The 51,388-nt window shown below is 71.9% G+C and carries 44 protein-coding genes and 2 pseudogenes; 20 read left to right on the top strand and 26 right to left on the bottom strand.

Annotation, left to right across the window (positions count from 1 at the left end; translation table 11 throughout):
• The 4 genes and pseudogenes from ACFY4A_RS10180 to ACFY4A_RS10165 all read left to right on the top strand — a co-directional run.
• Positions 1–1,801: VWA domain-containing protein (locus tag ACFY4A_RS10180; protein WP_390828956.1), on the top strand; the 1,801-nt coding region annotated here is incomplete at its 5' end.
• 146 nt (positions 1,802–1,947) lie between these two features.
• Positions 1,948–3,663, top strand: coding sequence for a methionine--tRNA ligase (metG, locus tag ACFY4A_RS10175; protein WP_390828955.1), 1,716 nt, complete (start codon positions 1,948–1,950; stop codon positions 3,661–3,663).
• Between the two features lie 76 nt (positions 3,664–3,739).
• Complete coding sequence (locus ACFY4A_RS10170) at positions 3,740–3,880, top strand: hypothetical protein (RefSeq protein WP_390828954.1); 141 nt, start codon at positions 3,740–3,742, stop codon at positions 3,878–3,880.
• Positions 3,817–4,380, top strand: a pseudogene (locus ACFY4A_RS10165) (ABC transporter ATP-binding protein); the annotation flags it as partial. The gene ACFY4A_RS10170 and the pseudogene ACFY4A_RS10165, both read left to right, overlap by 64 nt.
• 160 nt (positions 4,381–4,540) lie before the next feature.
• On the opposite strand, the gene aspS reads toward ACFY4A_RS10165, so the two are convergent.
• On the bottom strand, positions 4,541–6,334 hold the full coding sequence (aspS, locus tag ACFY4A_RS10160) for an aspartate--tRNA ligase (protein ID WP_390828953.1): 1,794 nt from the start codon (positions 6,332–6,334) through the stop codon (positions 4,541–4,543).
• A gap of 349 nt (positions 6,335–6,683) precedes the next feature.
• Between aspS and ACFY4A_RS10155 the strand changes: the two are divergent.
• A pseudogene (locus ACFY4A_RS10155) lies at positions 6,684–7,347 on the top strand (GAF domain-containing protein); the annotation flags it as partial.
• 21 nt (positions 7,348–7,368) lie between these two features.
• Here ACFY4A_RS10155 and ACFY4A_RS10150 read toward each other — a convergent pair.
• The 3 genes from ACFY4A_RS10150 to ACFY4A_RS10140 form a co-directional block, all read right to left on the bottom strand.
• Positions 7,369–8,415: an AI-2E family transporter gene (locus ACFY4A_RS10150; RefSeq protein ID WP_390828952.1), complete on the bottom strand. Its 1,047-nt coding sequence runs from the start codon at positions 8,413–8,415 to the stop codon at positions 7,369–7,371.
• A gap of 185 nt (positions 8,416–8,600) precedes the next feature.
• On the bottom strand, positions 8,601–9,572 hold the full coding sequence (locus tag ACFY4A_RS10145) for a pirin family protein (protein ID WP_390828951.1): 972 nt from the start codon (positions 9,570–9,572) through the stop codon (positions 8,601–8,603).
• 142 nt (positions 9,573–9,714) lie between these two features.
• Positions 9,715–10,197 (bottom strand): SseB family protein, encoded by a 483-nt coding sequence (locus ACFY4A_RS10140; RefSeq protein ID WP_390828950.1) that lies wholly within the window; start codon positions 10,195–10,197, stop codon positions 9,715–9,717.
• A gap of 160 nt (positions 10,198–10,357) precedes the next feature.
• Here ACFY4A_RS10140 and ACFY4A_RS10135 point away from each other — a divergent pair, with 160 nt between their 5' ends.
• From ACFY4A_RS10135 to ACFY4A_RS10115, 5 genes are all read left to right on the top strand, one after another.
• A complete protein-coding gene (locus ACFY4A_RS10135; RefSeq protein ID WP_390828949.1) occupies positions 10,358–12,199 on the top strand; it encodes an acyl-CoA dehydrogenase in 1,842 nt (613 codons plus the stop codon).
• 96 nt (positions 12,200–12,295) lie between these two features.
• A complete protein-coding gene (locus ACFY4A_RS10130; protein ID WP_390828948.1) occupies positions 12,296–13,594 on the top strand; it encodes a M18 family aminopeptidase in 1,299 nt (432 codons plus the stop codon).
• Positions 13,595–13,727: 133 nt separating this feature from the next.
• Positions 13,728–13,973: a DUF6458 family protein gene (locus ACFY4A_RS10125; protein WP_390828947.1), complete on the top strand. Its 246-nt coding sequence runs from the start codon at positions 13,728–13,730 to the stop codon at positions 13,971–13,973.
• 179 nt (positions 13,974–14,152) lie between these two features.
• Positions 14,153–15,322: a glycosyltransferase gene (locus ACFY4A_RS10120; protein WP_390828946.1), complete on the top strand. Its 1,170-nt coding sequence runs from the start codon at positions 14,153–14,155 to the stop codon at positions 15,320–15,322.
• Between the two features lie 70 nt (positions 15,323–15,392).
• A complete protein-coding gene (locus ACFY4A_RS10115; protein WP_172632907.1) occupies positions 15,393–15,557 on the top strand; it encodes a hypothetical protein in 165 nt (54 codons plus the stop codon).
• 13 nt (positions 15,558–15,570) lie between these two features.
• Here the strand turns inward: ACFY4A_RS10115 and ACFY4A_RS10110 are convergent, their stop codons facing one another.
• Positions 15,571–17,400 (bottom strand): NHL domain-containing thioredoxin family protein, encoded by a 1,830-nt coding sequence (locus ACFY4A_RS10110; RefSeq protein ID WP_390828944.1) that lies wholly within the window; start codon positions 17,398–17,400, stop codon positions 15,571–15,573.
• A 119-nt stretch (positions 17,401–17,519) separates the two neighbouring features.
• Here ACFY4A_RS10110 and ACFY4A_RS10105 point away from each other — a divergent pair, with 119 nt between their 5' ends.
• Positions 17,520–18,014 carry an LURP-one-related/scramblase family protein gene (locus ACFY4A_RS10105; protein WP_390828943.1) on the top strand — a complete coding sequence of 165 codons (495 nt, stop codon included), beginning with the start codon at positions 17,520–17,522 and terminating at the stop codon, positions 18,012–18,014.
• A gap of 144 nt (positions 18,015–18,158) precedes the next feature.
• Here ACFY4A_RS10105 and ACFY4A_RS10100 read toward each other — a convergent pair whose 3' ends face one another.
• Positions 18,159–18,983, bottom strand: a complete 825-nt coding sequence (locus tag ACFY4A_RS10100; protein WP_390828942.1) for a carbon-nitrogen family hydrolase — start codon at positions 18,981–18,983, stop codon at positions 18,159–18,161.
• Between the two features lie 182 nt (positions 18,984–19,165).
• Between ACFY4A_RS10100 and ACFY4A_RS10095 the strand changes: the two genes are divergently transcribed.
• The gene (locus tag ACFY4A_RS10095; RefSeq protein ID WP_390828941.1) at positions 19,166–19,990 is read left to right on the top strand and encodes a maleylpyruvate isomerase family mycothiol-dependent enzyme; all 825 of its coding nucleotides are present in this window, start codon (positions 19,166–19,168) and stop codon (positions 19,988–19,990) included.
• Between the two features lie 123 nt (positions 19,991–20,113).
• Here ACFY4A_RS10095 and ACFY4A_RS10090 read toward each other — a convergent pair whose 3' ends face one another.
• Positions 20,114–21,424: a nitrate/nitrite transporter gene (locus ACFY4A_RS10090; protein WP_390828940.1), complete on the bottom strand. Its 1,311-nt coding sequence runs from the start codon at positions 21,422–21,424 to the stop codon at positions 20,114–20,116.
• On the bottom strand, positions 21,421–22,071 hold the full coding sequence (locus ACFY4A_RS10085; protein WP_390828939.1) for a GntR family transcriptional regulator: 651 nt from the start codon (positions 22,069–22,071) through the stop codon (positions 21,421–21,423). The genes ACFY4A_RS10090 and ACFY4A_RS10085 overlap by 4 nt, the downstream gene beginning before the upstream one ends.
• Positions 22,072–22,266: 195 nt before the next feature.
• On the opposite strand from ACFY4A_RS10085, the gene ACFY4A_RS10080 reads away from it, so the two are divergent.
• From ACFY4A_RS10080 to ACFY4A_RS10070, 3 genes are all read left to right on the top strand, one after another.
• Positions 22,267–23,169, top strand: coding sequence for a D-alanyl-D-alanine carboxypeptidase family protein (locus ACFY4A_RS10080; protein ID WP_390828938.1), 903 nt, complete (start codon positions 22,267–22,269; stop codon positions 23,167–23,169).
• 97 nt (positions 23,170–23,266) lie between these two features.
• A complete protein-coding gene (locus ACFY4A_RS10075; protein WP_390828937.1) occupies positions 23,267–23,614 on the top strand; it encodes a GntR family transcriptional regulator in 348 nt (115 codons plus the stop codon).
• Positions 23,611–24,612, top strand: coding sequence for a DUF1648 domain-containing protein (locus ACFY4A_RS10070; protein WP_390828936.1), 1,002 nt, complete (start codon positions 23,611–23,613; stop codon positions 24,610–24,612). Before ACFY4A_RS10075 ends, ACFY4A_RS10070 begins: the two co-directional genes overlap by 4 nt.
• A 95-nt stretch (positions 24,613–24,707) precedes the next feature.
• Here the strand turns inward: ACFY4A_RS10070 and ACFY4A_RS10065 are convergent, their stop codons facing one another.
• From ACFY4A_RS10065 to pdhA (ACFY4A_RS10055), 3 genes are read right to left on the bottom strand one after another with little or no spacing between them, the layout of a single operon-like run.
• Entirely contained in the window at positions 24,708–26,117 is a 1,410-nt protein-coding gene (locus ACFY4A_RS10065) for a dihydrolipoamide acetyltransferase family protein (RefSeq protein ID WP_390828935.1), read from the bottom strand.
• Between the two features lie 11 nt (positions 26,118–26,128).
• Positions 26,129–27,109, bottom strand: coding sequence for an alpha-ketoacid dehydrogenase subunit beta (locus tag ACFY4A_RS10060; protein WP_390828934.1), 981 nt, complete (start codon positions 27,107–27,109; stop codon positions 26,129–26,131).
• 2 nt (positions 27,110–27,111) lie between these two features.
• Positions 27,112–28,308, bottom strand: a complete 1,197-nt coding sequence (pdhA, locus tag ACFY4A_RS10055) for a pyruvate dehydrogenase (acetyl-transferring) E1 component subunit alpha (RefSeq protein ID WP_390828933.1) — start codon at positions 28,306–28,308, stop codon at positions 27,112–27,114.
• A 572-nt stretch (positions 28,309–28,880) separates the two neighbouring features.
• Here pdhA (ACFY4A_RS10055) and ACFY4A_RS10050 point away from each other — a divergent pair.
• Positions 28,881–29,897 carry a phosphotransferase enzyme family protein gene (locus ACFY4A_RS10050; RefSeq protein WP_390828932.1) on the top strand — a complete coding sequence of 339 codons (1,017 nt, stop codon included), beginning with the start codon at positions 28,881–28,883 and terminating at the stop codon, positions 29,895–29,897.
• Between the two features lie 84 nt (positions 29,898–29,981).
• Here ACFY4A_RS10050 and ACFY4A_RS10045 read toward each other — a convergent pair whose 3' ends face one another.
• Complete coding sequence (locus ACFY4A_RS10045; protein WP_390828931.1) at positions 29,982–31,595, bottom strand: protein kinase; 1,614 nt, start codon at positions 31,593–31,595, stop codon at positions 29,982–29,984.
• A 341-nt stretch (positions 31,596–31,936) separates the two neighbouring features.
• Between ACFY4A_RS10045 and ACFY4A_RS10040 the strand changes: the two genes are divergently transcribed.
• On the top strand, positions 31,937–33,571 hold the full coding sequence (locus ACFY4A_RS10040; RefSeq protein ID WP_390828930.1) for a protein kinase: 1,635 nt from the start codon (positions 31,937–31,939) through the stop codon (positions 33,569–33,571).
• A gap of 154 nt (positions 33,572–33,725) precedes the next feature.
• On the opposite strand, the gene ACFY4A_RS10035 is transcribed toward ACFY4A_RS10040, so the two are convergent.
• Together ACFY4A_RS10035 and ACFY4A_RS10030 are read right to left on the bottom strand one after the other, a co-directional pair.
• The gene (locus ACFY4A_RS10035; protein ID WP_390828929.1) at positions 33,726–34,262 is read right to left on the bottom strand and encodes a bacterial proteasome activator family protein; all 537 of its coding nucleotides are present in this window, start codon (positions 34,260–34,262) and stop codon (positions 33,726–33,728) included.
• A gap of 70 nt (positions 34,263–34,332) precedes the next feature.
• The gene (locus tag ACFY4A_RS10030) at positions 34,333–34,890 is read right to left on the bottom strand and encodes a PadR family transcriptional regulator (protein WP_390828928.1); all 558 of its coding nucleotides are present in this window, start codon (positions 34,888–34,890) and stop codon (positions 34,333–34,335) included.
• A 125-nt stretch (positions 34,891–35,015) separates the two neighbouring features.
• Here ACFY4A_RS10030 and ACFY4A_RS10025 point away from each other — a divergent pair, with 125 nt between their 5' ends.
• A complete protein-coding gene (locus ACFY4A_RS10025; RefSeq protein WP_390828927.1) occupies positions 35,016–35,687 on the top strand; it encodes a hypothetical protein in 672 nt (223 codons plus the stop codon).
• 37 nt (positions 35,688–35,724) lie between these two features.
• Here the strand turns inward: ACFY4A_RS10025 and ACFY4A_RS10020 are convergent, their stop codons facing one another.
• The 7 genes from ACFY4A_RS10020 to pdhA (ACFY4A_RS09990) are packed head-to-tail and all read right to left on the bottom strand — an operon-like array spanning position 35,725 to position 43,770.
• Positions 35,725–36,705, bottom strand: a complete 981-nt coding sequence (locus ACFY4A_RS10020) for an NAD(P)H-quinone oxidoreductase (protein ID WP_390828926.1) — start codon at positions 36,703–36,705, stop codon at positions 35,725–35,727.
• A gap of 36 nt (positions 36,706–36,741) precedes the next feature.
• Positions 36,742–37,842, bottom strand: a complete 1,101-nt coding sequence (locus ACFY4A_RS10015) for a potassium channel family protein (RefSeq protein WP_390828925.1) — start codon at positions 37,840–37,842, stop codon at positions 36,742–36,744.
• Positions 37,839–39,266: a molybdopterin molybdotransferase MoeA gene (locus tag ACFY4A_RS10010; RefSeq protein ID WP_390828924.1), complete on the bottom strand. Its 1,428-nt coding sequence runs from the start codon at positions 39,264–39,266 to the stop codon at positions 37,839–37,841. The genes ACFY4A_RS10015 and ACFY4A_RS10010 overlap by 4 nt, the downstream gene beginning before the upstream one ends.
• Positions 39,266–40,195: an NTP transferase domain-containing protein gene (locus ACFY4A_RS10005; RefSeq protein WP_390828923.1), complete on the bottom strand. Its 930-nt coding sequence runs from the start codon at positions 40,193–40,195 to the stop codon at positions 39,266–39,268. The genes ACFY4A_RS10010 and ACFY4A_RS10005 overlap by 1 nt, the downstream gene beginning before the upstream one ends.
• Positions 40,196–40,250: 55 nt before the next feature.
• Complete coding sequence (locus tag ACFY4A_RS10000) at positions 40,251–41,630, bottom strand: dihydrolipoamide acetyltransferase family protein (RefSeq protein WP_390828922.1); 1,380 nt, start codon at positions 41,628–41,630, stop codon at positions 40,251–40,253.
• On the bottom strand, positions 41,630–42,634 hold the full coding sequence (locus ACFY4A_RS09995; RefSeq protein WP_390828921.1) for an alpha-ketoacid dehydrogenase subunit beta: 1,005 nt from the start codon (positions 42,632–42,634) through the stop codon (positions 41,630–41,632). Before ACFY4A_RS09995 ends, ACFY4A_RS10000 begins: the two co-directional genes overlap by 1 nt.
• Positions 42,631–43,770: a pyruvate dehydrogenase (acetyl-transferring) E1 component subunit alpha gene (gene pdhA / locus ACFY4A_RS09990; RefSeq protein ID WP_390828920.1), complete on the bottom strand. Its 1,140-nt coding sequence runs from the start codon at positions 43,768–43,770 to the stop codon at positions 42,631–42,633. Before pdhA (ACFY4A_RS09990) ends, ACFY4A_RS09995 begins: the two co-directional genes overlap by 4 nt.
• Positions 43,771–43,960: 190 nt before the next feature.
• On the opposite strand from pdhA (ACFY4A_RS09990), the gene ACFY4A_RS09985 reads away from it, so the two are divergent.
• A complete protein-coding gene (locus ACFY4A_RS09985; protein ID WP_390828996.1) occupies positions 43,961–44,440 on the top strand; it encodes an Lrp/AsnC family transcriptional regulator in 480 nt (159 codons plus the stop codon).
• Between the two features lie 13 nt (positions 44,441–44,453).
• Here the strand turns inward: ACFY4A_RS09985 and ACFY4A_RS09980 are convergent, their stop codons facing one another.
• Both ACFY4A_RS09980 and ACFY4A_RS09975 read right to left on the bottom strand, forming a co-directional pair.
• Positions 44,454–45,041 carry a TetR/AcrR family transcriptional regulator gene (locus ACFY4A_RS09980; protein WP_390828919.1) on the bottom strand — a complete coding sequence of 196 codons (588 nt, stop codon included), beginning with the start codon at positions 45,039–45,041 and terminating at the stop codon, positions 44,454–44,456.
• Positions 45,038–46,516 carry a 3-hydroxyacyl-CoA dehydrogenase gene (locus tag ACFY4A_RS09975; protein WP_390828918.1) on the bottom strand — a complete coding sequence of 493 codons (1,479 nt, stop codon included), beginning with the start codon at positions 46,514–46,516 and terminating at the stop codon, positions 45,038–45,040. Before ACFY4A_RS09975 ends, ACFY4A_RS09980 begins: the two co-directional genes overlap by 4 nt.
• Positions 46,517–46,686: 170 nt before the next feature.
• Here ACFY4A_RS09975 and paaN point away from each other — a divergent pair, with 170 nt between their 5' ends.
• Positions 46,687–48,378, top strand: coding sequence for a phenylacetic acid degradation protein PaaN (gene paaN, locus ACFY4A_RS09970; protein WP_390828917.1), 1,692 nt, complete (start codon positions 46,687–46,689; stop codon positions 48,376–48,378).
• Between the two features lie 5 nt (positions 48,379–48,383).
• On the opposite strand, the gene ACFY4A_RS09965 is transcribed toward paaN, so the two are convergent.
• Genes ACFY4A_RS09965 through ACFY4A_RS09955 form a run of 3 tightly spaced genes read right to left on the bottom strand, consistent with a single transcriptional unit; the run spans position 48,384 to position 51,279 of the window.
• Positions 48,384–49,136, bottom strand: coding sequence for a TrmH family RNA methyltransferase (locus tag ACFY4A_RS09965; RefSeq protein ID WP_390828916.1), 753 nt, complete (start codon positions 49,134–49,136; stop codon positions 48,384–48,386).
• On the bottom strand, positions 49,133–50,344 hold the full coding sequence (locus tag ACFY4A_RS09960; RefSeq protein WP_390828915.1) for an HTTM domain-containing protein: 1,212 nt from the start codon (positions 50,342–50,344) through the stop codon (positions 49,133–49,135). Before ACFY4A_RS09960 ends, ACFY4A_RS09965 begins: the two co-directional genes overlap by 4 nt.
• Entirely contained in the window at positions 50,341–51,279 is a 939-nt protein-coding gene (locus ACFY4A_RS09955; protein ID WP_390828914.1) for a DUF5819 family protein, read from the bottom strand. Before ACFY4A_RS09955 ends, ACFY4A_RS09960 begins: the two co-directional genes overlap by 4 nt.
• Positions 51,280–51,388: the final 109 nt, after the last annotated feature.

Genomic DNA, 51,388 nt, shown 5'->3' with positions numbered 1-51,388 from the left:
GCCCGAGACGACACCCGCCCCCGAGCCGACCCCGGAACCGGTGGCCGAAGAGCCGACCCCGGCAGCTACGGAGCCGGAGCCGACGCCGGAACCGGCAGCCGAAGAGCCCGAACCGGCAACCGAACCGGCAGCCGCGGAGCCGGAGTCGGAGCCCTCGGAGCCCGAGACGACACCCGCCCCCGAGCCGACCCCGGAACCGGTGGCCGAAGAGCCGACCCCGGCAGCTACGGAGCCGGAGCCGACGCCGGAACCGGCAGCCGAAGAGCCCGAACCGGCAACCGAACCGGCAGCCGCGGAGCCGGAGTCGGAGCCCTCGGAGCCCGAGACGACACCCGCCCCCGAGCCGACCCCGGAACCGGTGGCCGAAGAGCCGACCCCGGCAGCTACGGAGCCGGAGCCGACGCCGGAACCGGCCCCCGAACCGCAGGCCAAGGCCAAGCCGGAGCCGGAGTCGGAGCCCTCGGAGCCCGAGACGACACCCGCCCCCGAGCCGACCCCGGAACCGGTGGCCGAAGAGCCGACCCCGGCAGCTACGGAGCCGGAGCCGACGCCGGAACCGGCCCCCGAACCGCAGGCCAAGGCCAAGCCGGAGCCGGAGTCGGAGCCCTCGGAGCCCGAGACGACACCCGCCCCCGAGCCGACCCCGGAACCGGTGGCCGAAGAGCCGACCCCGGCAGCTACGGAGCCGGAGCCGACGCCGGAACCGGCCCCCGAACCGCAGGCCAAGGCCAAGCCGGAGCCGGAGGCCGATGACCCGCAAGCCGCCGACGGCAAGGAAGCCCCGCAGGAGTCACCGGCACCCGCCGACGAAGCCCGCGCGGATGGTGAACCGGCCGAAGGCGAAGCCGAGGCCGAACCGGTGGCCGAGCAGCCGGCATCGCAGCCGGAGCCAGTGGCTACGGAGGAACCTGCGACCACTGAGCCGGAACCGGAGCCTGCGGCTGAGCCGTCGCCCTCGGACGCGGACGCCCCGCAAGCCGCCGACGGCGAAGCCGAAACCGGGGCCGAGGCCAAGGAAGAGCCGGCCACCGAGGCCGACACGGAGCCGGACACCGAGACCAAGGAGCAGCCGGCCACCGAGGCCGACACGGAGCCGGACACCGAGACCAAGGAAGAGGCGGAAACGGGCGCCACCCCCGCCGCCCCCCTCGCCCAAATCCACTCGCACGCCCCCGCCCTCACCACCGCCTACCACGCCGCCGCATCCGCCCTCGCGAAGTACGACCTCACCGGCACCCGCGCCAAGGTCTACCTCGTCCTCGACCGCTCCGCCTCCATGCGCCCGTACTACAAGGACGGCTCCGCCCAGGCCCTCGGCGAGCAGACCCTCGCCCTCGCGGCCAACCTCGACCCCGAGGCGACGGTCCACGTCACGTTCTTCTCCACGGAAGTGGACGGCACCGGCGAGCTGACCCTCGCCGAGCACGAGAACCGCATCGACGACCTGCACGGTTCCCTCGGCCGCATGGGCCGCACGAGCTACCACGCCGCCGTGGACGCCGTACTGGCCCACCGCGCGCAGTCGACGGACGACCCGGCGACCCCCACCCTGGTGATCTTCCAGACGGACGGCGCCCCGGACGCCAAGACCCCGGCCACCCAGTCCCTCACCGGCGCGGCGAAGAAGCACCCCGCCGTCTTCTTCTCCTTCGTCGCCTTCGGCGAGCACGACAACAAGGCCTTCGACTACCTCCGCAAACTGAAGACCGACACCACGTCCTTCTTCCACGCCGGTCCCACCCCCCGCGAGCTCACGGACCAGGAGCTCTACGAGGGCGTACTGGCGAACTGGCGCCCGTGACCCGCGCCGCACCAGGGCCGCCCCTTCCCACCCCTTAAAACGGGAAGCGGGCGGCCCACCCATGTCGGCTACGATTTCAAGGTTCCGTAGACGACCCGCACCCGACGAGATCGTCACCCCACGTAGCGACTTGGGAGCAGCCCGCGATGGCTCGACACCTCATCACCAGCGCCCTTCCGTACATCAACGGGATCAAGCACCTGGGCAACATGGTGGGGTCCATGCTCCCGGCGGACGTGTACTCCCGCTATCTGCGTCAGCGCGGCCACGACGTCCTGTACATCTGCGCGACGGACGAGCACGGCACCCCGGCGGAGCTCGCGGCCAAGGAGCAGGGCCTCCCGGTCGACGAGTTCTGCGCGCAGGCGCACAACGCGCAGAAGGCGGTCTACGACGGCTTCGCGCTGGCCTTCGACTACTTCGGCCGCAGCTCGTCCCCGCAGAACCACGAGATCACGCAGGAGATCGCCCGCGAGCTGAAGGCGAACGGGTTCATCGAGGAGCGGGCCATCCGCCAGGTGTACTCCAACGCCGACGGCCGCTTCCTGCCCGACCGGTACATCATCGGCACCTGCCCGCACTGCGGCTACGACAAGGCGCGCGGCGACCAGTGCGAGAACTGCACGCGGGTCCTGGACCCGACCGACCTGATCGAGCCGCGCTCCGCGATCAGCGGCAGCAGCGACCTGGAGGTCCGCGAGACCAAGCACCTCTTCCTGCTGCAGTCCGCGCTGGCCGGCGAGGTCGAGGCATGGGTCGACGAGCGCGCCGACAACTGGCCGGTGCTGGCCTCCTCGATCGCCCGCAAGTGGCTCACCGAGGGCCTGCACGACCGTGCGATCACCCGTGACCTGGACTGGGGCGTCCCGGTCCCGGCCGACACCTGGCCGGACCTGGCCGCCGAGGGCAAGGTCTTCTACGTCTGGTTCGACGCCCCGATCGAGTACATCGGCGCCACCAAGGAGTGGGCGGACCAGGACCCGGAGAACCGGGACTGGCGTTCGTGGTGGTGGAAGTCGGACGCGGATGTCCACTACACGCAGTTCATGGGCAAGGACAACGTGCCCTTCCACAGCGTGATGTTCCCGGCGACCCTGCTGGGCACCCGCGCGCCGTGGAAGAAGGTCGACGTCATCAAGGCCTTCAACTGGCTCAACTACTACGGCGGCAAGTTCTCCACCTCGCAGCGGCGCGGCGTCTTCACGCACGACGCGCTGGAGATCCTCCCGGCCGACTACTGGCGCTACTTCATGATGGCGAACGCGCCGGAGTCCGACGACTCGTCCTTCACCTGGGAGCACTTCACGGCCACGGTGAACAAGGACCTGGCGGACACGCTGGGCAACTTCGTCAACCGGGTGCTGTCCTTCTCCCGCAAGCGCTTCGGCGACGCGGTCCCGGAGGGCGGTGAGCCGGGCGAGGCCGAAGCGCGGCTCGGGGAGGAGATCGCCCGCCTCCTCGCGGAGTACGAGGAGCACATGGAGGCCATCCAGTTCCGCAAGGCGGCGGCCTCCCTGCGCGCCCTGTGGTCGGCGGGCAACTCCTACCTGGAGGAGAAGTCCCCCTGGCTGGAGATCAAGACCGACAAGGACGGCGCGGCCCTCACCCTGCGCACCGCGATGAACCTGATCCACCTCTACGCGGTGGTCTCGGAGCCGTTCATCCCCACCTCGTCGTCGGCCATGCGCGCGGCGTTCTCCCTGGACGACGACACGGCGTCCTGGGTGACCCCCGCCGAGGCGGCCTCCCTGACCACCGTCCCCGCCGGCACCCCCTTCTCGGTTCCCCCGGTCCTCTTCGCCAAGCTCACGGACGACGACCTGGAGACCTACAAGGAGCGCTTCGGCGGCTCCGAGGGCTGAACCGCTCGGCACACGACTGAGAACACAGGCGCGTGCCCCGCTCCCGGCCTGCCTGCCGGGAGCGTACGCCTCCTGCATGCAGGAGCACGGCGCGCCGGACTTCCCCGACACCGACGAGACCGGTCGCTTCCGGGACGTCACCTGGGACTCGACATCGGCGGGCGCCAAGCGGGCCACGCGTGCAGGGCGGAGCGCCGGCGGCGCGGCCCACACCTGACCATCCGGTACGGCGAACTCGTGTGCGTGGTCGGCCCGTCCGGGTCGGGGAAGTCCACGGTGCTGCACCTCATGGGTACCCTCGACCGGCCGTCCGCCGGCCGGATCGCGATCGACGGCCACGAAGTCGCGGACCTGTCCGACCGCGAGCTGTCCGCGCTGCGCGCGCAGCGCGTCGGCTTCGTGTTCCAGCAGTTCCACCTGGCCGTCGGAGTACTGGTGCTGGACACCGTCGCCGACGGGCTGCTGTACGCGGGGGTGCCCCTGCGGGAGCGGCGGCGGCGGGCCGCGCGGGCCCTGTCCCGGGTGGGACTCGACCACCGGCTCGGCCACCTCCCGCACCAGCTGTCCGGTGGCGAACGGCAGCGCGCGGCCGTCGCCCGTGCCGTGATCGGCGAACCGGCGCTGCTGCTCGCCGACGAACCGACCGGCAACCTCGACTCCGTCTCCGGCGCGGCCGTGCTCGCCCTGCTGAGGCGCCGCCGACGGGAGGGGCGGACACCTGGCGACTGGACGGCCGGACAGCCGGACAGCCGGACAGCCGGACAAGAGACCGGTATCCCCTCTTCCGGGCAACGACAAGGGACCTGGAACCGACGCTGGTTCCAGGTCCCTTTGCCGTAGGGCTGCCACGAGGCGTCGCCCCTCGATGCACCGGCCCTTACTTGGGCTGCGGCTTGCGCACCGACAGGTGCAGTTCCCTCAGACGCGACTCGTCCAGCTCGGTCGGGGCGCCCATCATCAGGTCCTGGGCGTTGCCGTTGAGCGGGAAGGCGATGGTCTCGCGGATGTTGGGCTCGTCGGCCAGCAGCATGACGATGCGGTCGACGCCCGGCGCGATGCCGCCGTGCGGCGGGGCGCCGAAGCGGAACGCGCGCAGCATGCCGGCGAACTTCTCCTCGACGGTCTCGCGGTCGTAGCCCGCGATCTCGAAGGCCTTGAGCATGATCTCCGGCTCGTGGTTCCGGATGGCGCCGGAGGACAGCTCGACACCGTTGCAGACGATGTCGTACTGCCAGCCCAGGATGTCCAGCGGGTCCTGGGTCCGAAGGGCCTCCAGGCCGCCCTGCGGCATCGAGAACGGGTTGTGGGAGAAGTCGATCTTCCCGTCCTCGTCCTTCTCGTACATGGGGAAGTCGACGATCCAGCAGAAGCGGAAGACGTCCTCCTCGAAGTGGCCGGCGCGCTTGGCGGCCTCCACCCGCACCGCGCCCATGATCTTCGAGACCTCGTCGAACTCGCCCGCGCCGAAGAACACCGCGTGGCCGGGGGCGAGGGACAGCCGCTTGGTCAGCTCCGCGACGTTCTCCTCGGTCAGGAACTTCGCGATCGGGCCGGTCAGCGTGGGGGTACCTCCCTGGCCCTCAAGGCCCTGGGGGACGTCCTCGCCGACCCGCACCCAGGCCAGGCCCTTCGCGCCCTGCTCCACCGCGTACTCGCCGAGCTGGTCGAAGAACTTGCGGGGCTGGCCGGCGGTGTCCGGCACCGGCAGCGCGCGGACGTGCTTGCCCGCGAACGCCTTGAACTCCGAGCCCTCGAAGATGTCGGTGATGTCGACGAGCTCCAGCTGGGCGCGCAGGTCCGGCTTGTCGGAGCCGTACTTCAGCATCGCCTCGCGGAACGGGATCCGCGGGAAGGGAGAGGTGACGTGGCGGCCGCCGCCGAACTCCTCGAACAGCTCCGTCATGAGCTTCTCGATCGGCTGGAAGACGTCCTCCTGCTCGACGAAGCTCATCTCGACGTCGAGCTGGTAGAACTCGCCCGGCGAGCGGTCCGCGCGGGCGTCCTCGTCACGGAAGCAGGGCGCGATCTGGAAGTAGCGGTCGAAGCCCGAGATCATCAGCAGCTGCTTGAACTGCTGGGGGGCCTGCGGGAGGGCGTAGAACCTGCCCGGGTGGACCCGGGAGGGGACCACGTAGTCGCGGGCGCCCTCGGGGGAGGTGGCGGACAGGATCGGCGTCGCCATCTCGTTGAAGCCCATGGCCGACATCTTCTGGCGGATGGCGGAGATGACCGCCGTGCGCAGCAGGATGTTGCGGTGCATGCGCTCGCGGCGCAGGTCCAGGAAGCGGTACTCCAGGCGCCGCTCCTCGTTGACCCCGTCCTCGGTGTTGATGGTGAAGGGGAGCGGGGCCGCCGCGCCCAGCACCTCGACCTCGCCGACCTCGATCTCGATCTCGCCGGTGGGCAGCTCGGAGTTGACGTTGTCGGCGCCGCGGGAGACGACCTTGCCGTCTACGCGGACGACGGTCTCCTTCGAGAGCTTGTCGAGGGCCTCGTACGCGGGCGTGCCGGGGCGGGCGACGAGCTGCGTGATGCCGTAGTGGTCGCGCAGATCGATGAAGAGGATGCCGCCCAGGTCGCGCCGATTGTGCAGCCAGCCACTGAGCCGGACGTCGGTGCCGACGTCAGAGGCGCGGAGCTCGCCGCAGGTGTGGGACCTGTACCGATGCATCGTCGTTCATCCAGTCTTCGCGGATCGGGGATCACCGGGCGGGCACGGCCCGGACCTATCAAGCGTACCGGGCGGCTCAAGCTCGGCTCCCCCCATGAAAGAGGGATCCCCGGCGGCGCCGGGCGGCACCGGGTCCGCACGGCCGCACACCATCGGTGGCAGTGTCCGATCGCCTCTTCTTAGAGTGGGGCAATGCGCACTGGTGAGCCCCTGCCTTCCGTGGGGGACGTACTCGCCTCCCTCGCGACCGGGATGTGGCACTGGGACACCGCCACCGGCCTGGTCTCGGTCGACGCCGAGGCGGCCCGGCTGCTCGGGCTGCCCGCCGTGGCGGCCACGCTCAGGGAAGCCCAGGCCGGGGCAGTACATGTCCCGCTATACCCTCACCCGGCCGCTCGCCGAGCGCTTCCACCGCCACTCCTGGGCGTTCCTGCCGCTGACCGTCGCGGGCCGCACGATGGGCGCCTGGATGGCCGCCTGCACCTACCCGGTGGCCTTCACTCCCGACGAGCGCTCGGTGCTGACCACGGTGGCCCGCATGCTCGCCCAGGCCCTGTCCCGGGCCGGGACCGCCGAGACCGAGCGGGAGCTGAGCGAGGGCCTTCAGCGCTCGATGATGCCCACGCTGGGCCCCGAGGTCCCCGGCATGGACATGGCCGCCCGCTACGTCCCCACCGGCGGCGGCCTCCAGGTCGGCGGCGACTGGTACGACATGATCCCGCTGCCCGGTGGTGCTGCTGCTGTCGGAGACCCTCGCCAACGTCCTGCTGCACACCGACGTCGACGCGCTGATGCTGGCCGAGGTCAGCGGGGAGAGGGGCGAGCGGCGTCTGCGGGTGGAGGTCACCGACGCCGGCGACGACCTGCCGCACAAGCGCCGGCCCGGCGAGCTCGCCTCCTCCGGGCGCGGACTGGTGCTGATCGAACTGCTCGCGGACGCGTGGGGCGTCGTGCCGCGGGGCCAGGGCAAGAGCACCTGGTTCGAGCTGTACGAGTCCCCGGCCGCCGGGTGAGCCGTTCCTCCCCGGTGAGCGCTACGGCGTAGCCGCGTACCGTTCCCGCAGCTCGTGCGCGGTCCCGAAGGCCGCCGCCGTCAGCGGTACCGCCAGCAGCATCCCCACGATCCCGGCGACCGAAGCACCCCCGGTGATCGCCAGCATCACCACGGCCGGGTGCATCTGCACGGTCCGGCTCTGGATCAGCGGCTGGAGCACGTGCCCCTCCAGCACCTGGACCGCCAGCACCACCCCGAGTGCCCACAGCGCGATGACGAACCCGCGGTCGGCGAGCGCGACCAGCACGGACACCGCACCGGAGAGGAAGGCGCCCAGGTAGGGAATGTAGGCGCCGACGAAGACCAGCGCGCCGAGCCCGACCGCGCCGGGCACCTTCAGCACCAGCAGACCGACGGTGATGCAGCCGGCGTCGATCAGCGCGATGAACGTCGTGCCGCGCATGAAGCCCTCCACGGCCGCGAAGGCCCGCCGGGCCATGGCCTCCGCGGTGTCGCCGGTCCCGCGCGGGGCGAGCGTGCGCAGGGTGGCGGCAGCCTTGTGCGAGTCGCGCAGGAAGAAGAACACGAGCAGCAGGGCCAGTACGGCCATGGCGAGCGACTCGCCGACCACGCTGACCCCGCTGATGACGTTGGAGGCGGCCGTCCCGCCGAACCTCTCCAGCAGCCGTTTGCCGTTGGAGGCGAGGTCGTCCAGCGAGGTCCCGGCCGCCCCGAAGTGCGTGGTGAGCGACTGCGCGGCCTTCTTGAGCGAGGCGACGATCTGGTCACCGCTGTCGATCAGCGCGGCCACCACGATGTACACCGCCCCGCCGACGACCACGACGACCGCCACACACGTGATCCCGGCGGCGAGCGACCGGTTCACCCCCGCCTCCACAAGGCGCCGGAAGACCGGCCGCAGCAGAGCCGTCCCCAGCAGCGCCAGCAGCACCGGGATCACCGCGGTCCGGAACACCACGCACAGCTCGACCCCGATCCACACGACCCCGGACACCAGCAGAACGGCGGCGCACCAGGCGGCGAGACGCCGGACGGGCTCGGGCAGCAACGGGGCGGGGGCCTGCACGCCTCCAGACGATCACACGCCGGACGGGCTGTCCTGCAGGGGCGGCCCACCCGGGTGACACCGCGTCAGCCACGGGCGGTCCCGGCCGGTGACGCCGCCCGCGCCCCGCACCGGGCCCGGCAGAAAAACGAAAGGGCCCCGTCCACAAAGGAACGGGGCCCTCGCGCCCAGCGGCCGGGAAGGGCCTACAGCCCTTCCTCGCTCATCCCGTGGACCGCCGGGATCGTGCCGAGGCGGCCCTTCTTGAAGTCCTCGAAGGCCTGCATGAGCTCGTCCTGGGTGTTCATGACGAAGGGGCCGTAGTGGGCCATCGGCTCGCGGATCGGCTGCCCGCCGAGGAGGACGACCTCCAGGTCGGGCGTGTGCGCGTCCTGCTTCTCGTCCGCACGGACGGTCAGCGAGGAACCGGCGCCGAAGACCGCGGTCTGACCGAGGTGGATCGGCCGGCGCTCGGCGCCCACGGTGCCGCGTCCCGCCATCACGTACGCCAGGCCGTTGAAGTCCTCCCGCCAGGGCAGGGTGACCTCCGCGCCCGGCGCCACCGTCGCGTGGATCATCGTGATCGGCGTGTGCGTGATGCCGGGGCCGGCGTGGCCGTCCAGCTCACCGGCGATGACCCGCAGCAGCGCGCCGCCGTCGGGGGAGGTGAGCAGCTGGACGCTGCCGCCGCGGATGTCCTGGTAGCGCGGCGCCATCATCTTGTCCTTGGCCGGCAGGTTCACCCACAGCTGGAGGCCGTGGAAGAGACCGCCGGACACCACCAGCGACTCCGGCGGGGCCTCGATGTGCAGCAGACCGCTGCCCGCCGTCATCCACTGGGTGTCGCCGTTGGTGATGGTGCCGCCACCGCCGTTGGAGTCCTGGTGGTCGAAGACCCCGTCGATGATGTACGTGACGGTCTCGAAGCCACGGTGGGGGTGCCAGGGGGTGCCCTTGGGCTCGCCCGGCGCGTACTCCACCTCACCCATCTGGTCCATCATGATGAACGGGTCGAGATGGCGGTAGTTGATCCCGGCGAACGCCCGGCGCACCGGGAAGCCCTCGCCCTCGAAGCCGCTCGGCGCGGTTGTGACGGCGAGCACGGGACGTGCCACGGCATCGGCGGGCGCGGCCACACGGGGCAGCGTCAGCGGGTTCTCGACGGTCACTGCAGGCATGTCGGTTCCTCCTTGTACGCCCACTTTAGTTGAGCGTTGAACTTTCTGCCAGCCCCAACAGAAGAAGCCCGGAGGGAATTCCCTCCGGGCTCCGTTCGTCCGGATGCCGTCCGGCGATCCGACGCGGCGCTCAGGGCCGGTCCTAGCCGTACATCCGGCGCATCGCGAAGTCGACCATCTGCTCGACCGCCTTGGCGTCGAACACCATCCGGTGCTCGCCCTCCATGTCGAGCACGAAGCCGTAGCCGGTCGGCAGCAGGTCGATCACCTCGGCACCGGTGATCACGAAGTACTTGGACTCCTTGCCCGCGTACCGGCGCAGCTCCTTGAGCGAGGTGAACATCGGGATCACCGGCTGCTGGGTGTTGTGCAGCGCCAGGAACCCGGGATTGTCGCCGCGCGGGCAGTACACCTTGGAGGTCGCGAACACCTGCTGGAAGTCCTCGGCGGCCATCTGCCCCGTGGTGAAGGCGCGCACCGCGTCCGCGAGCGAGGGCGGCGAGGGCTCGGGATAGAGCGGCGCCTGCTGGCCGTACCCGCCGACACCGCCGGGCATCTGCTGCTGCGGAGGGACGTATCCCTGCTGTGCAGCCCCACTGTCCATCGGCTGGCCGTATCCGTACATGACCCACAGCGTACTGACCCGCACGAGGGCTCGGTCACACATGCCGGGATCGGGGTTGCTTCTTATTACCGACGGGTAGCATCATCGGAGCTACTAGTTGGTACGTGAACCAGATGCGAGGAGTCAGTGCCTCGCCGAGTCCTCGACGGGAGCCGTGGCCATGGGGCACTACAAGTCGAACCTCCGCGACATCGAGTTCAACCTCTTCGAAGTGCTCGGCCGCGACAAGCTGTACGGCACCGGCCCCTTCGAGGAGATGGACGCCGACACCGCCAGGAGCATCCTGGCGGAGCTGACCCGCCTGGCGGAGAACGAGCTGGCGGAGTCCTTCGCGGACGCCGACCGCAACCCGCCGGTGTTCGACCCCGAGACGAACACAGCTCCGGTGCCGGAGACCTTCAAGAAGAGCTACAAGGCCTTCATGGACTCCGAGTACTGGCGCCTGGGGCTGCCCGAGGAGATCGGCGGCACCACCGCTCCCCCGTCCCTGATCTGGGCCTACGCGGAGCTGATCCTCGGCGCCAACCCGGCCGTGTGGATGTACTCCTCCGGCCCGGCCTTCGCCCGCATCCTCTTCGAGGAGGGCACCGAGGAGCAGAAGAAGATCGCCTCGATCGCGGTCGAGAAGACCTGGGGCTCCACCATGGTGCTCACCGAGCCCGACGCCGGCTCCGACGTGGGCGCCGGCCGCACCAGGGCGGTCCAGCAGGAGGACGGCTCCTGGCACATCGAGGGCGTGAAGCGCTTCATCACCTCCGGTGAGCACGACATGGAGGAGAACATCCTCCACTACGTCCTCGCCCGCCCCGAGGGCGCCGGCCCCGGCACCAAGGGCCTGTCCCTCTTCCTCGTCCCGAAGTACCTCTTCGACTTCGAGACCGGCGAGCTCGGCGAGCGCAACGGCGTCTACGCCACCAACGTCGAACACAAGATGGGCCTGAAGGCCTCCAACACCTGCGAGATGACCTTCGGCGACCGCCACCCGGCCAAGGGCTGGCTGATCGGCGACAAGCACGACGGCATCCGCCAGATGTTCCGCATCATCGAGTTCGCCCGCATGATGGTCGGCACGAAGGCGATCTCCACGCTGTCCACCGGCTACCTGAACGCGCTGGAGTACGCCAAGGAGCGCGTCCAGGGTCCCGACCTGGCGAACTTCATGGACAAGTCCGCGCCCAAGGTCACCATCACGCACCACCCGGACGTGCGCCGCTCGCTGATGACGCAGAAGGCGTACGCGGAGGGCATGCGCGCCCTCGTCCTGCACACCGCCGCGGTCCAGGACACGATCGCGGTCAAGGAGGCAGGCGGCGAGGACGCCTCGGCCGAGCACGCGCTCAACGACCTGCTCCTGCCCATCGTCAAGGGCTACGGCTCGGAGAAGGGCTACGAGCAGCTCGCCCAGGCGCTGCAGACCTTCGGCGGCTCCGGCTTCCTCCAGGAGTACCCGGTCGAGCAGTACATCCGGGACGCCAAGATCGACACCCTGTACGAGGGCACCACGGCCATCCAGGGCCAGGACTTCTTCTTCCGGAAGGTCGTCCGCAACCAGGGCGCCGCGCTGAACTCGCTCGCCGAGGACATCAAGGAGTTCCTGGCCCTCGGCACCGGCGGGGAGGAGCTCGCCGGCGCCCGCGAGCACCTCGCCAGGGCCGTCGCCGAGCTGGAGGCCCTCGTCGGCCTGATGCTGACCGACCTCGCGGCCACCGAGAAGGACGTCAAGAGCATCTACAAGGTGGGCCTGAACACCACCCGCCTGCTGCTCGCCTCCGGTGACGTGATCGTCGGCCACCTGCTGCTCAAGGGCGCCGCGATCGCCGCCGAGAAGCTGGAGACGGCCTCCTCGAAGGCTGTGTCCTCCAAGGATGTGGCGTTCTACCAGGGCAAGATCGCGGCGGCGAAGTTCTTCGCGGCCAACGTCCTGCCGGGCGTCACCCTGGCCCGCAAGGTCGCCCAGAACGTGGACCTGGACCTGATGGAGCTGGACGAGGCCGCCTTCTAGCAGGGGCCTGGCACCGGCGCCCGTCCCACCCCCCACCGACGAGGGTCCGCTTCCGGCACCGGGAGCGGACCCTCGTGACGTCGTTAAGGTGAACCCATGAGTACAAGCCAGCGCTTCGACCGCGGCCACACCGACGACCTGATGTCCTTCCTGGCGGCGAGCCCGTCGCCGTACCACGCCGTGGCGAACACAGCCGAGCGGCTGGAGAAGGCCGGCTTCCGCCAGGTCTGCGAGACGGACGCGTGGGACGGCACGACGGGCGGAAAGTACGTGCTGCGCGGCGGGGCGATCGTGGCCTGGTACGTCCCCGAGGGTGCCGCGCCGCACACCCCCTTCCGTATCGTCGGCGCGCACACCGACTCCCCCAACCTGCGCGTCAAGCCGCTGCCCGACACCGGGGCGCACGGCTGGCGCCAGGTCGCCGTGGAGATCTACGGCGGCCCGCTGATGAACTCCTGGCTCGACCGCGACCTGGGCCTGGCCGGCCGGCTCACGCTGCGCGACGGATCCACCCGCCTGGTCAACGTCGACCGCCCGCTGCTGCGCGTCCCCCAGCTGGCGATCCACCTGGACCGGCAGGTCTCGGCGGAGGGCCTCAAGCTGGACAAGCAGCGGCACCTGCAGCCGGTGTGGGGCCTGGGCGACGACGTCCGCGACGGCGACCTGATCGCCTTCCTCGAGGCGGAGGCGGGAGTCGCCGCGGGCGAGGTGACCGGCTGGGACCTGATGACGCACTCCGTGGAGCCGCCCGCCTACCTGGGCCGGGACCGGGAGCTGATGGCCGGCCCCCGCATGGACAACCTGCTGTCGGTGCACGCCGGCGCGGCGGCGCTCGCGGCCGTCGCGACGGGGACGCCGGAACTGCCGTACATCCCCGTGCTGGCCGCCTTCGACCACGAGGAGAACGGCTCCCAGTCGGACACCGGCGCGGACGGCCCGCTGCTCGGATCCGTACTGGAGCGCTCGGTGTTCGCGCGTGGAGGCTCGTACGAGGACCGGGCGCGCGCCTTCGCCGGCACGGTCTGCCTGTCCTCCGACACCGGCCACGCCGTCCACCCCAACTACGCCGAGCGGCACGACCCGACCCACCACCCGCGTGCGGGCGGCGGCCCCATCCTCAAGGTCAACGTCAACAACCGCTACGCGACGGACGGTTCGGGACGCGCGGTGTGGGTGGCGGCCTGTGAGAAGGCCGGCGTCCCCTTCCAGTCCTTCGTCTCCAACAACTCCATGCCGTGCGGCACGACCATCGGCCCGATCACCGCGGCCCGGCACGGCATCCGCACCGTCGACATCGGCGTGGCCATCCTGTCGATGCACAGCGCCCGTGAACTGTGCGCCGCCGACGACCCGTTCCTGCTGGCGAACGCGCTGGTGGCGTTCCTGGAGGGCTGAGAAGCACGGCCGCCCGGCCCATGCGGGGCCGCCCCCGCATGGTCACCCGGCTTGCGGGTACCCGGAGTTGACCGGAAGGGACCGGCACCGCCCGGAACCACCGGATCCGACACCGTACAGGGAGGCGACACTCATGGGCCTCGGCGGCTGCATCATCCTCATCGCCGTGGGAGCCATCCTCACGTTCGCGACCGACTGGCACATGCAGGGGGTCAACCTGCACGTGGTCGGCGTCATCCTGATGATCGTCGGCCTGATCGGCGTCACGACGTTCAGCAGCATCTACCGGCGCCGCCGCGTCATGGTGCCCCCCACCACCGTCGTCGAAGAGGACCACCACCACGCACGCGACGGCTACAGCGACGGCTACGGCATCTGAGCACATGCCCAGCCGGTCCCTCGGCCATCGGAACATGACGGACAGTCGGCAACAAGCTTGAGCATTCCGTTACGCGCACCTTCTTGTCGTGTTGTGTGAATATCGTGAAGACTTGGCGCCCTTGAGCCCGTAGGGGAGAAACCGGGCGCCAGGCAACCATCACGACGGGGGGCTCTGCCGTGCTCGACTTCGCCGCACCTCGCGGCGCCTCCAGCGCTGCGCCGATACCGCGACCACGACCCACGGGCCGGCACGCCGCCCGCCGCGCGCACGCCGCCGAGGAGGAGCCGCCGGGCAGACCCCGGCTCGCGGTCCTGATCCCGGCCCACAACGAGCAGGACCGCGTCGCCGCCGCGATCGAAGGCCTGTGGCGGCAGACCCGGCGGCCGGACCTGATCGTCGTCGTCGCCGACAACTGCACCGACGACACCGCCCGGATCGCCGTCGCGCACGGCGCGCAGGTCTTCCACACCCGGGGCAACACGCACAAGAAGGCGGGCGCCCTCAACCAGGCCATCGCCTGGGTGCTGCCCCACCTCGACGACCGGGACCTGCTGCTGGTGCAGGACGCCGACACCGTGCTCAACCCGTGGTTCGCCGAGACCGCCCTGGCCACCTTCAACCGCAAGGTCGGCGCCGTCGGCGGCGTCTTCTACGGCGAGGAGGGCGGCGGCCTGCTCGGTCTGCTCCAGCGCATGGAGTTCCACCGCTACGCCTGGGAGCTGGAACGCACCGGGGGCAAGGCCCAGGTGCTCACCGGCACCGGCACCATGTTCCGGGCCCGGGTGCTGCGCGAGGTGCGGGCGGCCCGCCGCGCCGGTGTCATCGGCGGCGGCAGCGGCTACTACAGCCTCGCCTCCCTCACCGAGGACGACGAGATGACCAAGGCGGTCAAGACCCTCGGCTACCGCGCCATGTCACCGGCGGGCTGCGCGGTCACCACCGAGGTCATGCCGACCCTGGGCAAACTGTGGCACCAACGGCTGCGCTGGCAGCGCGGCGCCCTGGAGAACCTCCGCGACTACGGCTGGACCCGCGTCACCGCCCGCTACTTCTTCCAGCAGTTCCTCATGGGCTTCGGCGCGCTGTCCTTCCTCGTCTACCTGACCTTCATGATCACGTCCATCGCCCTGTACGGCCCGCCGGGCCTGTCACCGGTGTGGACCTCGATCGGCCTGATCTTCGTCGTCGAGAAGGTCGTCTCCGTACGCCGCGCCGGACCCCTGCCGATGCTAGTGGCGCTGCTGATGATCCCGGAGATGCTCTACGACCTCTTCCAGCACACCGTCTACTTCTGCTCGCTGTGGGGCCTGCTGCGCCGCAGCGAGGAGAAGTGGGTGGCCACCTGACCACCCCCACCCCCAGCGCCGCACCCACGGCGCGACCTCATCACACCCGCACCAGAGCGAGGAGAACGACATGTACGGACGAGTCGTCGGCGCCGGCACCACCGGCGCCGGAGGCGCCACGCTGGCCGCCACCGGCGTGTGGATGAACAGCATGGCCATGATGGTCGCGGCCACCACCCTGGTGGCCGCGGGAGTGGCCCTGTTCAAGCTGGCGCCGCGCCCGCGGCGCCGCTAGGGCCACTCGGCGATCACCCTGCCGCGGTCTCGTCCATCCCGGCCAGGACGAGCGGCAGCCGGTCCGCCGCACCCTCGGTGAGGCGGACCGGAACGCCCCAGTCCTGCTGGTGCACATGGCAGGCGGGGTACTCGTTCGCGGGGTCGTCGTCGCACGAGGCCGCCATCGCGGAGACGTGCAGGACACCCTCCGTGACGGCGGGATTCAGCTCCAGTTCGCGGCACAGGTCGGTGTCCGCGCCCTCGCCCTTCAGCAACAGCTCGGGCGGGGTCGAGGAGACCAGCAGCCGGGTCGACGGCCCGTACCGGGTGTCGAGCTTCTGACCCGCCGGGGCCTGGAAGACCACGTCCAGGCGGAGTCGGCCGGGGGCGACCTCCGTCGCCGCGCGCCGGGTGCGGTGGGCGACGGCCTCCACCCGTACCGCCTCCTCCGGCAACCGCAGCCGGGTCAGCCGGTGCCGGGCCGACTCCACCACCACGATGTCGTCACCGACGAGCACCGCGTCGCTGGGCTCGCGCAGATCGGTGGCGAGCGTGGTGACCTCGCCGGTCGCCGGGTCGTAGCGGCGCAGGGCGTGGTTGTAGGTGTCGCTGACGGCGACCGAGCCGTCCGGCAGGGCGGTCACGCCCAACGGGTGCTGGAGCAGCGCCTGTCCGGCGGCTCCGTCCCGGTGCCCGAAGTCGAACAGCCCGGTGCCGACCGCCGTGTGGACGGCACCGTCGAGATCCACCCAGCGCAGGGCCGACGTCTCGGAGTCGGCGATCCACAGCCGGTCGGGCGTGGCCGCGAGCCCGGAGGGCTGCGCGAACCAGGCGTCCGCGCCGGGCCCGTCGACGAGCCCCTCGTTCGTGGTCCCGGCGGTGACGGCGACGGTCCCGGCCTCCGGGTCGTAGGCCCACAGCTGGTGCACGCCCGCCATGGCGATCCACACCCTGCCGTTCCACCAAGCCACGTCCCAGGGCGAGGAGAGCTTCACGTCCCGGGCGGAACCGGACGTGGCCTCGCCCTGCATCCACTGGTGTCCGGTGCCGGCCAGGGTCGTGGTCACTCCCGTCTCCGGGTCGAAGCGCCGCAGGGCGTGGTTGACCGTGTCGGCGACCACGACGGTGCCGTCCGGCAGGAGCGCGAGCCCCTGCGGCTCCTGGAACCGGACCCGGTCAGGGCCGCCGTCGGTCATCCCCCGGCCGCCCTGGCCGATCCGCCGCACCACGGTCTCGCCGTCCTCCGCCAGCTCCACCAGCTGGTGCCGGGTGGTGTCGCTGACCAGGAAGTTCCAGGACGGCAGCAGCAGCGCCCTGCCCGGGAAGCGCAGGGTGGTGGGCTCCGGCTCCGGCGGCACGTACGGCCCGTCGCCGCGGCGCAGGGTGCCCTTGGCCTCGTGCTCGGCCTCCAGTTCCTCCACCAGCCGCTCGATCGCGTGCGCGTGCCCCTCACCGGCGTGCTGCGCGACGACGTAGCCCTCCGGGTCGATGACGACCAGCGTCGGCCAGGCCCGTACCGCGTACTGCTTCCAGGTGGCGAGCTCCGGATCGTCGAGCACCGGGTGCTCCACCCCGTACCGCTCCACCGCGTCGACCACCGCCTGGTGCTCCGCCTCGTGAACGAACTTCGGCGAGTGCACCCCGACGACCACGACCGTGTCCCGGTGCTTCTCCTCCAGCTCTCGGAGCTCGTCCAGGACGTGCAGGCAGTTCACGCAGCAAAACGTCCAGAAATCCACAACGACGCACTTGCCTCGCAGGTCGGCGAGCGTGAGGTTCTTCCCGCCAGTGTTGAGCCAGCCGCCCTTGCCGATCAGCTCGGGGGCGCGTACGCGGGCGCGTCGGGGTGCCGTGTCGTTCATGGGACCAAGGGTGCCACTCGCCCGGGGCGGCCCGCCCGGCGCGGTGCCGTACTGGGCCCGTTGGGCCCGTCGGACCACCGGCGGCGTCGCCGGGGCGGAGCCGGGGAAGCGGTGAGGACATGAGATTCCTCGTACGCGACCGGGTTTTCGGCATCGGTGACGACTACTGGATCGAGGACGAACACGGCCGCAAGGTCTTCCTCGTCGACGGCAAGGCGATGCGGCTGCGGGACACCTTCGAGCTGAAGGACGCCCACGGCCGGGTCCTGATCGACCTGCACCAGAAGATGCTCGCGCTGCGGGACACGATGGTGATCGAGCGGGGCGGGGAGGCCCTGGCGAAGATCAGGCGCAAGCGGCTGTCGCTGCTGCGCAACCACTACCGGGTGTCCCTGGTGGACGGCACCGAGCTCGACGTCAGCGGCAAGATCCTCGACCGGGAGTTCGCCGTCGAGTACGACGGCGAACTGCTCGCGGTGATCTCCCGGCGCTGGCTGAGCGTCGTGGAGACCTACGGCGTCGACGTCGTGCGCGAGGACGCCGACCCCGCGCTGCTGATCGCGGTGGCGGTGTGCGTGATCCACCTGGCGGAGAAGGAACGCGAGGAGCGGTAGCCGCCGGGAGAGGAGCGGCATGGGGCCCGCTGGAAGTATCCTGAAGATCTTGAAATCGCCCGGCTTGCACCGCTTCGAGTCGATCGACATCCACCGGCAATCCGGGGCGAGTCGGGCAGCCAGAGCAAGATCCTCATCGGCCTTCTAGGGCCTGTCCCGGCGGCGCGGAGGTTCCAGGCCGAGGACCCGGTCCTTCAGGGCCGGGAACTGCTCCCGGGTGGCCGGCACCCTCGCCGGGTCGAAGTCGACGGCGAGAACCTCCTCACCGGGGCCGGCCTCGGCCAGCACCTCGCCCCAGGGGTCCACCACGATCGAGTGACCCGCCTGCGGAACTCCGGCGTGCGTCCCGGCCGTTCCACAGGCGAGCACGAACGCCTGGTCCTCCACCGCCCGCGCCCGGGCCAGCAGCGTCCAGTGCGCACGCCGGCGCTCGGGCCAGCCCGCCGGGACCACCAGGGTCTGCGCGCCGGCGTCGACGAGCCCGCGGAAGAGTTCGGGGAAACGGAGGTCGTAACAGGTCGCGAGACCAAGGGTGGTGTCCGGCAGAGGAACCGTCACCAGTTCCCGCCCCGCGCTCATCAGCACAGCCTCGCCCTTGTCGAAGCCGAAGCAGTGGATCTTGCGGTAGACGGCGGCCAGATCGCCGGAGGGGGAGAAGACCAGGGAGGTGTTGTAGAGGGAGCCCGCGGCCGAGTCGCCGTCGGACGCGGCGCGTTCGGGAATCGAGCCGGCGTGCAGCCACACGCCCGCGTCGCTCGCCGCCTTGGCCATCGTCTCGTACGTGGGACCCTCCAGCGGTTCGGCCCCGCGTTCGAACTCCTCGAAGGCGAAGGCTCCGGTGGTCCACAGCTCCGGCAGCACCACGAGGTCGGCCCCTGCCTGCTCCCGCACCAGGGCGGCCGCCCGCCGACGCCGCGAATCGACCGATTCGCCCTCGTCCACGGCAATCTGGATCAGCGAGGCGCGCACACTACCACCGTCCTGGCACTCGAGTCGTCCGGACAGGCCTACGATCGTCACACGAAAGCACTGCCGGGCTGCCTCACAGCAGCGTAACTTAGCGTTTCAAGACACCCGCCGACCGCAGCCACCTCCCACTGGCAATGCCATCACTTCCTGCCCGTGTACCGACCGCCGAGGGGTCCCGTTCCGTGAGTCTGCATCCCACCCTCCAGCCCTACGCCGATGCCTGGACCCACTCCGTCGAGGCGATATCGGAGCTGATGCAGCCCCTGGTGGAGGCCGATTGGAACCGGCGCACGCCGTGCCCGGGCTGGTCGGTCCGCGACGTCGTCTCGCACATCATCGGCATGGACTGCGAGATGCTGGGCGACCCGCGGCCCATCCACGCGCTCCCGCGCGACCTGTTCCACGTCACCAACGAGCACCAGCGCTACATGGAGATGCAGGTCGACGTCCGCCGCCACCACACGTCGCCGGAGATGACCTCCGAGCTGGAGTACACGATCATCCGCCGCAACCGCCAGCTGCGGAACGAGTCCCGCGCCCCCGGCACCAAGGTGCGCGGCCCGCTCGGCGCGGAGATCACCCTCGAAGAGGCCATGCGCTACCGCGCCTTCGACATCTGGGTGCACGAGCAGGACCTGCGCGCGGCCCTCGGCCGCCCCGGCAGCCTCGACTCGCCCGGCGCCCACGTCGCCCGCGACCACCTGCTGGCCGCGCTCCCGGACGTGGTCGCGGTCAAGGCGGACGCTCCGCGCAGCTCGGCGATCGTCTTCGACGTGCACGGCCCGCTGGAGTTCCTGCGGACGATCCGCGTCGACATCCAGGGCCGCGGCACCCTGGAGACGGCCCCGGCCCTCGGCCCGGCGGCGACCCTCGCGCTCGACTGGGAGACCTACGTCCGCCTGGCCTGCGGCCGGGTCACCCCGGAAGCGGTCGCGGACCGTGTGAAGACGGAGGGCGACCTGGATCTGGCGGCGGCGATCCTGCGGAACTTCGTGGTGACGGCCTAGGTGTGCTGTCCCGGGGCGAGCCGGATCCCCCCTGCTCCATGAGAGCCGGGGGGAGGCACCCCTCGACAGGGCGAGCGCACCGGCTCCCGCCCCCGCCCCGCCTCACGGCGGCGCAGGACACCGTCACGCCGGCACGTGCACCGTCTCCACCCGGCTGGCGACCAGCCGTTCCCGCTCCCGCCGGGCCGCCCGCTCGCGCAGCCGCAGGATCTGGCTCACGCCCAGCGCCTGGAGCACGAACACCGCGGAGAAGGCGATCCTGTAATCGTCCCCGGTCGCGTCCAGCAGCACCCCGATCGCGAACAACGTCGTCATCGAGGCCACGAAGCCACCCATGTTGGTGATGCCCGACGCCGTCCCCTGACGCTCCGCCGGATTCGCCGGCCGCGCGAAGTCGAACCCGATCATCGAGGCCGGCCCGCACGCGCCGAGCACCAGGCACAGCACGACCAGCAGCCACATCGGCGCCCGCCCGCCCGGACAGGCCAGCATCACCGCCCACATGCCCGCGGTCGCCACCACTGTGCCGAGCGCGAGCGGCAGCCGCGCCGCGTGGTGCCGGGCGACGATCTGCCCGTAGACGAGCCCGACGGCCATGTTGGACACCACGACGAGCGTGAGCAGTTCCCCGGCGTCCGCCCGCGACAGGCCCTGCGCCTCGACCAGGAACGGCAGCCCCCACAGCAGCAGGAACACCATCGCGGGGAACTGCGTGGTGAAGTGCACCCACAGCCCGAGCCGCGTCCCGGGCTCCCGCCAGGCCGCGGCGATCTGCCGGCGTACGTACGCGGCGCCCTGGTGGGGCAGTGGCTCCGGTTCGTGGCCCTCCGGGTGGTCCTTGAGGAACAGCACCAGCAGCACCAGCACCACCGCTCCGGCCAGCGCGCTGCCCGCGAAGGCCACCGTCCAGCCCACCCCGTGCAGCAGCCGGGCCAGCACCAGCGTGGACACCAGGTTGCCGGCCATTCCGGCCAGCCCGGCCAGCTGGGCGACCAGCGGCCCGCGCCGGGCGGGGAACCACCGGGTGCCCAGCCTCAGCACGCTGATGAACGTCATGGCGTCCCCGCAGCCGAGCAGCGCGCGCGAGGCGAGCGCGGTGCCGTACGACGGGGAGAACGCGAAGCCGAGCTGACCGGCCGTGAAGAGCACGGCGCCGATGCCCAGCACCTTCTTGGTGCCGAGCCGGTCGACGAGCAGGCCGACCGGTATCTGCATGCCGGCGTAGACGAGGAGCTGGAGGATCGAGAACGTCGACAGCGCCGAGGCGCCCACGTGGAAGCGGTCGGCGGCGTCGAGACCGGCGACGCCCAGGGATGTGCGGAAGATGACGGCGACGAAGTAGACGGCGACGCCGATGCTCCAGACGGCGACGGCGCGCCGGCCGCCGGGCGGATCACCGGGCAGTGAGGCCGGCGAGGAGGACGAGGAGCTCACCGGACCTCACCCCGTGCGAGGTGGGAGAACCAGTTGACGTGCCGGTGCACGACGTCGACGGCCGCCTCCGTGTCCCCCGAGCGCAGCGCGTCCAGGATCTGCTCGTGCTCGGCGAGCGTCTTGGCGAGCCGGTCGGGGTGGGAGTGCATGACGGCGACACCCATGCGCAGCTGCCGGTCGCGCAGCTGGTCGTACAGCCGGGACAGGATCTCGTTGCCGCCGCTGCGGACGATCTCGGCGTGGAAGCAGCGGTCGGTGACGGCGGCCGCGGCGAAGTCGCCGGCGGCGGCCTGCTTCTTCTGCTTCTGCAGCAGTTCCTCGAGCCGCTCGATGAGCCCCGGCGGCGCGGGTACGGCCTTCCTGGCCGCGTACTCCTCGACCAGCTGCCGGGTCTCGACCACGTCGGCGATCTCCTGCGCGGACACCGGCAGGACGAGGGCTCCCTTCTTCGGGTAGAGCTTGATGAGCCCCTCGACCTCCAGCCGCAGCAGCGCCTCGCGCACGGGCGTGCGCGAGACCCCGACGGCCTCGGCCAGCTCACCCTCGGTCAGCAGGGTGCCGCCCCCGTAACTGCGGTCCAGGACGGCTTGCTTGACGTGCGCGTACACGCGATCGGCGGCGGGGGGCTGTTTCAGGGCCAGACTCATGCCCACAGCATAGATACAACACGTACGCAAGGCTCGCCCCATCCACCATGCGGACCATACGAACCCGACGGGAAATCCACCCGGAAGCCGCACAACCTTCCGCGCCGCCTGCGAGTCAGACAGACGCGGCCCCACTTTGTGGGCTCTCAACTCTGCCGCACGGCAGAGGAATTCAACATAATCGGGGTACCTCACTTGAAAACCGGCATCCAGGGCATCCGTATCCGCAGAGCCGCCGCAGTCGCCGTGACCGCGAGCGCCGTGCTCGCCGCCGGGGCCCTCACCGCGGCACCCGCGCAGGCCGTCACCGCGCCGTCGATCGTGGCCAAGGGCGGCTACGTGATGGACAGCGCGACCGGCAAGTCCCTCTACACCAAGGCCGCGGACACCAGGCGCTCCACGGGCTCCACCACGAAGATCATGACCGCCAAGGTCGTGCTGGCCCAGCCGAGCCTGAACCTCGACGCCAAGGTCACCATCCAGAAGGCGTACAGCGACTACGTCGTCAGGAACAACGCCTCGCAGGCCCATCTCATCGTCGGCGACAAGGTGACCGTCCGTCAGCTGCTGTACGGCCTGATGCTGCCCTCGGGCTGCGACGCCGCGTACGCGCTGGCCGACAAGTTCGGTTCGGGCTCGACGCGGGACGCGCGGGTGAAGTCCTTCATCGGCAAGATGAACAGCACCGCCAAGAGCCTCGGCCTGACGAACACGCACTTCGACTCGTTCGACGGCATCGGCAAGGGCAGCAACTACTCGACACCGCGCGACCTGACCAAACTGGCGCGCAGCGCGTTGAAGAACTCCACGTTCCGCACGATCGTGAAGACGAAGTCGTACACGGCCAAGACCATCACCAAAACGGGCAGCACCCGCACGATGGGCAAGTGGACGAACACGAACACGCTGCTCAGCAGCTACAGCGGCGCGATCGGCGTGAAGACGGGCTCCGGTCCCCAGGCCGGGGCCTGCCTCGTCTTCGCCGCCACCAGGAACGGCAGGACCGTCATCGGCACGGTTCTGGCCTCGTCCACGTACGCGCAGCGCGCGACGGACGCGACGAGGCTCCTGAACTACGGGTTCGCCAGGAAGGTCTGACACCCGCTCACCAGGCCGGAAGGGCCCGCCGCTGACCGCAGCGGCGGGCCCTTCTCTTATGTACGCGCATATGAATGGTGCTAGCATCATTGGCATCATGTTGCTGCGATTGGACAAGAGGGACACCCGGCCCCTGCACGAGCAGGTCGCCGGCGCCATCCGGCGCGCCATCGCCGAGGGGGAGTGCCGCCCGGGCGACCGGCTGCCGTCGGCGCGCGACCTCTCCCAGATGCTCGACATCAACATCAACACCGTCCTGCGTGGCCTGCGCGGCCTGCGGGACGAGGGACTGCTGGAGTTCCGCCGGGGACGAGGGGTGACCGTCGCGGAGGGCGCGGACCGGCACTCCGGACTGCGGATCCGGGTGCGCGAACTGGTGGCCGAGGCGGGCCGCCTGGGCTACAGCCGGAACGATCTCATCGAGATGATCAGGGGGACGCGATGAACGACCCGAGAAGGCACGGGAACGGGACGCGCTGGGCAGCCGCCATCTGGACGGCCGGCACCGCGGTCCTGATCGCCGCGCTGCCCTGGGCCGCGAGCGAACGGCTGCCGGACCGGATGGCGACCCACTGGAAGGAATCCGCGGCCGACGGCTCGATGCCGCTGTGGGCGGCCTCGCTCGTCCCCGCTCTGGTCTGGCTCGTGCTGGGCGTGGGCGTGGAGGTGCTGCGGCGGCGGGCCGGGGAGGACGGTCCGGCGGTGACGCGGCCGTGGGCGCTGGCCGGACTGCTGTCGGCCGGTGTACTCCTCGTCGGTGGCCAGCTGTCCGTCGTGCGGGCGAACCTCGATCACACGGACTGGCACCAGGTGCGGCTGCCGATCGCGGGGATCGTGGTCTCACTGGTGGTGGCGCTGCTCGCCGGGATCGCCGGCTGGCTGGTGGGCGCGCGGGGTCGGGCCTCCGGCCCGGCGTCCGGGGGACGGGACGCCGACGGACCGACGCTGGAGATCCCCGAGGGACAGCAGGTGGTGTGGTTCTCGCGCACCACCAACCTCTGGCTGCACCTCATCGCGGCCGTGACCGGAGTGGTGGCGGTGGCCGCCCTGGTCGCCCTCGTCGCCGGACTCGCCGGGCCCGGCGCGGGGTGGTCGCTGTTCGCTTCGTGCGCGGTCGCCTCCCTCGCGGGGGCCGGCTGTGCCTCGGTACAGGCACGTGTGTCCCGGCGGGGCCTGGAGGTGGCCTTCGGCCCGCTCGGCTGGCCGGTACGGCGCTGGGCGCCTGACGCGATCGAGTCCGCCCGCGCCGAGAACCGTACGCCCGCGCAGGTCGGCGGCTGGGGCTACCGCTTCAGCGGTCTGGGCACCACGGTCATGCTGCGGGCCGGGGAGTGCCTGGTGATCCGGGCCCGGGGCGGCCGGAGCGACTTCGCGGTCAGCGTGGACGACGCCGAACGCGGAGCCGCCCTGCTGAACGCACTGCGCACCCACCAGCCGAGCTGACCCTCCCGGCCGTCATGGCCACCCCCTGAACCACCGCGGACGCCGGGGCGGCGCACCTCCGTGAGAGGTGCGCCGCGCGGTTTCGCCGTGGGCCGTCAGGCCCAGGTGATCAGTCGCTTCGGCTGTTCCAGGATCGCGGCGACGTCGGCCAGGACCTTGGAGCCGAGTTCGCCGTCGACCAGGCGGTGGTCGAAGCTGAGGGCCAGCGTGGTGACCTGGCGGGGCTTGACCTTGCCCTTGTGGACCCACGGCTGGAGCTTGATCGCGCCGACCGCGAGGATCGCGGACTCGCCGGGATTGAGGATCGGCGTGCCGGTGTCGACGCCGAAGACGCCGACGTTGGTGATCGTCACCGTGCCGCCCTGCATGGCCGCCGGGGATGTCCTCCCCTCGCGTGCCGTGGACACCAGTTCCCCGAGGGCCTCCGCGAGCTGCGGCAGCGTCTTGGCGTGGGCGTCCTTGACGTTCGGAACGATCAGGCCGCGCGGGGTCGCCGCCGCGATGCCCAGGTTGACGTAGTGCTTCTGGACGATCTCCTGAGCGGCCTCGTCCCAGGACGCGTTGATCTCCGGGTTGCGCTTGATGGCGACCAGCAGGGCCTTGGCGATCAGCAGCAGCGGGTTGACCCGCAGACCCTGCATCTCCTTGTCCTGCTTGAGCTCCTCGACCAGCTTCATCGTGCGCGTCACGTCCACCGTCACGAACTCCGTGACGTGCGGGGCCGTGAACGCCGAGCCGACCATCGCCGCCGCCGTCGCCTTGCGGACGCCCTTGACGGGGATACGGGTCTCGCGCGCCCCGTCGTAGCTCACGGCGGGAGCCGGGGCCGCGGCCACCGGGGCCGGCGGCTCGGGAGCCTCGGGTGCGGCCGGTGCCGTCGGCACCGCCGCGTGCACGTCCTCGCGCGTGATGATGCCGTCCGGGCCGGACGGCACGACCGTGGCGAGGTCCACACCCAGGTCCTTGGCCAGCTTACGCACCGGGGGCTTGGCCAGCGGGCGGGGCCCGGCGGGAGCCGCGGCGGCCGCGGTGCCGTGGCCGTTCAGCTCCGGCCGGGGTGCCGTCGTCGCCGGGGCGGCCGTGGCCTCCGGGCCCTTGCGCGGGCGGCGCTTGGTGGAGGACGCCGAGACGCCGTAGCCCACGAGCACCGGCTGGCGGCCCGGCTGCGCCTCCCCGTCCGTCTTCGGCTCGGTCTTCGGCTCGGTCTTCGGCTCGGCCTGCGCCGGGACCTCGGCCGGCGCCGCGCCCGCCACCTCCACCGCGATGATGGACGTGCCCACGTCCACCGTGGTGCCCTCGGCGAAGTGCAGCTCGCGCACCACCCCGTCGTAGGGAATGGGCAGTTCGACGGCCGCCTTGGCGGTCTCGACCTCGCAGACCACCTGGCCGTCGGTGACCGTGTCACCGGGCTGGACGTACCACTTGAGGATCTCCGCCTCGGTCAGACCCTCGCCGACATCCGGCATCTTGAACTCACGCACGGACGCATCGGTCATCGTCGTCACGAACCTCTCCCTCAGTACGCCAGCGAGCGGTCGACGGCGTCGAGCACGCGATCCAGGTCCGGCAGGTAGGACTCCTCCAGACGGGCCGGCGGGTACGGCGCGTGATAGCCGCCGACCCGCAGCACCGGAGCCTCCAGGTGGTAGAAGCAGCGCTCGGTGATCCGGGCGGCGATCTCCGCGCCGGAGCCGAAGAACACCGGCGCCTCGTGGACGACGACCAGACGGCGCGTCCGTTCCACCGAGGCCTGGATGGCGTCGAAGTCGATCGGGGAGACCGAGCGCAGGTCCAGGACCTCCAGGGACTTGCCCTCCTCGGCGGCCGCGGCGGCGACCTCCTGGCAGAGCTTCACCATCGGGCCGTAGGCCGCCAGGGTCAGGTCCGTGCCCTCGCGGACGACCTGCGCCTTGTGCAGCGGGTTCGGGATGGCCTCCGTGTTGACCTCGGCCTTGTCCCAGTAGCGCCGCTTGGGCTCGAAGTAGATCACCGGGTCGTCGCTCTGGATGGCCTGCTGCATCATCCAGTAAGCGTCCGACGCGTTGGAGGGGCTGACGATCTTCAGGCCCGCCACATGCGCGAACAGCGCCTCGGGGGACTCCGAGTGGTGCTCGACCGCGCCGATGCCGCCGCCGTAGGGGATGCGGACGACGACCGGAAGCTTGACCTTGCCCAGCGAGCGGGCGTGCATCTTCGCGAGCTGCGTGACGATCTGGTCGTACGCCGGGAAGACGAAGCCGTCGAACTGGATCTCGACCACCGGACGGTAGCCGCGCAGGGCGAGGCCGATCGCGGTGCCGACGATGCCGGACTCGGCGAGCGGGGTGTCGATGACGCGGCTCTCGCCGAAGTCCTTCTGGAGGCCGTCCGTCACACGGAACACGCCGCCGAGCTTGCCGACGTCCTCGCCCATGACGAGGACCTTGGGGTCGTTGTCCAGGGCACGGCGCAACGACTCGTTGATCGCCTTGGCCAGGGCCATCTTCTCCGCAGCCATGTTCAGACCCCCTCTGCGTCCGCGAACGACGCCTGGTAGGCGGCGAACTGGGCGCGCTCCTCGTCGACGAGCGCGTGCCCGTCCGCGTACACGTTCTCGAAGATGGCGAAAAGGTCCGGATCGGGCATGGCACGGACCGCTTCGCGCACTCGTCTGCCCAACGCCTCGCTCTCGGCCTCGAGTTCCGCGAAGAATCCCTCGTCCGCGTGGTTTGCGGCCTCCAGGTGGCGGCGGAGGCGCAGGATCGGGTCCTTCGCCTCCCAGGCCAGGCGCTCCTCGTCCCCCCGGTACCGGGTGGGGTCGTCGGAGGTGGTGTGGGCGCCCATGCGGTAGGTGTACGCCTCCACCAGGGTGGGGCCCTCGCCGCTGCGGGCGCGTTCCAGCGCCCACTTGGTGACCGCGAGGCAGGCCAGTACGTCGTTGCCGTCGACGCGGACGCCGGGGAAGCCGAAGCCCGCCGCGCGCTGGTAGAGCGGGACCCGGGTCTGCTTCTCGGTCGGCTCGGAGATCGCCCACTGGTTGTTCTGGCAGAAGAACACCACGGGGGCGTTGTAGACCGCGGAGAAGGTGAAGGCCTCGGCCACGTCGCCCTGGCTGGAGGCGCCGTCGCCGAAGTAGGCGATGACCGCGGAGTCGGCGCCGTCCTTGGCGACGCCCATCGCGTAGCCGGTGGCGTGCAGCGCCTGGGAGCCGATGACGATCGTGTAGAGGTGGAAGTTGTTGCTGTTGGGGTCCCAGCCACCGTTGTTCACACCGCGGAACATGCCGAGGAGGTTGGTCGGGTCCACCCCGCGGCACCAGGCGACGCCGTGCTCACGGTAGGTCGGGAAGACGTAGTCGTCCTCGCGGGTGGCGCGCCCGGAACCGATCTGGGCGGCCTCCTGGCCGAGCAGCGAGGCCCACAGCCCCAGTTCGCCCTGGCGCTGCAGGGCGGTGGCCTCGGCGTCGAAGCGGCGGGTGAGCAGCATGTCCCGGTACAGGCCGCGAAGCTCCGCGGCGGTGATTCCGGCGACGTACTTGTCGTACTCGGCGTTCTTGACGCGCTTGCCCTCGGGCGTCAGCAACTGCACGAGTTCGGGGTCGGTGCTCTTCTTGTCGCCGGTACGCCGCCTGGTGCCGGCGGCTTTCGTGCCGGTCGCGCCGGCCTTGCTTCCGGCGCTGCGTCGCGATGTGCGCGCGGCAGTGCTCTCCACGGTCACGTGTGCTCCTCCGTCGGTCCGGCCCCGGGGTTGCCGGTAGCCAGTGCGGCTCACCTGTTCCGGACCACCGGGCACGGGGTGGGTGCCACTCGGCCGGGAACAGGCGTGACAGGTGCCCCGGCGAGCGCCCTGCAGCAGTCACGTTACCCAGTGCTCCACAAATCTGGGAAACCCCTCCTGACCTGGGCGTTTCCTTGGATTTCCAAGTATTTCCACTTGGACGTCCAAGTACCTCGCCGGGCAGTCGGGACAGCCGCTGGTCACAGCCCTGCAGGGGGCCGGAACACCGGCACGTTATCCCGGTCACCCCTGAGTCGGGAAGGGTCGGCGAATGGCCGGAACTGCTCTTGATGGATGCCCCCGCACGGGGGACGGCGGAACGGGACCCGGCGGGCGGGGAAACGGGGCGCGGCCAATGGCGTACCGGCGCACGACGGGCGGCGGCGGGGCGGCATCGCGACCTCACGTGACCGAAAGCGACCGTCGACGACTGTCTGTGACAAGCCCCAGCTCACGGCCTCCGCCGGTGCCCTAGCATCTGGCGCGTGCCGCGCCCATGTGTACCACCCCCCGTGCCCCACGCGCCCCCTCTGAGCGCCTTGCTGCGCCAGTACGCCGCCGGTTCCGCCCTCACCTGCGAGCCGGTCGACCAGGGCCTGCTCAACCGCGGCTACCGGCTGTGCACGACCCGCGGCCGTTATTTCCTCAAGCACCACTTCGATCCGGACACCGCCGATCCCGCCGCCATCGCGCGCCAGCACCGGGCCACCCAGCGCCTGGCCGACCTCGGCGTCCCGGTGGCGCCGCCGGTCACCGGCCGCGACGGGCGTACGGTCGCCGTCGTCGGCGGCCACGCCTACGCCCTGCACCCCTGGATCGACGGCCGGCACCGGCACGGCGGGCAACTCACCACCGGGCAGTGCGCCCGCCTGGGGACGCTGCTCGGAGCCGTGCACGCCTGCCTGGAGCGCGTGATGCCGCCCAAGTACCGCACCCGTCCCGCCGCGAGTCCCCACCCCGTGGAGAGCGCCGATCCCGCCGACACCTTCGCCCTGATCGACGACCTGCTCGCGCACGTACGCCGCCACCGGCCCCCGGACGCCTTCGACGAACTGGCGCGGCACCGGCTCCTGGAGCGGCGCGCGCTCCTGGAACGGCACGCGGACCGGCGGCCGCCGCCCGGCGGGCCCGTCGGCTGGGTGCACGGCGACTTCCACCCCTTCAACCTGCTCTACCAGGGGGACACTCCCGCCGCGATCGTCGACTGGGACCGGCTCGGCGTGCAGCCCCGCGCGGAGGAGGCGGTGCGCGCCGCCGCGATCTTCTTCGTCCGGCCCGCCGGCACCCTGGACCTGCCGAAGGTCAGGGCGTACGCGCGCGCGTACCGGCTGGCGGCCGGCGCCACCCCGTCGGAACTCGCGGCGGCCGTGCACCGCGTCTGGTGGGAGCGCCTGAACGACTTCTGGATGCTGCGCTGGCACTACGAGCGCGGCGACACCCGCGCGGACCCGCAGTTCCCGGCCGCCTCGGCGCTCGCGGTGTGGTGGACGCGGGAGTACGGCGCGGTGTGCGGCGCGTTCGCGGAGTGACATCGACCAAGCCCGAAAACACCGCGCGCGTGGGGCCCGTACGGCCTCACGCGCGCGTGAAGGATGCTCGGTTCGCGGCGGGACTCAGTTGCTTCCGCCGAGGTTCCCCGCCGCCCCCGCGGAGGTACCGGCGGCGTCGCCACCGCCGCCGCCGTCCCCGGAGCCGTCGGTCGGAGCGCCGCCCGTGTCCGGGGGCGTCGACGAAGGCCCGGGCTCGGCCGGTTCGCTGGAGGTCTGCGGGTCGGTCTGCTGATCGGAGGGCTGTTCGCCGGACGGCTCCGACGGGGTCCACGACGGCCGGGACGACGGCGTGTACTTCCAGCCGCCCCCGCCCGAGCCGTAGCCCCGGTCCGTCGACGTGTCCGACGGCTGCTCGTTGGACGAGTCGCTCGGGGTGGTGCTGGGCTGCGCGTCGTCGGTGGACTGCGTGTTCGACGGCGACTTGGTGGTGTCGACACCGGTGCCGGTGTCGCCGCCGGTGTTCTGCAGCGCCAGTGCCACGCCCGCGGCGATGGCGATCACCGCGAGGACGGCCAGGATCCACAGCTTGCCGCGGCCGCTGCCTTTGTTGCCGTGCCCCTCGAAGCCGCCGTCGTCGGAGTTGCCGTACCCGGCGGGCAGGATCGGCTGGGGGATCTGCGTGGTGCCGGAGCCGAGGTCGGCCGGGTGCGGCATCACGGTCGTGCCCGCGTAGCCCGCCGCCGGGGTGTGCCGGCCGTCGTGCGCCTCGACCGGGCCGGTGTTCCAGGTTCCGGTGTGGCCGCCCTGGTCGTACAGCATCTGCAGCCCGTACTGGACCAGCCCGCGCATCTCCTCGGCCGTCTGGAAACGGTCGTCGGGCTCCTTGGCCAGCGAGCGCATGACCAGGCCGTCGAGCTCCGGCGGGCAGGTGCCGCCGGGGACCTGCGAAGGCGGCACCGGCATGTCCTGGACGTGCTGGTAGACCACCGACAGCGGGGTCTCGCCGGTGAACGGGGGCCGCAGCGCGAGGAGTTCGTACAACAGGCAGCCTGTGGCGTACAGGTCGGAGCGGTAGTCGACGGCCTTGCCGAGGGCCTGTTCCGGGGAGAGGTACTGCGGAGTGCCCATGACCATGCCGGTCTGCGTCATCGTCGTGGACGCCCCGTGCAGGGCGCGGGCGATGCCGAAGTCCATCACCTTCACGGCGCCGTTGTCGGTGATGATGACGTTGGCGGGCTTAATGTCGCGGTGCACGATGCCGTGCTGGTGCGAGTAGGCCAGCGCCTCCAGCACACCGGAGACGATGATCAGCGCCTGCTCCGGGCCGGGCGCCTCGGCGTTGAGCAACAGGTCACGGATGGTGCGGCCCTCGACCAGCTCCATCACGATGTACGGCACGGCCTGGCCGCCCACATGGTCCTCGCCGGAGTCGTACACGGCGACGATCGCGTGGTGGTTGAGCCCGGCGACCGACTGGGCCTCACGTGTGAACCGGGCCTTGGAGACGGGGTCCTCGGCCAGGTCGGCGCGGAGCAGCTTGACCGCCACGGTCCGGCCGAGGCGCACGTCCTCGGCGGCGAACACCTCGGCCATGCCGCCCCGGCCGAGTCTGTGCGTCAGCCGGTACCGGCCGTCGCCGACCAGGCCGTCGTCGCCCCACATCTCCGGCGCGTCTGACATACCGCCGCCGGTCGCCTCGGGGTCGGACGGGCCCTGGGCGCGATGCTGCTGTGCCATCAGTCCTCGCCGTCGTTTATGCCCGCGGTGCGCGCGGTGTTGTCACGGTCTCCGTCGGCCACGCTACAGGCTCCGTGGGGGCCGCCGGTCCAGGATCGTCGCGGCGAGCACCGCCGGGACCGGCCCGAGACGGACCGGCCATGAAACCCCGTGCGGGTGCCGTGGTGCAAATTCCGTGTACCGGCCGTACGCCTGCTGTAACGCTTCCGCGACGCTTCTTTCGCGTACGGTCACGGAACGGGCACCGAGCTTGACGTGTCAGTGCCCTGGGGCAGACTTGGCCGGGAATGACTCATTCGATCAACGAGGGCGCCTGACGGCCTAGTGGGGGACGCGGAGACATGAGCCAGGACGGCGCACACGGCCAGTACGCGGGACGGGCACTGGCCGGCGGCCGCTACCAGCTGCGCGACCTGCTCGGCGAGGGCGGCATGGCCTCGGTGCACCTCGCCTACGACTCCGTGCTCGACCGTCAGGTCGCGATCAAGACACTCCACACCGAACTCGGCCGCGAACAGGCCTTCCGCGAGCGGTTCCGCCGCGAGGCCCAGGCAGTGGCGAAGCTCACGCACACCAACATCGTCTCGGTCTTCGACACCGGCGAGGACGATGTGGACGGCATGACGACGCCGTACATCGTCATGGAGTACATCGAGGGCCGTCCCCTCGGCTCGGTGCTGGAGGAGGACATCCGGCAGCACGGCGCGATGCCCGCCGACAAGGCCCTGAAGATCACCGCGGACGTGCTCGCCGCGCTGGAGATCAGCCACGAGATGGGCCTGGTCCACCGCGACATCAAGCCGGGCAACGTGATGATGACCAAGCGCGGCGTGGTCAAGGTCATGGACTTCGGCATCGCCCGCGCCATGCAGTCCGGCGTGACGTCGATGACGCAGACCGGCATGGTCGTCGGCACCCCGCAGTACCTCTCGCCGGAGCAGGCGCTCGGCCGGGGCGTGGACGCGCGGTCCGACCTGTACTCGGTCGGCATCATGCTGTTCCAACTGGTCACCGGGCGGCTGCCGTTCGACGCGGACTCGCCCCTGGCCATCGCGTACGCGCATGTGCAGGAGGAGCCGGTGGCGCCCTCCTCGATCAACCGCTCGCTTCCTCCGGCGGTGGACGCGCTGGTCGCCCGCGCGCTGAAGAAGAACCCCAACGAGCGCTTCCCCAGCTCCGAGTCCATGCGCGACGAGTGCCTGCGCGTGGCAGCCTCCTTCCAGGCGGCCGCGCCCAGCATCGTCCCCGGCGCCCAGACGCCCAGCGGCGCCGGCGTCGGCTCGGCGGTCTTCCCGCCCATCGACCAGACCGGCCCGGTGCCCCAGGGCAATGTGCAGACGCCGTACCAGCCGGCCCCGACGCCCAACCCCTACAGCAGCGGCGCCCCAGGGCCCGCGGGCTACGGCTACCCGCAGCAGCCCGGCTACCAGACGCCCGTCGCGTCGTCGCCCTACGCGCAGCAGCAGGCGCCGACCCCGCCGCCGTACACCGTCTCGCCCCAGCACACGCCCCCGCCGGGCGGCGGCAGGAGCACCAGGCCCGTGGTCGTCGGGTCGATCGCCGTCGCCGCCATCGCGGTGGTCGGCCTGATCGTCGCGCTGGCCCTGGACAACGGCGGCGGCAACGAAGCCAAGGGCGGGGACGGCAGCGCGAGCGCTTCCACGTCGGTGGTCGAGGGCCACCGCGGGCCGGACACCTCGAAAACGATCGACGCCGACGAGTGCAAGGAGCCGCGGGAGTCGTACAACGACCCGGCCAAGGTCAGGCTGCCGGACTTCCGGTACAAGAACCTCGGGTCGGTCAAGGAGTGCCTCCAGGCCGCGGGCTGGAGGCTGAAGAAGAACGACGTCGACGAGAACACGTTCGGCCAGGACACGGTCATCAACCAGTTCCCCGCGGCCGACACGGACATCGACCCGAAGAACGCGCCGGTGATCCAACTCGACGTCTCGACCGGCAACCCTCCGTCGTCCTGACGGAGTCGTCCCGACCGGAGTAGGCCGAAGGCCCCGGCAGCGTGGCTGCCGGGGCCTTGTCACGTCCGCGCTACGAGGACAGGTGCGGACCGGGGCGCGGCGTACGGCCCGCGGGCACGACGCCCGCGGGCACGACACCTGCGCGTACGGGGGCCTACAGGTACGGCCCGCCCGAGCGGCCGCCCGTGCGGGGGTCGTCGCCGCCATCGTGTCCGATACCCGGGGGAAGGGCACGACGCATCTGCTCCAGCTGGGCGCGGGCGGCCATCTGCTGGGCGAACAGGGTCGTCTGGATCCCGTGGAAGAGACCCTCCAGCCAGCCCACCAACTGTGCCTGCGCGATACGCAGTTCGGCGTCGCTGGGGGTCCCCTCGTCGGTGAACGGCAGGGAGAGCCGCTCCAGCTCCTCGACGAGTTCCGGCGCCAGGCCGTCCTCCAGCTCCTTGACCGAACTCGCGTGGATCTCCTTCAGCCGGACCCGGCTGGCCTCGTCCAGGGGAGCCGCGCGCACCTCTTCGAGAAGCTGCTTGATCATGCTGCCGATCCGCATGACCTTCGCGGGCTGCTCCACCTGCTCCGTCACCGGGGTCTCACGAGAGTCGTCGTCCCCGCCGCCGAGCGCCATGCCGTCCTGGCCCACGACCAGGATCTGCGGATTCTCCGGCGACCGTTCGTTCCTCGGCATCTCCATGACGCCATTGTCTCGCACCCGTACATGCCACTTCTGTGGCGCCCCCCACGGAAAGCGGTTATCCCCCGTGTCATTTCCCCGTGTCGTCGCGCCGGTGGAGGTCCAGACGGAGCAGACGGGCCTCGCAGTGGTCCAGCCAGCGGGACTCCGCCTCGGCACAGCAGATCAGCTGCTCCACGACCAGCAGCCGGGCCACCTCACCCGGCTCCACGAGCGGCCTCGCCAGGACCTCGGCGCGCCGGCGCACGTAGTCGTGCAGCGCCTCGGAGACATGCCGGCGCTGTGCCTCGACGACCTCGCGCGCGTCGACGCCGGGCGTCCCCACCGCCAGCACCAGCTTGATCGCCAGCTCGTCGCGCGGCGGACCCGTCCGCTCCACCGGCCGCGCATACCAGACCCGCAGCTCGGCGCGGCCCGCCTCGGCCAGTGCGTAGACCACCCGGCCTGCCTCGTCCACACCCTCCCGGGTGACCAGGCCGTCGTGCTCCAGCCGGCCGAGCGCGGCGCAGACCCGGCCGATGTCCAGCGGCCAGGCCGCCCCCGTGCGCGCCTCGAACTCGGCGCGCAGCCGGGAAGCATGGCGGGGGCCGTCCTGCAGGAGCGCCAGCAGTCCGTGACGTATCGGCATACCCGGATTGTGCAGCGGGTTCTACCCGGTGGCCGATCCTGGAATGCCGGATTGGTCCAGTGATGTGACTGTTGTTACAGAAATGATCTGATCCGCTGCCCGGGCACCGTGAGGGGATCCCCGACGTGACTCCAAGGCTGTGCGCTCTGCTGCACGCGACGGGACTGCTGATCGCGCTGGGAGTGGCGGTCCTGCCCGGCGCCCCCGCCGCGGCGTACGGCGCCGTGCGGGCACCCTCGGCCTCCCCCACGCCGCACGACATCGTGTCCGCGGCCGCCTCGGGCACCGCAGCCACCGGCACCTCAGCGTCCAGTACCTCTGCCTCGGGCACCGCCGCCACCAGGATGGCCACCGGCTCCCGCTCCTCGCCGCTCCACGGGCCCTCGCCGTCCTCCGCGCCGTCGTCATCGGCCTCACATCCGGCCTCGTCCCTTTCCTCCTCCGCGTCCCCGTCCTTGTCGTCCGCCGACCCGTCGCGGGCCAGGAGCCGCCCCGGTGAGGGACGGCAGCGGCCGGGGCGGCCGCACAGGTGGGAGACGGAGGAGGAGCACGACGACGGCAGTGAGGACTTCGGGAGCGCGAGCACGACCCCGGAGGCGACGAGCGCCTCGCCGTCGGGTCAGGAGGCCGCTCCCTTGCCGCCCGGGCCGACGGACAGCCCCGGCGCCCTGCCCGTCGCGCAGGACGAGACCGAGACCGGGCCCGTGCTGGGGTTCGTGTCCCTGGGCAGCGGGCTCGTTCTGATCGGCCTCGGCCTCGGCCTGGCGTTCATCGCGCTGAGGTTGCGCCGGAGCTAGCTCCGGAGAAACCCGGTACGGCGGCGGAGGTGCGAGGTCAGGGCGTCACCAGGAGCACCTTGCCGATGTGGCCGCTCTCCTCCACGATCCGGTGGGCCGCCGCGGCGTCGCTCATCGCGAGTTCCTGGTGGACCACCGGCCGGACGTGCCCGTCGGCGAACAGCGGCCAGACGTGTTCGCATACGGCGGCGACGATGGCCGCCTTCTCGCCGAGCGGGCGGGCGCGCAGCGAGGTCGCGCTGATCGCGGCCCGCTTGCCGAGCAGGGTGCCGATGTTCAGCTCGCCCTTGATGCCGCCCTGCATGCCGATGATCGCGAGCCGGCCGTTGACGGCGAGGGCCTGGACGTTGCGGTCCAGGTACTTGGCCCCCATGTTGTCGAGGATCACGTCGGCGCCGTTCCCGTCCGTGGCCCGCCGGATCTCCTCGACGAAGTCCTGCTCCCGGTAGTTGATCAGGATCTCGGCGCCCAGTTCGGCGCAGCGCTCGAGCTTCTCCTTGGTGCCCGCGGTCACGGCGACCTTCGCGCCCACGGCCCGGGCGAGTTGGATCGCCATCGTGCCGATGCCGCTGGAGCCACCGTGCACGAGCAGCGTCTCGCCGGGGCGCAGCTGGGCGACCATGAAGACGTTGGACCAGACGGTGCAGGTCACCTCCGGCAGCGCCGCGGCCTGCCTCAGGTCGACGCCGTCGGGTACGGGCAGCAGCTGACCGGCCGGAACGGCGACCTTCTCGGCGTAGCCGCCGCCCGCGAGCAGCGCGCAGACCTCGTCGCCGACGGCCCAGCCGGACACCCCGGGGCCGAGCGCCGCGATCCGCCCGGAGCACTCCAGACCGGGGTACGGGGAGGCGCCGGGCGGCGGGTTGTAGAAGCCCTGCCGTTGCAGGATGTCGGCCCGGTTGACGGCACTCGCCGCCACCTCGACCAGCACCTCCCCCTCGCCGGGCACGGGATCCGGCACCTCGTCCCACACCAACGCCTCGGGCCCACCGGGTTCGGGAATCGTGATCGCATGCATGGGCCCGACGCTACTGCTTTGCCCGCGGTGCCGTCGTCAGTCCTGGGGAAGCGGCCGTGCGTCCGGGGTGACCTTCGTGCCCGGTGTGGCCCGGACGATCGTGATCAGACGGTCGGTCAGCTCCAGTTCCCGTACGGCCGGGTCGTCGTAGCCCAGCACCCGATGCCCGCGCAGCACGCTCACCACCAGATCGTCCATGTCCCGCGGATCCTGACCCACCTCGGCCTTTATGACGGGCCGTTCGATGATGTCCAGGCCGCTGCCCTGCTGGATGAGGTCCTCCAGGACCATGCTCGCGGCCGGACTGAGCACGGACAGCCCGAGCAGCCGCCCCGCCGCGCTCGCGCTGGTGACGACGGCATCGGCCCCGGACTGCTTGAGCAGCGGCGCGTTCTCCTCCTCCCGCACCGCCGCGACGATCTTCGCCGTCCGGTTGATCTGGCGGGCCGTCAGCGCGACCAGCACGGCCGTGTCGTCCCGCTGGGTGGCGATGATGATCTGCCGTGCCCGCTGCACCTCGGCCCGCATGAGCACCTCGCTGCGGGTGGCGTCTCCGACCACGCCCGCGTAGCCCTCCGCCGTGGCCGCGTCGACCACCTTGGTGCTGGGGTCGACCACCACCACCTGCTGCTTCTTCAGCCCGGCCGCACAGACGGTCTGGAGCGCCGACCTCCCCTTCGTGCCGAATCCGACGACGATGGTGTGATCGCGCAAAGTGGACCTCCAGCGATTCAGACGCCATTCCTCACGGGTGCGCTCGGTGAGGACTTCGAGCGTGGTGCCGACCAGGATGATCAGAAAGACCACACGCAGCGGTGTGATGACGAAGATGTTGGTGAGCCGGGCGCTGTCGCTGACGGGAGTGATGTCGCCGTACCCGGTGGTGGAGAGGGTCACCGTCGCGTAGTACGCCGCGGCGATGAGGTCCAGCGGGGCGTCCTTCCCGCCGTCCCGGTATCCGTCACGGTCGGCGTAGACGATCAGAACGGTCACGAGCAGCACCAGCACCGCGAGCGACAGCCGTTTGCCGACCTGACGTATTGGGCGCTCCACGACTTTTCGGGGGAGTTTCACCCGATGGGTCACGAGATGTTCGTCCGCCTGACGGGCGATCGCGTCATGGCCCGGAAGTTTCACGTGAAACACACCCCGATTCCGGCGGCGGCCCAGGGCAGGTCGAGGAGGTCGGCCTCCTGACCCGGCCGGGCGCCACCCGGTGGTACGACAGCGAGGGCATCGGCCGCCGCGACGCCACGCAGCATGGCGGGGCCGTTGTAGTGCAGTGGAACGGCGTGGTCGCCGCGCAGCACCACGGGCACGAGCCGGGTGTCGTCCGGATGTCCGTGCACCGCGTCCGTCAGCGGCAGCGTGTACGGCTCCGGGGCCGGACGCGCGGCCAGCGTGCGCAGCAACGGCTCGGCAAGCGTCAGCAGACCCGATACGGCCGCGAGCGGGTTGCCGGGCAGGCCGACGAGGTGCTGGTTCTCCTTGGTGCGGGCCAGGAGCATGGGATGACCGGGGCGCACCTGGACGCCGTCCACCAGCAGTTCGGCGTCGATGCGGCGCAGGGTGGGGTGGACGTGGTCGACCGGTCCGGCGGCGGTTCCCCCGGTGGTGACGATCACGTCGGCCCTCGACCCGGTGACGGCCTTGTGCAGGGCCTTGGCGTCGTCGCCGATCCGGCGCACGCCGGTGACCTCGGCGCCCAGCGCCCGCAGCCAGGGCGGCAGCATCGGGCCGAGCGCGTCCCGGATCCGTCCGTCGTACGGCAGGCCCTCGGTGAGCAGTTCGTCGCCGAGCACGAGGACGTCGACGCGGGGACGGGGGACCGTGGTGAGGGTGTCGTACCCGGCGGCCGCGGCCAGGCCGAGTACCACCGGGGTCACCAGGGTGCCGACGGGCAGCAGCTGGTCCCCGCTGCGGCACTCCTGCCCACGCGGGCGGATGTCCTTGGCGTGCCCGGACTCCTCGGTGGCGTACAGCCGGCCCTTGGCGTCGGTGCGGCCGTGTTCGCTGCGCAGCACGGCCGTGGTGTCCTGCGGGACGCGGGCGCCGGTCGCGATGCGCACCGCCTCGCCGTCGGTCAGCGGCTCGGGCTCGTCGTGCCCGGCCAGGACGCCCTCGTCGCGTACGTCCCAGGGGCCGGGGCCGGCGACCGCCCAGCCGTCCATGGCGGAGGTGTCGAAGGAGGGCAGGTCGCACAGGGCGGTCAGGGGTGCGGCCAGGACCAGCCCCAGGGCGGCGTCGAGGGGCACGGAGACGGGCGCCCGGCGGACACCGGCGCGGGCCGCGCGGGCGGCGGCCTCGCGGGCCTGCGGCCAGGTCATGGCCCGGTGGCGGGGCTCCTGGGAGTGCGCGGAGCGCGGGGCGCCGTGACCGGCCGCGGCGCTCCCGTGATCCTCGAAGGAGGCGGAGGCGGACGCGGGGGTGCCGCCGCGTCCCGCCCGGCCCCGGCCGGGCTTGAGGGCACGCCGGTTGCTGCCTTCGTTCACGAGGGCGAGCGCCTCCTCCACGTCGAGGTCCTCGGCGTCCTCGCCGACCCGCGCGCCACGGGCGGGCATCAGACGTCCGGGCGGGTGTCGGGCGTGGCGTCGGGCGCCACGTCGGGCCTGCCGGTGCCGCCGGTGGTCTCGTCCGCCCAGCGCTGGGCGAGGGCGGCGGCCTTGCGGGCGGCCTCGGCGACGGCTTCGGGGCCGCCCTTGCCCTGCGCGGCCGCGTACCCGACGAGGAAGGTGGTCAGGGGTGCCGCGGGCCGGGCCACGCCGTGGGCGGCGTCGCGGGCGAGGTCGAGCAGTGCGCGGGTGTCGACCTCCAGATCGATGCCCAACTCGTCCTTGACTGCGGAAATCCATTCATCCAACACGTGCCCATGCTCCCTGATACGTGCTCTGGCGATGGCGATGTCGTCCCAGGTGTCGCAGTCGAAGGACGCGAGGCCGTCGGGGACGCGGGTGAGGTCGAGCGCGGCGGTCAGCCGGCGCAGCGGCAGCCCGGTGAGGGCCCCGCCCTGGGCGGAGCCGCCGTCGGACGCGGTGCGGGCGAGCGCGGCCAGTGCCTGGCGCAGCGCCCGCGTCCGGTACGCGGCCACGAGCGGCTGGTCGCGGCCGTCGGCGTCGGTGAGCAGCACGCCGTCGGCCCGGCCGGCCCTCAAAGCCGTCAGCAGCCGCCGTACCGTGTCCGGTTCGAGGAACGGCAGGTCGGCGGAGAGTACGACGACGTGGTCCGCGGTGGTGTGGCGCAGCCCGGCGTCGAGCGCGGCGAGCGGTCCGGCGCCGGCCGGTTCCTCGCGTGCCCAGCGCACGGGCCGCGCGGTGGGGCGGGGGTCGGCGACCACCACCGTCGTGTGCGCGTCGGCGCAGGCGGCGAGCACGCGGTCGAGCAGCGCGCGGCCGCCGACGCGCAGGCCGGGTTTGTCCGCGCCGCCGAGCCGCCGGGCGGCTCCTCCGGCGAGCACGACGGCGTCGTAGGCAAGGGGCTCGTAGGAGGTCACCCCCCGAGTATGCGTCCCGCCCGCGATCAAGGGGAACGCGGGCGGAACTCTGCCGTCACAGCGTGCGCAGCAACACCGCCGGCTGTTCCACGCAGTCGGCCACATACCGCAGGAAACCGCCCGCCGTGCCGCCGTCGCACACCCGGTGGTCGAAGGTGAGCGAGAGCTGGACGACCTGCCGCACCGCCAGCTCGCCCTCGTGCACCCACGGCTTGGGGACGATGCGGCCGACGCCGAGCATGGCGGCCTCGGGGTGGTTGATGATCGGTGTCGAGCCGTCCACGCCGAACACTCCGTAGTTGTTCAACGTGAAGGTCCCGCCGGTGAGTTCGGCCGGGGTGAGGGTGCCGGCGCGGGCCGCCTCGGTCAGCCGGGCGAACTCGGCGGTCAGCGACTCCGCGTCACGCGCGTGCGCGTCCCGTACGACCGGGACGACGAGCCCGCGCTCGGTCTGCGCGGCGAAGCCGAGGTGCACGGCGTCCAGCCGGACGATCTCCCTGGCCTCCATGTCGACCCGCGAGTTGAGCTCGGGATGGCGGGCGAGCGCGGCCGTGCAGATCCGGGCCAGCAGCGCGAGCAGGGAGATCTTCTGTCCCCCGGCGGCGTTCATGGCGGCCCGGGCGCGCATCAGCTCCGTGGCGTCGGCGTCGACCCAGCAGGTCGCGTCCGGAATCTCCCGACGGCTGCGGGACAGCTTGTCGGCGACGGCGCCGCGCACGCCCTTGAGCGGAACCCGGGAGCCGGAGGCAGGCGCCGAGGCGGGCGCGGGCGCCGCCGGCGCGGCCGGTGCGCCGGCACTCCGGCCCCGTGCCGCGTTGGCCCTGAGCACGTCCTCGACGTCCGCGCGCAGGATCAGCCCCTCGGGCCCGGATCCCGACAGCTGCCGCAGGTCCACGCCGTTCTCCCGCGCGAGGCGGCGCACGAGCGGCGAGATCACGGGGACGGGACCGTCGGCGGGCCGCTCGGCCACCGCGGCCGCCTTGGCCGCCGCCGGGACGCCCCTCGTGCGCGTGGCCCCGTTGGCGGCCGGTGCCGCGGCCGCCCAGGGCGCCACGGCGCCGCTCTCGCCCCCGCGCGAGCCCGTCGCCATCGGTGCGGGGCGCACCCTGCGGCGGCGCGCCGGAGGCGCACCCGTGCCGTAGCCGACCAGGACGTTGCCGGAGCCCTCGGTGTCGACACCGGCGTCCTGCGCCCCGACCGCCACTGTCAGCAGGGGCGCTCCCACGGGCAGTTCCGTGCCCTCCTCGCCGAAGCGGGCGGTGACCACGCCGGCGTAGGGGCAGGGCACCTCGACCATCGCCTTGGCCGTCTCGACCTCGACGACCGGCTGGTCGATGGTGACCACGTCGCCCACCTCGACCAGCCAGCGGACGACCTCCGCCTCGGTGAGCCCCTCCCCGAGGTCGGGGAGCCTGAACTCCAGCACCTGTGCCATCAGCTCTCCGCCTCCCACTGCAGACGCGCCACGGCGTCCAGAATCCGGTCGACGCCGGGAAGGTGGTGCCGCTCCAGCATCGGCGGCGGGTAGGGGAGGTCGAACCCGGCCACGCGCAGCACCGGCGCCTCCAGATGGTGGAAGCAGCGCTCCGTGACACGGGCGGCGATCTCCCCGCCCGGGCCGCCGAACCCACCCGACTCGTGCACGACGACCGCGCGTCCGGTGCGCCGCACCGACGCGCACACCGTCTCGTCGTCGAACGGCACCAGCGAACGCAGGTCGACGACCTCCAGGTCCCAGCCCTCGGCCCGCGCCGCCTCGGCGGCTTCGAGGCAGACGGGCACGGACGGGCCGTACGTGATCAGCGTGGCGCTCCTGCCGGTGCGCCGCACCACCGCGCGGCCCACCGGCTCGACGGCCTGCGGGTCGTCCGGGTTCCAGGTGTCCTTCGACCAGTACAGCCGCTTGGGCTCCAGGAAGACGACCGGGTCGTCGGAGTCGATGGCGGCCCGCAGCAGCCCGTAGGCGTCGGCGACGGTCGCGGGCGTGACGACCTGGAGCCCCGGAGTCGCCATGTAGTACGCCTCGGACGAGTCGCTGTGGTGCTCCACACCGCCGATGCCGCCGCCGTAGGGGATCCGGATGGTGATCGGCAGGGGCATTTTGCCGCGGGTGCGGTTGCGCATCTTGGCGACATGGCTGGCCAGTTGCTCGAACGCCGGGTAGGCGAAGGCGTCGAACTGCATCTCGACCACCGGGCGCAGCCCGTACATGGCCATACCGACGGCGGTGCCGAGGATGCCGGCCTCGGCCAGCGGGGTGTCCATGCAGCGGTGCTCGCCGAACTCCCTGGCGAGGCCGTCGGTGATGCGGAAGACGCCGCCGAGGGTGCCGACGTCCTCACCCATGACGTGCACGGCGGGGTCAGCGGCCATCGCGTCGCGCAGCGCGCGCGTGAGGGCCTGGGCCATGGTGGCCGGCTTGAGCGCGACGGTGGTCATCGGGCCGTACCCTCCTCCGACTCGGCCTGGAGCTCGGCGACCAGCTGGGCGCGCTGCTCGCGCAGTTGCGGGGTCGGCTCCGCGTACACGTGGGCGAACAGGTCCATGGGATCGAGCGGCGCGTCCTGGTTCATGCGCTCACGCAGCCGCGCGGCCATCGCCTCGGCGTCCTCGCGGGCGGCGCGGGCGCCGTCCTCGTCGAGCAGGCCGCGCCCGGTCAGCTCGCGCTCCAGCAGCCGGATCGGGTCGTGCTCGCGCCAGGCCTCGACCTCGGCGTCGCCGCGGTAGCGGGTGGCGTCGTCGGCGTTGGTGTGGGCGTCGATGCGGTAGGTCACCGCCTCGATCAGGGTGGGACCGCCTCCCGCGCGCGCGTGCCGCACGGCGTCGGCGAGCACCTCGTGCACGGCGGCGGCGTCGTTGCCGTCGACCAGGCGGCCCGGCATGCCGTATCCGACGGCCTTGTGGGCCAGGGACGGTGCCGCGGTCTGCTTGGCGAGCGGGACGGAGATCGCGAAGCCGTTGTTCTGCACGAGGAAGACGACGGGGGCCTGCCAGACGGCGGCGAAGTTCAGCGCCTCGTGGAAGTCGCCCTCGCTGGTGCCGCCGTCGCCGACCATCGCCAGCGCGACCACGTCGTCGCCCTTGAGGCGGGCGGCGTGGGCGAGGCCCACGGCGTGCGGGAGCTGGGTGGCGAGCGGCGTGGAGAGCGGGGCGACACGGTGCTCGTAGGGGTCGTAGCCGGTGTGCCAGTCGCCGCGCAGCAGCGTCAGGGCCTGGACGGGGTCCACGCCGCGGGCCACGACGGCGAGCGTGTCGCGGTAGCTGGGGAAGAGCCAGTCGCGCTCCTCCAGGGCGAGCGCCGCGGCGACCTCGCAGGCCTCCTGGCCGGTGCTGGAGGGGTAGACGGCCAGGCGGCCCTGCTTGGTCAGGGCGGTGGCCTGCGTGTTGTAACGGCGGCCGAGGACCAGCTGCGCGTACAGACGGCGCAGCAGCTCCGGATCGGCCTTCGCGGCCGCCTCCGTCCCCAGGACGCGGTAGGGCTCCGCGTCGGGCAGCAGCGGCGCGGGGTCGGTACGGGGCTGCCAGGCGGGCGGCGGCGATGGCCGGTACGCGCCCCGCTGCTCCATGACCGTCATGACGGCACCTCCTCGTGGGAGCGGCTACGAAGGACGCGTCGGCTGTGACGCGCCCCACCTACCGATTGTTCGGTCGCCGGCACATTTTGGCTACAGGCGGACCCAGGCTGTGGACAAACGGTTCTCCACACCCTGAGATGTACGCAGTACGTCCACGACGGAAAGGCGGGGGGACATGGCACCTGAACAAATGGCCGAGGACCCGGACGGCGCCGTACCGCCGCCGCGCCCGCTGGACGCCATCGACCAGGACATCCTGCGCATGCTCCAGACGGACGGGCGCGCGTCGATACGGTCGGTCGCCGAACGGGTCCACGTCTCACGCGCCAACGCCTACGCCCGGATCAACCGGCTCATCGAGGACGGCGTCATCCGCGGCTTCGGCGCCCGCGTCGACCATGAACGCGCGGGCCACGGCACGTCCGCGTACATCACGCTGAAGATCGTGCAGAACACCTGGCGCACGGTGCGCGAGCAGCTCAGGCAGCTGCCCGGCGCCCACCACATCGCGCTGGTCGGCGGCGACTTCGACGTCCTGCTGCTGGTACACACCCCGGACAACCGGGCGCTGCGGGAGCTGGTCCTCACCCGGCTCCAGGCCATCCCCGAGGTGCTCAGCACGCGCACGCTGCTGGTGTTCGAGGAGGAGGACCTGGAGCCTCAGGGCTGAGCCCCGTGCGGGGTCAGTCCTTGCGCAGCCCCGAGAACACCAGCCGCGCCACCGCGTCGGCCACCTCGCGCTCCCCCATGCCGCGCCCGTCGGGCCGGTACCACTCCACGATCGAGTTGATCATTCCGAAGACGAGCCGGGTCGCCAGCCGCACCTCCACGTCGGCGCGCACGTCCCCCTCCTCGGCGGCCGCCCTCAGCAGATCCGCCACCCGGTGGTCGAAGTCGCGGCGCCGCTCCAGCGCCCAGCGCTCGGTCTCGGTGTTGCCGCGCACGCGCAGCAGCAGCGTCACATAGGGCAGTTCGGCGATGAGCACCTCGACCATGCGTCGCACCACGTACTCCAGGCGCTCGGCGGCGCGCCCCGCACGCGCGTGCTCCTCGTCGAGGATCCCGAACAGCTCGTCCAGCGCCCGGCTGACCGCCCGGCGCAGCAGCTCCTCCTTGCCGGCGACGTGGTGGTAGATCGACGACTTGGAGATGCCGGCCGCCCTGGACAGGTGCTCCATGGAGGTGCCGTCGTAGCCGCGCTCGTTGAAGACCCGCACGGCCACGGACAGCAGCGTCTCCGGGGTGTACGTGTCGCGCCTGGCGGCGGTCATGAGGTGCCCTCCCGCTTGTCGGTGGCGTAGGCGTGGCGGTAGAGCGCGAGCGACGGCGCGTAGCGGCCGGACGGATCGCACTCGTGCAGGTTGTCCATCAGGGAGCAGGCCCAGCCGCCGCCGAGTCGGCGGCTCCACTCGAAGGGCCCGAGCGGGTAGTTGACGCCCAGGCGCATCGCGGTGTCGATGTCCTCCTCGGTGGCCACGCCCTTGGCGACGGCGTCGTGCGCCAGGTCGACGATCCGGGCGACCGTGCGGGCGACGATCATGCCGGGGACGTCCCCGATGACGCTGACCTTCTTGCCGAGCGCCTGGAACAGGCCGGTGGCCTCGGCGACGGTCCGCGGGGAGGTGTCCTGGGAGGCGGACAGGGCGATCCGCGTGGCCCCGCGGTAGTCGAGGGCGAGGTCGAAGTAGACCACGTCCTTGAACTCCACGGAGGTCTGCCCGTCCGCGAGGACCAGCTGGCCACCACTCGGCAGCACCAGGCGAGTGCCGTGGTCCTCGTCCTCCTCGCGCACCGGGATGCCAGCCTCCCGGATCAGGGCGAGCAGGTCGGAGGCGGGCCCGAGGCCGCCCTCGGCGACCACGTACGCGGGCGGTGCATCCTGTTCCGCGGTGTGCGGCTCGGGGCGCTCGGCGCCGTCGCGGTGGTCGTACCAGCCCTGGCCGCTCTTCCTGCCGAGCCGGCCGGACTCGACCAGCCGGCGCTGGGCGAGCGAGGGCGTAAACCGCACGTCCTGGAAGAACGACTGCCACACCGAGTGGGTGACGGACTCGTTGACGTCCTGCCCGATGAGGTCGGTCAGTTCGAAAGCGCCCATCCGGAAGCCGCCCGACTCGCGCAGGACCGCGTCGATGGTGGCGGGGTCGGCGCCCTGGGACTCGTACACCGCGAAGGCCTCGGCGTAGAAGGGCCGGGCGATGCGGTTGACGATGAAGCCGGGGGTGTCCGCGCAGGCCACGGGGGTCTTGCCCCAGGCGCGGGCCGTCTCGTACGCGCGCGTGGCCGACGTGACGTCGGTGGCGAACCCGGAGACCACCTCGACCAGCGGCATCAGCGGGGCCGGGTTGAAGAAGTGCAGACCCACGAGGCGGCCCGGGACGCGCAGCGCGCCGCCGACGGCCGTCACCGACAGGGAGGAGGTGTTGGTGGCGAGCAGGCAGTCGTCGCCGACGATGCCCTCCAGCTCCCTCAGCAGCTCGTGCTTGACGTCGAGCCGCTCCAGGACGGGGCTGTCGGCGGCCAGGAGCCGGGCGCGGGCCGCGTCCCGGTCGGCGCCGGTCAGCCGGTCCTTCGCGACGAGCCGGTCGAGTCGGGCGCCGATCGCGGCGGCCGCCTCCCGGGCCCGCCCGGGCACGGCGTCGTACAGGCGTACGGTGTGGCCCGCGACCAGCGCGACCTGGGCTATGCCCTGGCCCATGGTGCCGGCGCCGACGACGGCCACCGGACTGCTGAGGTCGAGTGCTGTCATGTGCGCGATCCTCCCGCACGACGCTGTCCACGGATGCGGCGGACCCCTTGTACCGACCGATCGTTCGGTTACTCTAACTCTGACCGCCTGTTCCTGCCCATGGCCGTGACCATGGAGATGCCAGATCACGGGCTCGACGAAGAGCTCTTGAGACGAGGAGTTGGTCCCGCATGGCCGCCGAACTGACCGCACACGAGCTGATCGCCAGGCATCGGCCCACCCTGGACCAGGCGCTGGAGGCGATCCGCACCCGCGCGTACTGGTCGCCCCACCCCGAGCACCCCAAGGCCTACGGGGAGAACGGCAGCCTCGACGCGGCCGCCGGCAAGGCCGCCTTCGACGCCCTTCTGGGCACCCGCCTCGACCTCGGCCAGCCCGGCACGGACGACTGGGTCGGCGGCGAGGTCTCGCCGTACGGCATCGAACTGGACGTGAGCTACCCGCACGCGGACGTCGACGTGCTGCTGCCCGCCATGAAGGCCGGCCAGCGGGCGTGGCGGGACGCGGGCGCGGAGGCGCGCGCCGTGGTGTGCCTGGAGATCCTCAAGCGGATCAGCGACCGGACGCACGAGTTCGCGCACGCGGTCATGCACACCTCCGGCCAGGCCTTCATGATGGCGTTCCAGGCGGGCGGCCCGCACGCCCAGGACCGCGGCCTGGAGGCGGTGGCGTACGCGTACGTGGAACAGGTGCGCACCCCCGACACCGCCGAGTGGACCAAGCCGCAGGGCAAGCGCGACCCGCTCGTCCTCACCAAGCAGTTCACCGCCGTCCCGCGCGGGATCGCGCTGGTCATCGGCTGCAACACCTTCCCGACCTGGAACGGCTTCCCGGGCCTGTTCGCCTCCCTCGCCACCGGCAACGCGGTCCTGGTCAAGCCGCACCCGCGCGCGGTGCTGCCGCTCGCGCTCACGGTGAAGATCGCCCGCGAGGTGCTCGCCGAGGCCGGCTTCGACCCGAACCTGATCGCCCTGGCCGCCGAACGTCCCGGCGAGGGCGTCGCCAAGACGCTCGCCACCCGCCCCGAGATCAGGATCATCGACTACACGGGCTCGACGTCCTTCGGCGACTGGCTCGAGGCCAACGCCCGCCAGGCGCAGGTCTACACGGAGAAGGCCGGCGTCAACACCGTGCTCGTGGACTCCACCGCGAACTACAAGGCGATGCTCGCCAACCTGGCCTTCTCGCTGTCCCTCTACAGCGGCCAGATGTGCACCACCCCGCAGAACCTGCTGATCCCCCGCGACGGCATCCGCACCGACGAGGGCCCCAAGTCCTTCGACGAGGTGGCCGCCGACCTCGCCAAGGCGGTGGACGGCCTCCTCGGCGACGACGCGCGCGCCAACGCGCTGCTCGGCGCGATCGTCAACCCGGACGTCAAGGCCCGCCTCGAGGCCGCCGCGGGCCTCGGCGAGGTCGCCCTCGCCTCCCGCGAGATCACCAACCCGGACTTCCCCGGCGCGGTCGTCCGCTCGCCGGTGATCGTGAAGCTGGACGGCGCCAAGCCGGACGCCGAGGCCGCCTACATGAGCGAGTGCTTCGGCCCCGTCTCCTTCGCCGTCGCCGTCGACTCGGCCGCCGACGCGGTGGAGCTGCTGCGCCGCACGATCCGCGAGAAAGGCGCGATGACGGTGGGCGCGTACACGACCGACGAGGAGGTCGAGCAGGCGGTGCAGGAGGTGTGCCTGGAGGAGGCCGCCCAGCTGTCCCTGAACCTCACCGGCGGGGTGTACGTCAACCAGACCGCCGCCTTCTCCGACTTCCACGGCTCCGGCGGCAACCCGGCGGCCAACGCGGCCCTCACCGACGGCGCGTTCGTCGCCAACCGCTTCCGCGTGGTGGAGGTCCGCCGGGAGGCGTAGGCCTCTCAGGACACGGATGCGCCCCCGGTGGCGCTCCAGTGGTACAGCGTCATCGCCACACTGGTGGCGAGGTTGTAGCTGGAGACCTGAGGGCGCATCGGCAGCGCCACCAGGTGGTCGGTGCGCGAGCGCAGCTCGGCCGACAGGCCGCTGCGCTCGGAGCCGAAGGCGAGCACGGCGTCGTCGGGCAGCTTCACCCCGCGGATGTCCTCGCCCTCCGGGTCGAGCGCGAACAGCGGCCCGTGCGGGAGCTCGTCGACGTCCAGCCGCTCCACCGCGGTCGCGAAGTGCAGCCCCGCCCCGCCGCGCACCACCGTCGGGTGCCAGGGGTCCAGGGTGCCCGTGGTGACCACTCCGGTCGCCCCGAAACCGGCGGCCAGGCGGATCACCGCCCCCGCGTTGCCCAGGTTGCGCGGCTGGTCCAGGACGACGACCGGCGCGCTGCGGGGCGCATGCGCCAGCGTCCGCAGGTTGGCCTCGCGGGAGGGCCGTACGGCGAGGGCCGCCACGGCGGTGGGATGCGGGCGCGGCACGAGGGACGCGTACGCCTCCTGCGGCACCTCGCTCAGCAGGGCGTCCAGCGTGTCCCGTACGTCCGGCGCCAGCTCATCCGCGAGGGCGAGCGCCGCGCGCCGGTCGGCGGTGACGGCCACCGGCACCTCGGCCCCGAAGCGCAGGGCGTGCTTGAGGGCGTGGAAGCCGTCGAGCAGCACGGAGCTGCCGGCCAGCCGGTGCCAGGCGCGTACGGGGTCGCTCATGCCGGGAAGCCTACGCGGGCGGGCCCGGCGTCCTCCGGGGAGCGCGGGTCCTGCGCCGGGGGCCGGTCGCCGCCCCGCCGCAGTCGCGCACGCGCGTGTGCCGCCAGGCCGCCGAGGCGGCGCAGGAAGGACGTCGGCAGGAACACCGCGTCCGCCGCGATCATCGCCAGCGAGAAGAACGGCAGCCCCAGCACGACCGCGATCACGGCGTGCTCGGTCATCATCACCGTCAGCAGGACGTTCTTCACCCGCCGGTTGAACAGCGTGAACGGGAAGCCGACCTGCGCCATCACCGTCCCGTAGGTCACCAGCATCACCAGTGTGCCGCTGGCGGAGAGCAGACCGGCCAGGGCCGGCCAGGGCGAGAAGTAGTCCAGGTGGAGCGGGTAGTAGACGGCGGTGCCGTCCTGCCAGCGCGAGCCCTGGACCTTGTACCAGCCGGCCGTGGCGTAGATCAGGCAGGCCTCGGCCATGATCACGAGCAGGGCGCCGTTGTGGACGATGTGCGCGACGACGTCGAGCAGCATCCGCGGCTGCGCCGAGCGCGCCCAGCGTCCGACCGCCCACCACAGGGCCAGGCCCAGCCAGACCGTCCACAGCAGGACGGGCACGAACACCTCGCCCGGCACCCGGCCCGCCGCGGTGACCACGGCCAGGAACAGCCCCAGCACGCTCCACAGGACGGGACCGGCCCGGTCGGGCACGCGCTCCCCGCGCGCGTGTGCCGCCCGTACCCGTGCGGCCCGGCGCGCGTCGAGCGACCAGACCTGGCCGCAGCGGGTGAACACCAGGTACAGCGACATCAGGTGCAGCACGTTGTCGCCGCCGTCGCCCACGAAGACGCTGCGGTTCTGCAGGGAGAGCACGCCGACCATGAAGAGCACGGACGTCGTGCGGGTGCGCCAGCCCAGCGCGAGCAGCAGGCTCGCCAGCACGGCCAGCGCGTAGCACGTCTCGAACCAGAGGTTCCCGCGGAACCACAGCAGGGCCGTGAAGGCGCCGTTGTCCGAGGTCAGCCGCTGGGCCAGGTTCCAGCTCCACGGGCCGTCGGGGCCGTAGAGCTCATGGCGGTGGGGGAACTCGCGCAGCAGGAACAGCAGCCAGGTCAGCGAGAAGCCGATGCGTATGACGGCGGTCTGGTAGGGGCCGAGGGCCGCCTCGGTGACCCGGCCGATCCCGCGCGAGACCGCGAGCGCGAGGCGGTTCACCGCACGCCTCCCCGGGTCTCGCCGGCCGGCACCGTCCACCAGGGCAGCGTGCGGTAGGCCGGCTTGCCCGTCGCCTTCTCCTCGCTCCACGGGGGCGGGGGCACGTTGCTGGTGAGGCTGCGGACCTGGATGCCTTGGAGGACGCCGCCCGCGCCGACCGCGTCACCGCGTTGCAGGCGCAGCACCGCGATGCGGCGCAGGTACTGCTCGGCCAGGGCGCCGCGCAGACCCACCGGCCGGTTGTCGGCGTCGTGGGCGGCCCCGTAGAAGTCCCAGGCGCGGCGCAGCTGGTTCTGCTGGGTGTGGCTGGGCAGCAGGTTCCCGTCGATGGCCCGGCCGTCCTCGGCGGACAGGTCGTACCAGCCGGTGGTGCGGGTGCCGCCGTCCGCCGTCCTGACCTCCGCCCGCACCTGGACGGCGACGTTCTGCTGGAGCGGGTTCGGCGCGAAGAGCTTCCAGTTCTGCTCGAACTCCGGGTAGACCCACCCGTCGACGGTCTCGGCGTGCTCCCTGTTCACCGTGTTCGACGGCGTGACGTGCAGGAACACCATCCCGAGATGCACGCACACCACGACGGCGACGACCGCGAGCGCCAGCACCGCACCCACTTGGTACGGCAGGGACAGCGCGGCGACACCACCACGAGGCGCGGACTCGCGGGGGGCGGGGGCAGGAGCAGGCGCGAAGGCAGGTGCAGGGGCGGGAGCCGGGACCGAGGCCGGAGCAGGGCCGGAGACGGGAGCGGGGCGCGGAGCGGGGGCAGAGCGGGGAGCAGGAACAGATGCGCGGGCAGGGGTGGGGGCGTTCTCGTCCGGCCCGGCAGCGGCCGGTGGGCCGTCAGCGGGCTCGACGGAGATCCGGGAGCCCTCGTCCGGCCGGGCGCCCGGGCGGCTGGGGGCGCGTGAGGCGGTCGAGTCGTCGTCGTGCGCGTTCATCCCGCCCCGTTTCCGATCCCGGTCCGCCCTCCGGCCGCCACCCGGCCGCGGGGCGCCGTACCGCCGCGCGCACCGCTCCCGGTGCCGTACCGGCACGGTACTCAGGGCC

Origin of the sequence: Streptomyces sp. NPDC001292 (assembly GCF_042896465.1) — a bacterium.
In the GTDB taxonomy this organism is placed as follows: Bacteria; Actinomycetota; Actinomycetes; order Streptomycetales; family Streptomycetaceae; genus Streptomyces.
The sequence above is the reverse complement of the archived record's forward strand: the minus strand, read 5'-3'. Positions and strand labels throughout refer to the sequence as shown.

Excerpts from the sequence above, each read along its gene's own strand:
- metG (WP_390828955.1), top strand. The coding sequence starts at position 1,948 with ATGGCTCGACACCTCATCACCAGCGCCCTTCCGTACATCAACGGGATC.
- ACFY4A_RS10170 (WP_390828954.1), top strand. The coding sequence starts at position 3,740 with ATGCAGGAGCACGGCGCGCCGGACTTCCCCGACACCGACGAGACCGGT.
- aspS (WP_390828953.1), bottom strand. The coding sequence starts at position 6,334 with ATGCATCGGTACAGGTCCCACACCTGCGGCGAGCTCCGCGCCTCTGAC.
- ACFY4A_RS10145 (WP_390828951.1), bottom strand. The coding sequence starts at position 9,572 with ATGCCTGCAGTGACCGTCGAGAACCCGCTGACGCTGCCCCGTGTGGCC.
- ACFY4A_RS10140 (WP_390828950.1), bottom strand. The coding sequence starts at position 10,197 with ATGTACGGATACGGCCAGCCGATGGACAGTGGGGCTGCACAGCAGGGA.
- ACFY4A_RS10135 (WP_390828949.1), top strand. The coding sequence starts at position 10,358 with ATGGGGCACTACAAGTCGAACCTCCGCGACATCGAGTTCAACCTCTTC.
- ACFY4A_RS10130 (WP_390828948.1), top strand. The coding sequence starts at position 12,296 with ATGAGTACAAGCCAGCGCTTCGACCGCGGCCACACCGACGACCTGATG.
- ACFY4A_RS10125 (WP_390828947.1), top strand. The coding sequence starts at position 13,728 with ATGGGCCTCGGCGGCTGCATCATCCTCATCGCCGTGGGAGCCATCCTC.
- ACFY4A_RS10115 (WP_172632907.1), top strand. The coding sequence starts at position 15,393 with ATGTACGGACGAGTCGTCGGCGCCGGCACCACCGGCGCCGGAGGCGCC.
- ACFY4A_RS10110 (WP_390828944.1), bottom strand. The coding sequence starts at position 17,400 with ATGAACGACACGGCACCCCGACGCGCCCGCGTACGCGCCCCCGAGCTG.
- ACFY4A_RS10105 (WP_390828943.1), top strand. The coding sequence starts at position 17,520 with ATGAGATTCCTCGTACGCGACCGGGTTTTCGGCATCGGTGACGACTAC.
- ACFY4A_RS10085 (WP_390828939.1), bottom strand. The coding sequence starts at position 22,071 with ATGAGTCTGGCCCTGAAACAGCCCCCCGCCGCCGATCGCGTGTACGCG.
- ACFY4A_RS10075 (WP_390828937.1), top strand. The coding sequence starts at position 23,267 with ATGTTGCTGCGATTGGACAAGAGGGACACCCGGCCCCTGCACGAGCAG.
- ACFY4A_RS10070 (WP_390828936.1), top strand. The coding sequence starts at position 23,611 with ATGAACGACCCGAGAAGGCACGGGAACGGGACGCGCTGGGCAGCCGCC.
- ACFY4A_RS10060 (WP_390828934.1), bottom strand. The coding sequence starts at position 27,109 with ATGGCTGCGGAGAAGATGGCCCTGGCCAAGGCGATCAACGAGTCGTTG.
- ACFY4A_RS10045 (WP_390828931.1), bottom strand. The coding sequence starts at position 31,595 with ATGGCACAGCAGCATCGCGCCCAGGGCCCGTCCGACCCCGAGGCGACC.
- ACFY4A_RS10040 (WP_390828930.1), top strand. The coding sequence starts at position 31,937 with ATGAGCCAGGACGGCGCACACGGCCAGTACGCGGGACGGGCACTGGCC.
- ACFY4A_RS10035 (WP_390828929.1), bottom strand. The coding sequence starts at position 34,262 with ATGGAGATGCCGAGGAACGAACGGTCGCCGGAGAATCCGCAGATCCTG.
- ACFY4A_RS10030 (WP_390828928.1), bottom strand. The coding sequence starts at position 34,890 with ATGCCGATACGTCACGGACTGCTGGCGCTCCTGCAGGACGGCCCCCGC.
- ACFY4A_RS10020 (WP_390828926.1), bottom strand. The coding sequence starts at position 36,705 with ATGCATGCGATCACGATTCCCGAACCCGGTGGGCCCGAGGCGTTGGTG.
- ACFY4A_RS10010 (WP_390828924.1), bottom strand. The coding sequence starts at position 39,266 with ATGCCCGCCCGTGGCGCGCGGGTCGGCGAGGACGCCGAGGACCTCGAC.
- ACFY4A_RS10000 (WP_390828922.1), bottom strand. The coding sequence starts at position 41,630 with ATGGCACAGGTGCTGGAGTTCAGGCTCCCCGACCTCGGGGAGGGGCTC.
- ACFY4A_RS09995 (WP_390828921.1), bottom strand. The coding sequence starts at position 42,634 with ATGACCACCGTCGCGCTCAAGCCGGCCACCATGGCCCAGGCCCTCACG.
- pdhA (WP_390828920.1), bottom strand. The coding sequence starts at position 43,770 with ATGACGGTCATGGAGCAGCGGGGCGCGTACCGGCCATCGCCGCCGCCC.
- ACFY4A_RS09985 (WP_390828996.1), top strand. The coding sequence starts at position 43,961 with ATGGCCGAGGACCCGGACGGCGCCGTACCGCCGCCGCGCCCGCTGGAC.
- ACFY4A_RS09980 (WP_390828919.1), bottom strand. The coding sequence starts at position 45,041 with ATGACCGCCGCCAGGCGCGACACGTACACCCCGGAGACGCTGCTGTCC.
- ACFY4A_RS09975 (WP_390828918.1), bottom strand. The coding sequence starts at position 46,516 with ATGACAGCACTCGACCTCAGCAGTCCGGTGGCCGTCGTCGGCGCCGGC.
- paaN (WP_390828917.1), top strand. The coding sequence starts at position 46,687 with ATGGCCGCCGAACTGACCGCACACGAGCTGATCGCCAGGCATCGGCCC.
- ACFY4A_RS09965 (WP_390828916.1), bottom strand. The coding sequence starts at position 49,136 with ATGAGCGACCCCGTACGCGCCTGGCACCGGCTGGCCGGCAGCTCCGTG.
- ACFY4A_RS09955 (WP_390828914.1), bottom strand. The coding sequence starts at position 51,279 with ATGAACGCGCACGACGACGACTCGACCGCCTCACGCGCCCCCAGCCGC.